We start from the raw sequence: 56,107 nt of genomic DNA, 5'->3' as shown, positions 1-56,107 counted from the left end.
CGACGAGGCGGGTGAGCAGGATCGCCGCGCTGAGGTTCACCTCCAGCGTGGTGTCGATGTCCGCGATCTTCATGTCGGCGAAATTGCCGAGCGGCGGCATGATGCCGGCATTGTTGATCAAGACGTCGATGGTGAGATCCGCCAGCACCGCTTCCAGCGCCTCACGATCGGTGACGTCGACGGCGATGGGGACGATGCCCGGGCGCTCGGCCTGCAGGTCTTTCAGCGCCGCCTGGCTGCGGCCGGCCGCATAGACGTCGTAGCCGGCGTCGCTCAGCGCGATCGCCATCGCCCGTCCTATGCCGCTCGTCGCTCCGGTGATGAAGGCTGTCGTCACTTGGGCTTCCCCATTTGCGGCTTCCCCATTTGCCTGGTTTTCAGTGTGCGGCGCGGGCCAACGCGGCGAAACCAAGAAAACCAGCAAAAAGGAAAGATAAACTTTCGAAAGCCTAGCTGCCGACCCGAATATTCCAACCTCCCGGTGTGGCGGCAAATGCAGACAGCCCAAGGAAAACAACGTCTTCAGCGCGCGGGAGCGGACCGTTGGCCGCAAACCGAGAAAAAACACGGCTTTCGCGAACGACTGGCTTGGCGCGCGGCGACGGGGGCGAACGACATCGAAGCCGGCCAAACTATCCGGCTGTCGGCAAGGGCTTTCTCAGGTCGGTGAAAAGTGAGGCGGCGGCGGCTTTCTGTTCTGCTTCGGTGGCCTCGATGCCCGAAGCTTTCGCCAGCGCGCGCACACGTCCCAGGCTGTTCTGCAGATGCTTGCGCATCGCCTGGCGGGCCTTACTTGCGTCCTGGCTTTCGATGGCATCGACGATCGCTTTGTGCTCGCTGTGGATGCGCGCGTAGTAGCTGTCCTTGAGCGCGGGCTCGACCACGTAGCCGAGCTGGAATCGCGGCACGATCATCGGCCCGAGATAGCTCAAGAAGCCGTGGATGAATTCATTGCGCGCAGACTTGGCGATGGCGAGGTGGAAATCATAGTCGTAGTGGATCTGGACGGCGGCGGGGTCCGCATGCCGGGCGTCGATCTCATCCATCATGGCGCGGATGTCGCTTGCCTCCTTGTCGGTCCGCCGTTCCGCGCAGAGCCCGGCGGATTCCACTTCGACGCTCAATCTGAGCTCAAGCAACGCGATGGTCTCCGGCAATGTCCGCAGCGCCTCCTCCGGAATCGAGAAATTGCGCGGCGCGGGCGTTTCGCTGACGAACATGCCGCGCCCCTGTTGCGGCACAACCATGCCCTCTGAGCGCAGCCGCGCCACCGCCTCGCGCACGACGGTGCGACTGACGTCGTATTCGGCGCAAAGTTCCGCCTCCGTCGGCAGTTGAGCGCCGGGAACCAGCGATCCGGAGCGGATCTTTTCGGACAGGCTCTCCGCCACGACGGTGGACAGCGGCTTGCGCTTCGTCATCGGTCTCCCCTAGAGCAATTCCAGGAAAAGCGTGTAGCGGTTTTCCGTCGGGAATTGCGTAGAAACAAAGAGATAGAGCGGTTCGGCGTTTCCGTGAAACGCTGAAACGCTCGACCCAGATTCGGGGATGATGCCCGAACCGGCAGGACCATTCAAACCGCCGCGGTGACGATCAGTTCGACCAGCATGCCGGGCTTGGCCATCCGGCCTTCGCCGGAGGATCGCGCGGGCGCGTGCTCCTTCGGCATCCAGGCGTCCCAGACCGTGTTGACCTCGTCGAAATCGCGCACGTCGTCCAGCCACATCTGGACGTGGAGGATGCGCGTCTTGTCCGTGCCTGCCTTGGCAAGCAGTGCGTCGATCTTGCCGAGCACCTCGCGCATCTGGTCGGCCGCCGATTGGCCGGGCCGGGCGACCTGGCCGGTGAGGTAGAGCGTCCCGTTGTGGATGACGCCGTGATGGATGCGGGTGTCGAAGTCGAAGCGCTGAATGTCGCTCACTTGTTCTCTCTCAGATTGCCGGTGTCTGCCGGATGGGGTTGCCTTGCAGGTACTGTGCGTATGGCGCCTGCACGAGCCAGCCGGCATCGACCGGAAGCGTGACGCCGGTGATCGACGCGGCGCGGTCGGAGCAGAGGAACAAGGCAGCCTCGGCGACGTCGCGCGGCTCGACGAAGCGGCGCAGCGCAGTCGTAGCCTGGATGGCTTGCGGGTTGCGCTCGCCCTTGGCGATCTTTGCCTTCAGCCCGTCCGACAGCGTGTAGCCGGGCGCCACGGCATTGACGCGAACACCATGCGGGCCGAGCTCGGCGGCCAGCATTTGCGTCAGCGCCAGGACAGCATGCTTGCCCGGCGTGTAGGCCGGCAGCGACAGTGGCGCGAAAGAGGCAAGTGAGCCGACATTGAGGATCGCGCCGCGCCCGGCGGCCGACATCAACCGGCCGAACACCTGGCAGCCGAGCAGCGTGCCGCGATAGTTGATGCGCCACATCCGCTCGTCTTCGTCGAGATCCTGGTCGAGGACGTGCTTGCCGCTCTGCAGGATACCGGCGCAGTTGACCACGACATGCGGCGTGCCGAAGGCGCTTGCGACACCCGCGGCCAGGGCTTCGACCGAGGCCGAGTCGCCGACATCGGTTTGCACGAAAAGAGCGCGCGGCGCGCCGGCACTCTCGCAAGCGTCGGCGGCTTCCTTGCCTCGAACAGCATCGCGGCCGGCGACGATAACCTGATAGCTGTCCCCGGCGAAGCGCTCGGCGATCGCGCGGCCGATGCCGGACGTGCCGCCAATGACGACGGCGGTCGGTGCGTCAGCCATTGCGGCGATCCTTGCGCTCGATGTCGAAGAATTCCGCCATGGCCTCGACCTGGAAATCCATCATCGGGCGTCCCGGCTGGATGCGGCAGCCGATCTCCTTCGCCGCCTTGAGCAGCGCCGTTTCGGCTGGCTCCATGATGATGTCGACGACCGTCATCTGCGGCGTCAGCTTGCTGACGTCCATCGGCAATGGATCGCTGGCCTTCAGCCCGGACGGCGTGGCGTTGATCGCCATATCCATGCCGGACGGATCAGGTTCTCCGACCTCGATGCGGCAGTTAGGGAAAGTCTTGCCGACCAGCGAAGCGAGCTTTTGCGCGCGCTCCTTGTCGATGTCGGCCAGACGGATTTCCGCCGCGCCTTCTTCGGCAAGGCAGTAAGTCAGCGAGGCGCCCGCGCCGCCGGCGCCGACCTGAAGGATGCGCTTGCCGGTGATCCGGTGTCCGCCGGCCTTCAGTCCTTCGATGAAGCCGACGCCGTCGAAATTGTCGGCATACCAGGTGCCGTCCGCCTGCCGGCGCACGGAATTCGCGCTCTGCACGCGCGAAGCGCGATCATGGGCGGCGGCGCATTTGTGGAAGACTGGAACCTTGTACGGCACCGAGATGATCACGCCCCGGATGTTCTCGGCCGCCGTGATGCCGGCCCAGAACGTGTCGAAATCCTCCGGGCGGCAACTCAGCGGCACCATCAGGCTGTCGAGCCCCTTCTGCTCGAAGATATCGTTGAAGATGCCGGGGCTTTTCGCATGGCCTACGGGATGGGCCAGCATGACGAAGACATCGGCCTTGCCGGTTCCGCGCATCATTATTCCTTTCCGTTTGAGAGTTCGTGATGACTGAGGATTTCGAGGGCTCGAACGAGTGAAGAATGGTCGGCCTCCGCGCCTCCCGCCCGGGCTGAGCAGGCATTCATCAGCTGCTGCGCCGCTGCCGTTCCCGGCAAGGCCACGCCGAGCGCGCGGGCGCTTTCCAGCGCAAGATTGAGATCCTTCTGATGCAGCCGGATACGAAAACCCGGCGCGAAGCTGCGGGCGATCATGCGTTCGCCATGTACCTCCAGGATCCGTGACGAGGCGAAGCCACCCATCAGCGCGCCGCGCACCTTGGCCGGATCGCAACCGGCCTTACTGGCGAAGACCAGCGCCTCGGCGACCGCCTCGATGTTGAGCGCGACTATGATCTGGTTGGCGATCTTGCAGGTCTGGCCGGCGCCGTTGTTTTGCCCGATCAAGGTGATGTTCTTGCCGAGCTTCTCGAAGATCGGCAGCGCGCGCTCGAATTCGGAGGCCGGCCCGCCGACCATGATGGTGAGGCTGGCCGACTTGGCGCCGACCTCACCGCCGGAGACCGGCGCATCGAGATAGCCTGCGCCTGCCTGCCTTATCTTCGCGGCGAAGCCGGCCGTGGCGATTGGACTGATCGAGCTCATGTCGATGACCAGCTTGCCGGCCGAAATTCCTTCCAGCACGCCGTTCTGCCCGAACAGGACGCGCTCGACGTCGGGCGTGTCGGGCAACATGGTGATGACGAACTCGGACGCCCGCGCCACCTCGGCGGGAGAGGCAACCACCGATGCGTCGAGGGCCTCCGGCAGGGGAGAGCGGTTGAGGACGGTGACGATCTCATGCCCGGCATCGGCGAGATGCCGAGCCATCGGCGCGCCCATGACGCCAAGTCCGATGAAGCCGATTTTCATAGGCAACTCCCATGCGGCGCCGAAGCGCCTTGCAGCTCAAGCTAGGCATATGATATAGGACATCATACAAATTTCAATGCATCTTCTTCACGAGTGGAGACCGGTCGCATGCAGGAGCGCGTCAATTCGCTGAAGGCGGCCGTACAGGCCGGCCGGGCTCATATCGGCATCTGGTGCTCCCTGGCTTCGGCGCTCACCACCGAAGTCGTCGCGGGCTCCGGGGCGGGCTGGCTGCTGATCGATGGCGAGCACAGCCCGAACGACCTGCGCAGTATCATGGCGCAGCTGCAGGTCGCGGCGGCGTTTCCCTGCGAAGCCGTGGTGCGCTTGCCATCCGACGATCCCAATCTGATGAAACAGGCGCTGGATGTCGGCGCCCGCAGCCTGATGATCCCGAATGTGCGCACGGCCGAACAGGCGCGCGCAATCGTCGCGGCGATGACCTATGCGCCGGGCGGCTTCCGCGGTTTCTCGGTCGGCCACCGCGCCAATGCTTTCGGTCGCATCGCCGGCTACCACGCCAAGGCGCGCGAGCAGCAATTGCTTGCCGTGCAGATCGAGGACGAGGCTGGTGTCGCGAACGCCGCCGAAATCGCGGCGGTGGACGGTGTGGACGTTCTGTTCGTCGGGCCGGGCGACCTCTCCACCAATATGGGCGCGATGGGCAATCCTGGCGCCGGGCCTGTGCAGGAGGCGATATCGTCGGTACGCAAGGCCGCCGCCTCGGCAGGCAAGGCCAGCGGCATCCTGGCTCCCGTGAAGGCCGATGCGGACCGCTACCTCGCCGACGGCTTTACCATGGTGGCGGTCGGTTCCGATCTCGGCTTGCTGGCGCGGGGTTCGGACGCCCTGGTCGCCTCGTTCAATCGGTAGGCATAATCATGGCAATCCCCCCTTACAAAGCACCGTCGCGCAACGCCTATGACATCGTCATCGTCGGCGGCGCGGTCGTCGGCTCGTCGACGGCCTATTGGCTGAGCCAGGCGCTGGGCAGCGGCGCTTCGATCCTCGTGGTCGAGCGCGACTCAAGCTACGAATTCTCCTCGACCGCGCTTTCCACCAGCGCGATCCGCCAGCAATATTCCAATCCGATCAATGTGAAGATCAGCCAGTTCGGCATCGAGATCATCCGTGGTTTCCAGGAGCGGATGGCCCCGTTCTACACGAACGAGCCGGCGCCCGATCTCGGCTTCAAGGAGCACGGGTATCTCTATTGCTGCTCGCCCGAGGGTGTGGAGGCGGCGCGCGAACGAGTCGAGCTGCAGCGCAGCCTCGGCGCCCATACCGTCTTCCTCGAACCGGGCGCCTTGAAGGAACGTTTTCCGTGGCTGAATGTCGACGATCTCGGCGGCGGTTCGTGGGGCGCTCGCGAAGAGGGCTGGTTCGACTCCATGGGCATGTTGAACGGTTTTCGCCGCGCCGCTCGCGGCAGCGGTGTCGAATATATCGACAATGCCGTGACGGCGCTGGACGTCGTTGACGGGCGGGTCGTCTCGGTGCGGCTCCCGACGGGCGAGACGGTCGCTTGCGGCACGCTGGTCAACGCGGCAGGTCCGCGAGCGCAGCAGGTCGCCGCCATGGCCGGGCTGTCCATTCCGGTCGCGCCCTACAAGCGCTACAGCTTCGTTTTCGCCAGCGCCAATGCGATCCCGGGCCGCATGCCCAATGTCATCGACCTTTCAGGCACATTCGTGCGGCCGGAGGGCGAGCTTTTCCTCACCGGCAACACGCCGCAGGGCGATGGGCCGGCCGACTACGACGACTTCGAAATGCATTTCGAGGAGTTCGACGACCATATCTGGCCGGCGCTCTGGCACCGCATCCCGGCCTTCGACGCGCTGAAGGTGCAGACGAGCTGGACCGGACATTACGAATACAACATGCTCGACCACAACGGCATTGTCGGCTTCCACCCGCAAGTGAAGAACTTCATGTTCGCCAACGGCTTTTCGGGGCACGGCCTGCAGCAGTCGCCGGCGGTCGGCCGTGCGGTGTCGGAGCTGATCGTCCACGGCGCGTTCCAGACGCTGGACCTTTCGCCATTCTGCTATGAAAGGATCGCGCGCAACGAACCGTTCCTCGAGGAAGCGGTGATCTAGAACCATCAGATTGCCGGATATCGCAAATCTACGGGCAGACAGACAGGGAACGAATTGCAGCATGCCCGAGCGAGGCGTTCGCTGCCAATGCAAGCGGGACGCCATCAGATAATCCGCGCGGCCAGGCGCCTGGCCCGGTAGTTCAGGATTGCGGCAGTGACCCACGCACCTCAAACACTTTCGAGATAGGTCTCGATCTCGAAGTCGCTGACATTGAGCGCGAAAGTGTTCAGCTCCTGGCGCTTGCAGGCGATGAAGGCGTCGCGCAGCACGTCCGGGAATATCTCCGCAACACGCGGGCCGGTCTCGAAGGCGGCGATCGCCGAGGCCCAGTCGGGCGGCAGCTTGGCGAGCGTCAGCCCCTGGCCCTCGCCGCCGGTCGGCTCGCCGGGCGAGAGCTGGCGCTCGATGCCGATCAACGCCGCGCCGAGGATTGCCGCCAGCACCAGATAGGGATTGGCGTCGGCGCCGGAGACGCGATGCTCGATGCGGCGCGCGGCCGACGGGCCGCCCGGAATGCGGATCGCCACCATGCGGTTTTCATAACCCCAGGCGACGGCGGTCGGCGCATAGGAACGCGGCCGCAGCCGGCGGTAGGAATTGAAATGCGGCGCGAACACCAGCGTGCTTTGAGCCATCGCGGCAAGCAGGCCGCCAACCGCGTGGCGCATGGTGTCGGAGCCTTGGTCCGAGCCGTCGTCGAAGATGTTGCGGCCTTGCCTGTCGAGGACGCTGAAATGGACATGGAAGCCGTTTCCGGCGCGTTCGCCATAGGCTTGGCCATGAAGCAGGCGGCGAAGCCATGTTTGCGGGCAATGCCCTTGACGGTGCGCTTGAAGAGCACGGCGTCGTCCGCGGCGCGCAGGGCGTCGGGCACGTGGTTGAGATTGATCTCGAACTGGCCGACGCCGTTCTCGGCGATCGCGGTGTCGACCGGAATGTCCTGCATGCGGCAGGCTTCGTAGATATCGTGGATGAAGGCTTCGAAATCGTCGACCTCGTCGATCGAAAGCGCCGCGTCGGAATCGAGACGCCGCCCGGTTACCGGCGAAACCGGTCCGACAGGCCGCTGCGAGGTCGGATCGACAAGGTAGAATTCGAGTTCGGTCGCGGTGACGGGCGTCAGGCCGAGCGCGGCGTAGCGGTCGAGGATGCGTGCCAGCGCGCGGCGCGGATCGCCGAGGTAGGGGGCGCCGCTGTCGTCCGCCAGCCAGACCGGCAACAGCGCCGTCGGGTGCGCCGTCCAGTTGACGGGCAGTATGCCGCGTCCCGTCCAATGGCAAAGCCCGTCGGCGTCTCCGGTCGAGAACACCTGGGCGTTGCCTTCGATGTCCTCGCCCCATATGTCGAGCCCGATGGCCGAGTAGGGCATGCGCAGCTTGCCTTCGAGCGCTTTGCGCGCCTGCTCGACCGGAATGCGCTTGCCGCGCATGATGCCGTTCAGGTCGCACACCGCCGCCCGCAGGCTTTGGATGTCCTTCCTGCCGTCCAGCCACCTCAAAACGTCCGCAATCGCATCGCTCAATTTCCAGCCCCTTTTCTAGGTGCTGTAGCCCTGTCGGCTACGATATCCAATTTTCAGCTTGTGGGTTCGTGAAGGCCAACACGGCTGCTGCCGAGTGGTTTCCCTTCATTTTTTCAAGTCACTAGCTGGGATATCGGGCGGCATTTCGGGTCCAAATTGTGCGATCTGCGATCGCAACATAGCGACCCGATTGACGAAAGCCAAGCCGGATTCGAGACCGGCTTGCCCGTCAGTGGCGCAGTTCCGGAAATTTCACCTGGCCGAGGATGTGGGCCGCGCCCTCGGCGATATCGCGCACGATCGCGGCGCGCGCCCTTTCGCCGTCGCCGGCCTCGATCGCCGCCACGACCTCCTCGTGATAGTCGATGCCGAGAATGCCGGCCAGGTCATCCTCGAAGCCGATGTGCAGGTTTCGCAGGAAGGGGCCGACCTGCATCCATACCGTCTCGATCAGGAAGAGCATCTGCTCGTTGCCGCAATGGCGGTAGATCGAGAATTTGAAGTCATAGTTCTTGCGCAGATAGTTATCGATCCCGCCGCCGCGGGCGGCTTCGGTAAGCTCGGCGCAGTGGCGCCGGATCGCGCGCAGGTTGTTGCCGTTGACGAATTTCGTCGCGAGCTCGGTGGCCGTGCCTTCCAGGATCGTGCGCACGGCGGTCAGTTGCTGGAAACGGTCGGCCGAAATCAGCGGCACCTCGACGCTGCCGTTCGGCATCGGGCTCAGGGCTCTCAGCGCCTGCAGCCGCATGAAGGCGCTGCGCACCGGCATGTCGCTGGTGCCGAGCTCCTTGGCGAGCTTGCGCGAGGTCAGCTTCTGGCCAGGCTGGAGCTGCCCCGACATCAAGGCGCGCACGAGCTCCAGATAGACTTTCTCATGCAGGGGAACGGTATCGACGGCGCTCAGTCCGAATTGCGATTTGTCGGCCATTGGCGATACGCTGCTTCATCCGTCCTGAGATCTGTTTCGTCACCTGATCCGCCGCCGGGATAGCTGGCCGGCCGTTTCGGCCGCACGATAGACGCTCAGCACGAACCGCCGCAAGGGCGGCCGGCGTTGCTATCCGATCCGCGCGTCGATGATCTCGACGAAGCGCGCGAAGAGACCCGCCTGCGACTTGATCTTGAGCTTGCGGTAGATGTTGCGACGGTGGACCTTCACCGTCCCCGGCACGATGCGCAGCGTCCTGGCGATCGATTCCGTGGAGTGGCCCTGGAGCACAAGGTCGACGACCTGCTTTTCGCGTGAGGTCAGTGACAGGCTCTTCCAGATATGTGCCCGGTCGAGCTCGTTGGTCATCGCGATCGTATCGCCTGCGGGTTGGGCCGCAGCCTCATCTGCAGGCAGGGACGGCCAGCGCTGTCTGCAGAAGCCGATCACCGCCGGCGCCATGTCACGCAGCAGCCTGGCATCCGCCGTTCCGAACGGCCCGGTGGCGCGCAGCCGCATCAGCGACAGCACCAGCGCGTCCTTGCCGGCCAGCGGCACGAAGAAGCCGACTTCCTCGGCGAGGCGGGTCTGGCTGTAATAGGACCGGTAATATTCGCTGGCATAGAAGCGGTCGGGCGCAAGCTCGCGCATGCGCCAAAAGCCCTCCTTGCGCTCGACGGCGGCGTGATGGAAGGGATCGAGCAGATAGGGTCCTTCCTGATAGAGCGCGACGAAGATGTGGCTTTCGGCCGGCGAGAAGGTCTCGAACAGGAGCGGCGGCCTCGCGGCGCCGCGATAGCCGAAGATCACGCAGTGGTCGAAACGGACGTGCCCGCGCAGCCAGCCGACGATAGCCTTGCCGAAATGGTCGCCGCCGGTCTCGCGCGACGCGGCGATGACGGTGGCCAAGGCGTTGTAGTCGTCACTGCGGGAAGCGGCCAGCTCATACCCCTCCAAACGATAAAATCGGCTAAATATACCACCTGCGAGGTATATACTAGGCGGCATTGCCTCTGCTAGCGTCAAGACATTGCCTCACGCTGTCGCTGGAGCCCGTGGCTTGACTGCAGTGCCCGATATCGAATTTCGCGCGGTCAACAAGCGCTACGGCGCGGTCACGGCGGTCAGCGGCATCGACCTTGCCGTCCCGCCTTCCGCCTTCGTCGCGCTGCTCGGCCCCTCAGGCTGCGGCAAGACGACCTGCCTTCGCATGATCGGCGGCTTCGAGCAGCCGAGCGAAGGCCAGGTGCTGATCCGCGGCCGCGACATGGCCGGCACGCCGCCCTACCGGCGGCCGGTCAACATGGTTTTCCAGCAATATGCGCTGTTCCCGCATCTCGATGTCGAGGAGAACATCTCCTACGGGCTGCGCCAGGCGAGACCCAGGCTGTCGTCGCGCGATATCTCCTCGAGGGCCGGCGAGGCGCTGGCCATGGTGCAGCTCGCCGGCTACGGACGCCGCAAGATCCACGAGCTTTCCGGCGGCCAGCAGCAGCGCGTGGCGCTCGCCCGCGCCCTGGTCAACAAGCCGGCGGTGCTGCTGCTCGACGAGCCGCTGGCGGCGCTCGACAAGAAGCTGCGCACCGACATGCAGATCGAGCTGCAGAACCTGCAGCGCGAGATTGGCATCACTTTCGTGCTGGTCACCCACGACCAGGAGGAAGCGCTGTCGATGAGCGACTTCGTCTGCGTCATGAATGGCGGCCGCGTCGTCCAGATCGGACAGCCAAGCGAAATCTATGACGAGCCGGCCGATCTGTTCGTGGCGGATTTCGTCGGCAAGACCAATCTCTTGAGCGGCAAGGTGGCCGGGCTCTCCGGCGATTTCGTCGATGTCACGCTTGCCGACGGCACTGTGATTTCGGCGCGCAAGCGGGTGCCGCTCAGCCGCGGCGAGGCCGTATCCGTCAGCCTGCGGCCGGAATCGCTCAGCCTCTCAGCGCCCGGAGGCGGCAGCCTGAAAGGCATCGTCCGCAACCGCATCTTCCTGGGTTCGACGGCGGAATACGCGATCGAGGTCCAGGGTATCGGATCGCTGCTCGCCAAGGCCGATCACGTGATCGGCCAGGGCAATCTCTTCAAGCCGGGCGAACCCGTCGCCATCGGCTTTGCCGCCGGAACGCCGCTGGCGTTTCCAGGACCCAAGAACAACGGGACCAACCAGAGGGAAGACCAACATGCCGAAATCCTATCGTGACGGACTGCCGATAAGCCCCGATAAATTCGTCGACCAGTTGATGCGCCTGAAACGCGGCTCGATCAGCCGGCGCGATTTCCTCGGCCTCACCGGCCTCGGCGTCGCGACCGCGGTGATGGCGCGCGGGCTCGGCATCATGCCGACGCCAGCTTTTGCCGCTGAGGACCTCGGCGACCGCATGTCGATCGCCACCTGGCCGAACTATCACGACCCGCAGACCTTCGAGAATTTCAAAGCCGATACGGGCGTCGCCGTCGAGGTCAACGTCTTCGGCTCCAATGAGGAGATGCTGGCCAAGCTGCAGGCCGGCGGCTCGGGCTGGAGTCTGTTCGTGCCGACCAACTACACCATCTCGACCTACAAGAAGCTCGGCATCATCGAAGCCCTCGACATGGCCAAGCTCGGCAATTTCGATGGCAAGTCGGAAGATGCACGCTTCACCGCCGAGGGCACGATCGACGGGACGACCTACGCTGTGCCGAAGAACTGGGGCACGACCGGTTTTGCCGTGAACACCAAGAAGCTCACCAAGCCGATGTCGAGCTGGAAGGAATTCTGGGACACGGCGATGGCCGAAGGCGACGGCCGCACGATGGTGCACGACTATCAGCTGACAACGATCGGCAATGCGCTGAAATATTACGGCTATTCCTTCAATTCGCTGAAGCAGGACGAGCTCGCCAAGGCGGAGGAACTGCTGCTCAAGGTCAAGCCGCATCTGTTCGCGGTGTCGAGCGACTATCAGCCGGGAATGCGCGCCGGCGATGCCTGGATGACGATGTGCTGGACCAATGACGGGGCGCAGCTCCATCGCGACATCCCCGAAATCGCCTATGTGCTCGGCAAGGAAGGCGGCGAGATCTGGACCGATTTCTACGCGATTCCGAAGGATGCGCCGAACAAGCCGGCCGGCTACGCGCTGCTCAACTACCTGATGAACCCGAAGGTCGCGGTGAAGGAGCATCTGGCCAATGGCGCGCCCTCGACCGACGCGCGCGTCAACGCGCTGCTGCCGAAGGAAGTGCTGGACAATCCGATCCTCTATCCGGCCGCCGACCTGTTGAAGCCACTGGAGTTCGGCGCCGCCGCGACGCTCACCGATCCGGGCCGCGCCGAGCTGATGGCGCGCTTCAAGTCGGCTTGAGCGGGAACGGCCACAAACCTGAACCAGACAATGCGACCGGCGGACGAATGTCCGCCGGCTCCCAACCGGCTTTATCGATGCGCGGCAGTCTCTTTCGCAAAAACCTCATGACGGCGCTGCTGCTTGCTCCGGCGGCGCTGTGGCTGGTCGTCTTCCTGGTGCTGCCCTTCGTCGCCATCGCCATCTTCAGCGTCGGCGAGCGAGCGCCCGAAGGCGGCTACCAGGCAGCGCTGACTTTCGCGCAATACGCCAACCTGCCGGCGCGGGCGACCGCGTTCTGGAACACGATGGTGCTGGCCCCCGTCGGAGCGCTCGCCTGCCTGCTCGTCGCCTATCCCGTCGCCTATTATCTGGCGCTGCGGGCACCGGATCGCTGGCGATTGATCCTGCTCGCGCTGATCGTCATCCCGTTCTGGACCAGCCTTCTGATGCGCACCTATGCCTGGATGTACATCCTCGGCGGGCGCGGCATCCCGGCCCTGCTCGCCTATGTCGGCATCGAGGACCTGCGGCTGATCAACACGCCGGGCGCGGTTCTGCTCGGCATCGTCTACGGCTATTTGCCGCTGATGATCCTGCCGATCTATGTCAGCCTGGAGCGGCTCGACCGCCGGCTGCTGGAGGCTTCCGCCGATCTGGGTGCGACGCCGCTGTCGACCTTCCTCGGTGTGACGCTGAGGCTGTCGCTGCCCGGCGTCATGACCGGCTTCTCGCTGGTGATGATCCTGCTGCTCGGTGAGTACCTGATCCCGACACTGCTCGGCGGCGGCAAGGTGTTCTTCATCGGCAACGCGCTGGTCGATCTCTTCCTGCAATCGCGCAACTGGCCGTTCGGATCGGCCATCGCCATCACGCTGGTGCTGGTCTCGGTCGCGGTGCTGATCGTCGCCAATCGCATCTCGACCCGGCTCTCGGGCGCACGCCGGGTGGACCTGATCTGATGCGCGCCTTCGTCTTTGCCGTCTTTGCCTTCCTCTATCTGCCGATCGCGCTGGTCGTGCTGTTCTCCTTCAATGCCGGGCATCATGCCAGCGAGTTCACCGGCTTCTCGGTGCAATGGTACGGCAAGGCGCTGTCCAATCCCTTCCTGGTCGAAGCGCTGAAGAACAGCCTGTTCATCGCCACGACGAGCGCGCTGCTCGCGGCCTTCTGCGGCACGGCCGCGGCGCTCGGGCTGCAGCGCGTCGGCGCGCGGACGCGGGCGCTGTTCGACGCGCTGCTGGGCGCCGCGATCGTCGTTCCGGGCGTCGTCATCGGCATCTCGACGCTGGTGGCGCTGGTGCAGCTCTTCGCCGTCCTCAATCCGTTCCTCGCTTCGCTGTGGCCGACCGACCAGCCGCCGCGGCTCTCGCTCGGCTACGGCTCGATCATCGCCGCGCACGGATTGTTCTCGATGGCGCTGGTGACGATGATCGTCGGCACGCGGCTCGGCAGCCTCGACCGCAATCTGGTCGAGGCCTCGAGCGATCTCTATGCCACGCCGCTGACGACGTTCCGATCGATCGTGCTCCCGCAGATCATGCCGGCGGTGATCGCCGGCTTCCTGCTCGCCTTCACCTTCTCCTTCGACGACTTCATCATCGCCTTCTTCGTCGCCGGCGCGCAGACGACGCTGCCGATCTATGTCTTCGCCTCGATCCGGCGCGGCGTGACGCCGGAGATCAACGCCATCGCGACGATCGTGCTCTGCGCATCCGTCCTGCTCGTGCTGCTTGCGCAATGGCAGCTTGGCCGTCGAAAGCCATCGCCTTGAAAGACCAGTCCATGATCCTGAAAGACCGTATCGCCGTGGTGACGGGCGCGGGGTCGGGCATCGGGCGCGCCGGGGCGATGATCATGGCCAGGGAAGGGGCGCTCGTGGTGATCGCGGACCGCGATCCGGTGGCGGGCGAAGCCACCGCCTCCGGCATCCGCGACGCTGGCGGCCGCGCCGAGGCTGTCGCCACCGATGTCGGCAACGACACGGCCGTCGAAGAGCTCATCCAGGGAACGCTCGGCAAGCATGGCCGGATCGATATCCTGCACAGCCATGCCGGCATCCAGGTCGGCGGCACGCTGACGGAAGTCGGCACCGACGGCATGGACGCCTCATGGCGCATCAATGTGCGGGCGCAATTCCTGGCGGCGAAGACCGTCATGCCGGCGATGATCGCCCAGGGTGGCGGCGTCATCCTCAACACGGCGTCCAATTCCGGTGTCTTCTACGACCGCGAGATGATCGCCTATGCCACCTCAAAGCACGCCGTGGTGGCGATGACCAGGCAGATGTCGCTCGACTACGCTAGGCACAATGTGCGCATCAACGCGCTCTGCCCGGGCTGGGTCGACACGCCGTTCAACGAGCCGTTTATCGCCCAGATGGGCGGCCGCGACGCGATCGAAAACTATGTCCGCACCAAGATCCCGATGGGGCGCTGGGCGAACGCGGAGGAGATCGCCGAAGCGATCCTGTTCCTCGTCTCCGACCGCTCGTCTTTCATGACCGGGCAGGCGCTGGTCGTGGATGGCGGCGAGAGCATCGGCTGATCTGGTCCAGCAAAGCGGGCTTGCGCCGGTGGCGATGATCGGTCAAACCATAATTCCACTTTAGTGAGACCCGTCATGCAAGCTGCAAAACAGCAATACCGCGAAAGGCACCCGATTTTTGCCTGCGGTATTTTGTTTGCGCGCGCGGGGTATCGCTGATCATGCGCTGCTGCCGTCACGAGAACCTGCAGCGCGCGGAGGAGACCAAGGTCGGCTCGCATGTCGTTCGCGACGGCTGGACCGAAGGCGTGCAGGGCGCTCCGCACCCGGCCTTTCGGCCGGTCATCAGGCGGGCGTCCGTTCTCGGATAACGCAGCTTAGATAACGCCCTACCCGGAACGGACATGCCCGCCGAAGCGATCTCTCCTTCGTACGGACATGACCAATGCCTGACAATCTGAACACCTCATTCCCGGGCGCGGACACGCAAGGCTGGCTGAAGACGCACGCGATCAACGAAGTCGAATGCTTCGTGCCCGACGTCAACGGCGTGCTGCGCGGCAAGACCTTGCCGGTCGCGAAATTCCTCAAATCGCTCGAGGACCGCGCGCTCTATCTGCCGAGCAGCGCCTTCCTGGTCGCCATCGACGGCCGCTATTCCGGCTCCATCGACGAGGGCTTTGCCTATTCGGACCCCGACATGCGCATGGTGCCGGACACTTCCACGCTGTGCGTCGCGCCCGGCAGCGCCGGAAAGGCCTATGTCTTTGCCGACACCTTCCATATGGACGACCGGCCGTGGATGGCCTCGCCGCGCCATGTGCTGAGGGCCGTGCTCGACCTTTACCGCCGGCGTGGCTGGCGCGCGGTGATGGCGCCGGAGCTCGAATTCTATCTCACGGCGCCGAACCCCGATCCGGATCGCCCGATCACCGCGCCGACCGGGCGCAACGGTCGGCCGGAAAGTGTGCAGCACCCTTACGACATGCAGGCGATGGAGGAGTTCGAAGCGGTGACGCGACGGATCTACGAACATGCCGCCGTCACAGGTCTGCCGCTCGACACGCTGATCCACGAATCCGGCACCGCGCAGCTCGAGATCAATCTCCTGCATGGCGATCCGCTGGTGCTTGCCGACAAGGTGCTGTTGTTCAAACGCCTGGCGCGCCAGGCGGCGCAGGCGAATGGCATGCACGCCACCTTCATGGCCAAGCCGATCGCCGCGCAGGCCGGCAGCTCGATGCATCTGCACATGTCGATCGTCGACGAAGCGGGCGAGCCCTTGTTCGCCGGCGAAGACGGCGAGGACACCGGGATGTTCGCGCAGTTCATCGGCGGCCTGCAGAAATACATCCCCGAAATCATGCCGCTGTTCGCGCCCAACGTGAACTCCTACCGGCGCATCCGACCGAACCATAGCGCTCCCGCCAACATCGAATGGTCGCACGACAACCGCTCCTGCGGCCTGCGCGTGCCGATGGGCGGGCGCGCCGCGCGGCGGATCGAAAACCGGCTGCCGGGGGCGGACGCCAATCCCTACCTCGCCATGGCCGGCTCGCTGATCGCCGGCTATCTCGGCATCGAGGAGAAGCTTACGCGCTCGGAAGAGGCCTTTGGCAATGCCTATAAAAGCAAGAGCACACTGCCAAAGACGATGGAGGAGGCGCTCGACCGCTTCGCGGCCTGCGAGCCCGTGCGGGCGCTGCTCGGCGAGGATTTCTTCCAGACCTATCTGCGCGTGAAGAGCGTCGAGCTCGACCTGTTCCAGAGCGTCGTGACGTCCTGGGAACGCGACCATCTGCTGCTCAAGGTGTGACCATGGCTTCGCGTTCGACAGGTTTCAATTCCGGTCTCGATATCGGCAAGTCCTATTATGTCGCCACCGCCAATCCGGCGCCGGACCATCCCGCACTTGCCGGCGATGTCGAGGCCGATCTGGTGGTGGTCGGCGGCGGCTGCACCGGCCTTTCGGCGGCGCTGCATGCGGCCGAGCGTGGTCTTAAAGTGGTGCTGCTCGAGGGCGGCAAGATCGGCTGGGGCGCCTCGGGCCGCAATGGCGGCCAGATGATCCCGGGCTTGCGCAAGGGCGCCAGGGGCCTGGTCAAGAGCTTTGGGCCGGAACGGGCAAAGGCGCTGTTCGACCTCGCCTTCGAGGCGCGCGGGCTGGTGCTCGACATCATCGAACGTCACGGCATCGACTGCGATCTGCGCCAGACCGGCCATCTGGTCGGCGCCGTCAGCGCTTCGGATGTGCGCGACTTCGCGCAAGAGGCCGAATGCCTCGCCAAGGTGATGAACTTCACCGATGTCGAGATCCTGTCGGCTTCGCAGGCGCGTCAGATGGTGGATACGCCCTATCAGGGCGCGGTCTACGAAAGGCTCGGCGGCCATATGCATCCGCTGAACTACACGCTGGGGCTTGCCCGCGCCGCTTCAACTGCCGGTGTCGTCATCCACGAGAACTCGGTTGCCGTCCGGCTGGAGCGTGAACCATCCATCCGGGTGTTCACCAACAAGGGTTCGGTTCGCGCCAGGCATGTGGTGCTGGCCGGCGATGCGCTGCTCAAGGGATTGGAGCCGCGCGTCAACGGCCGCATCATGCCGGTCGGCAACTATATCGTCGCCACCGAGCCCTTGGGCGAGCGCAATGTCATCCCGGCGAATGTCGCCGTCTCGGATACGCTGTTCGTCGTCAACTACTACCGCATGTCGGCCGATGGCCGCCTGCTGTTCGGCGGTGGCGAGCGCTACACGCCGTCGCCGCCGGCCGACATCGCCGGCTTCGTGCGGCCGCATATGGAAAAGACCTTTCCGCAGCTCCAGGGCTGCCGCATCGACCATGCCTGGGGTGGGCTGGTGTCGGTGACGACCTCGCGCCTGCCGCATGTCGGGCATTATGGCGAGGTCTATTTCGCGCATGGCTATTCCGGCAAGGGCGTCATCCTGTCGACGCTGTCGGGCAAGCTTCTGGCGGAAGCGATCACGGGCGATGCCTCGCGGCTCGATCTGTTCTCGACGCTGACGCCGCTGCCGTTCCCGGGCGGAACGGCGTTGCGCGGCCCGCTCTACGTGCTCGGCATGCTGTGGTACGCCATGCGCGATCGGCTCAGACACTGACGCTGGTTTTCCTGTCCCCGGCGTGGCTAATGTCTCCGCGCCGGGGGCCTTGAGAGGGAAGGGCGATGAATATCGAGCCGGGCCGGCTGACGAAGAAAGAGCGACATGAGCTGATCCTGTCGGAGGTGCGGCGCTCGGCCTCGATCCGCATCTCGAAGCTTGCGCGCCGGATCGGCGTCGCCGGCGAGACCATCCGCCGCGACCTGATCGAGCTCGGCGAGGCGGGGCTCATCAACCGCACCTATGGCGGCGCCACCATTTCGCTGGTGACGTCGGAACCGGTGATCGCCGAACGCGGCCTTACCATGGTCGAGGAGCGGGCTCGCGTCGGACACGGCGCCGCCGGACTGATCGAGCGAGGCCGCATCGTGATGATCGATGGCGGATCGACCACCTACGAGGTCGCGCGCAGCCTGTCGCAGCTTGGCAGGGACCTGACGATCATCACCAACTCCATCGGCGCCGCCTCGGTGGCCGGCGCCAATCCGACCTTTCGCGTCATCCTTTGCCCAGGCACCTATGACAGCCGCGAGGCCGCCGTGCTCGGCGAGGATACGGTCGAATTCGTGCGGCGCTACAATGCCGACGTCGCCATCATCGGCGCCTCGGCGCTGAATGCCGAAGGCCCGAGCGACATGATTTCAGGCGCCGCGGCGGTGAAGCGCGCGATGATGGGAAGGTCGCTGTCGACGATGCTGGTCGTCACCAACGACAAGTTCGGCCGCAGCGGCCTCGAACGCGTCTGCGCGCTGAGCGAGATTTCCGACGTCGTCACCGACAGCGAGCCGGCGGCGGCACTGCGCGCCGCGATCGACGAGGCAGGCGGCGAGCTGCACGTCTTTGCCGAGAGCTAAAGCGCGTCGCGATCTTTCAGATCCGCTCCGTGCGCTTTAGGGCTTTGATTTTACGCATGTCTTTGTCCCGAAACCGGTTCCCACTTTCGGGAGACATGCTTTAATTTCGTGGCTAAGCGTCTCGATTGGTCAGCGCGATGTGGCAGCAGCCGGGGCCATGGCCCGGTGTCCAGGTGACATTGGCGAAGCGCACGCCGGTCGCCTCGAACAGGCCGCGGTCGAAGGCGCCGGCGATGCGGCAGAGCGTGGCGAGTTTCTCCTCGCCGACGCCGGCCTCGACCCAGGCATCCTTCAGCGGGCAGCGCTTCACCTTGAAGGCGATGTGGTTCTGGCCTCGCTCGACATCGGTGGGATACATGCGGCCGCCATCCGGGCTGACGGCAAGGAAGGCCTCGCCGATCGCCGGCGCGTCATTGGGGCCGAAGCCGGCGAAGGCCGCCGCCGCGACCTCCCGGCCGCGCTTCTCGATGCTGCGGATCATCACCGCCTCGGCCCTCTCGGCGCCGAGCTCGGCGGTCAGTTCGTCGAGGAAGAGGCGGTAGAGGTCGGCGCGGTTGCGGAAGGCGGAGTCGAGCTCGCCCGACAACTTTTCGGCTCTGGCGGATTCGGGATCGGTCATGGTGAGTCCTGATTGGTTCTTACAAGCTTCGGCGTCGCCGCCACCAGCGCCTTGCCGATCGCCGATTGCGGGTTGGCGATGACGGCGCGGGCATCGCCGCTCTCGGCGACCCTGCCGGCATCGAGGATGATGACGCGGTGCGCCACGGCACGGATGACGCCGAGGTCATGGGAAATGAACAGATAGGCGATCCGTTCCTGCCGTTGCAGGTCGAGCAGCAGTTCCAGGATCTGCCCGCGCACCGATACGTCGAGGGCCGACACCGCCTCATCGAGGACGATCAGCGACGGTCGCGTGGCGATGGCGCGGGCGATCGCCACGCGCTGGCGCTGGCCGCCGGAAATCTCGTGGATGGCGCGTTGGGCAAGGCCTGAATCGAGGCCGACGCGCTCGAGCAGCGCCGCGATCCGGTGCGGGCGTTCCGCGCGCGAGGCGATGTTGTGAACGCGCAGGGGATCGTCCAGCACGCGCGCCACCGTGGCGCGCGGATTGAAGGCGGCGAGCGGATCCTGGAACACCATTTGCAGGCGGGCGCGGCGCGCGCGCAGCGCGGCGCCCGACAGCGCGAGGAAATCCGGGCCTTCGAAGTCGATGCGGCCGGCATCGGGCTCGATCAGACGCAGCACCAGCCTGGCGATCGTCGATTTGCCGCTGCCGGAGGGACCTGCCAGCGCCAGGGTTTCCGCCGCCTCGATCTCGAAGGACACGTCGTCGACCGCCGCGAAAGGCCTGCCGCCACGATGGTAGCGCTTGGCGAGACTGGAGACGGCAAGCACGGTCATGCCGAGGCGCCTTGCCGGCCAAGCAAAGGCTTGGCGTCGAGGCCAAGATGGGCATCGAGCAGGGACCGCGTATAGGCATGGCGCGGCGCATTGATGATCTGGTCCGTCTCGCCGAGCTCGATCGGTTCGCCGTGGCGCAGTACCGCGATACGATCGGCAAGCGAGGCGGCGAGCGCGATGTCGTGGCTGATGAAAAGCAGCGTCATGCCGTCCTCGGCGACAAGGCGGCGGATCAGGGTAACGATCTCGGCCTGGACGATGGTGTCGAGCGCGCTGGTCGCTTCGTCGGCGATCAACAGTCTGGGGCCGGCGGCAATTGCCGCGGCGATGGCCACGCGCTGCTTCTGGCCGCCGGAAAGCTGGTGGGGATAGGCGTGGAGGGCCGAGTCCGGATCGGGGAGACGGACGCGTTCGACCAGGGTCTTGGCCTTGGCGAAGGCGTCAGGCCAGGTCAGGTCGAGATGGGTGCGGGCGACCTCGGCGATCTGCCTGCCGACCGGCATCACCGGATCGAGGCTTGAGGAGGGGTCCTGGAAGACGAAGCCGATGTCACGGCCGAGGTGGGGTGCCTGGTTTTCGCCAATCGTGGATAGGTCGCGTTCTGTCGCGCCCCCCTCTGTCCTGCCGGACATCTCCCCCACAAGGGGGGAAATTGAACTGTCGCGTCTGCTTTCGCCAATGGCCGGCGTTGCAAAAGGAGAGCCGGCGACGGAACTGCTGATCTCCCCCCTTGTGGGGGAGATGTCCGGCAGGACAGAGGGGGGCGCAAAGGAACGGGACGATCGAGGTTTCTGCCACTCAATCGAACCTTCGATCTTGGCCGACCTCGGCAGCAATCCCGCAATCGCCAGCGCCAGCGTGCTCTTGCCGGACCCGCTTTCGCCGATGATCGCCAGGCGCTCTCCGGCGGCGATCTCCAGGCTGACGCCTTTCAACGCTGCCACCTCAACACCATCGCGTCGGTAACCAACCACCAGATCGCGTATCGAAAGCAGCGCGGTCACGACAGGCTCCTGCGCACGGCGGTGCTTTCCACCACGCCTTCGCCGGCGAGGTAGACACCGAGCACCGTCAGCACGAGCGCCACGCCGGGAACGATCGACAAAAACGGCGCGGTTCGCAGCACCGTGCGGCCCTCGGCGATCATGCCGCCCCAGGTGACGCGGTTGGGGTCGCCGAGGCCGAGGAAGGAGAGCGCCGCTTCGGTGAGGATCGCCGCCGCGACGATCACCGAGGACAGCGCCAGCACCGGCGGCAGGGCATTGGGCAGCACCTCGCGAAAGGCGATTTCGAGCGGATGCATGCCGATGACGCGGGCGCCGGCGACATAGTCGCGCTCGCGGATCGACAGGACTTCCGCGCGTGCCACCCGCGCCGGTCCGGTCCAGGCGCCGAGCGCGATCGCCGCGACGACGACGCCGAGCGAGGGGCCGACAATGCTGACGAAGGCGAGCGCCAGCAGGAAGCTCGGCACTGTCTGGAAGGCGTCGGTGACGCGCATCAGCATTTCGTCGACGAGCCCTCCGGCAAAGCCGGCCAAAGTGCCGATCACCGCGCCGATCAGGAGCGCCGCGGCGGCCGCCGCCAGGCCGACCGCCAGCGAGGTGCGGGCGCCATGGAACAGCTCGGCCAGCACGTCGCGACCGAGCCGGTCGGTGCCGAGCGGCAGCGACCAGTCCTGGAACGGCGGCAGCAGTGCCGGCCCGGCGATCGCCTGCGGGTCGCCGGGAAACAGCAGCGGCGCCGCCAACGCCATCACGATGAGCAGGGCCAGGATGATTGCGCCGGCGAATGCTTCCGGCGTGCGCAAGAAACGACGCAGGCGGTTCATGCGCTGGCCTCGCCGGCGCCGACGCGCGGATCGAGGAAAGCGTAGGCGAGGTCGACCAGGAGATTGATGACGATGACGAGGACGGCGCTGACCAGGATGATGCCGAGCAGCAGCGGCGTGTCGCGCCCGGCGACGGCTTCCTGCGCCAGGCGGCCGAGGCCCGGCACGGCAAAGACGCTTTCGATGACGACGCTGCCGCCGAGCATCTGTGCCGATTGCAGGCCGAGCATGGTGATGAGCGGCAGCAGCGCGTTGCGGGCGACGTGGGCAAGCACGATGCGGTGGCGCGGCAAGCCTCGCGCACGAGCGGCAAGCACGAAATCCTGCCGCCAGGCCTCGGCCATGCCGGCGCGCATCATGCGCAGATAAAGCGCAAGATAGATGAAACCGAGGGCCGAGACCGGCAGCACGAGATGGGTGGCGATGTCGGCGGCCCGCGCCAACCCGGTCTTGCCGGAGGCGATGGTCTCGATGCCGCCGATCGGCAGCCAGCGCAGGTCGACGGCGAAGACGACGATGAGCACAAGGCCGAGCCAGAAGCCGGGCACGGCATAGAGCGCCAGCGAGCCGATCGACAGGAAGCGGTCGCGAAAGCTGCCGGGCCGGGCGCCGGCATAGATGCCAAGCGCCGAGCCCAGGCCGAAGGAAAGCGCGGTGGCGCTGCCCATCAGGACCAGCGTGGTCGGCAGGCGTTCGAGGATGACATCGCGGATCGGCCGCGAGAAGGTGACGGACTGGCCAAGGTCGAGATGCAGCAGCGCCCAGAGGTAGTTGGCTAGCCGCGTCAGTTCCGACTGGTCCAGGCCCCAGCGGTGGCGCAGCAATTCGATCATACCGGCATCGCCACCGGTCGAGACGATATAGGCGTCGACCGCGTCGCCGGGGGCGGCTTCGAGCAGCAGGAAGCTGCCGATGACGACGATCAGCAGCACGAAGACGCTGCCGACGAGACGGCGGCGGAGAAGCGTGAGGGCGCGGGTCATGCGCGCCTCGAAGGTTTGGAGAAAGGCTCGCTATAAGAAATGCCGAGCCCAGGCACCCCCCTCTGTCCTGCCGGACATCTCCCCCGCAAGCGGGGAGATTGGCTGTCATCGACGGCTTCGCCAATCTCCAACTTTGCAGAACTGGCGGGACGGACAAGCTGCTGATCTCCCCCCTTGCGGGGGAGATGTCCGGCAGGACAGAGGGGGGTTGGCGGGAACTCGGTCTTTGCCCAAGTTCCCATTCTCTCGCGAATTCTCATCCGCGCGAGTGTGTCACGATTCCAAATAAGTGTCCGCCCAGTTCGACACCGCCCAGCGCGGGTTGTTGGCGATGTTGCCGACCGTATCGCGCGCGACGGAGATGAAGCTCCATTCGGCGACGTTGATCAGCGGCAAATCGGCCGCCACCTTCTTCTGGAACTCCTTGTAGAGCTCGGTGCGGGCTGGCGTATCGAGCGTCTCCGAAGCCTTGGCGATCAGCGCGTCGAGGTCGGCATTCTTGTAGCCGCCCTGGTTGGAGAAGGGCACGCCGTCCGGAATGCCGCTCTGCACCAGGATGGTGGTGGAAATCGCCGGGTCGCCGCGGAACACCGGCGGACCAACGGCAAGGTCGAAGGCATGGTCGGTGTAGACCGCCTTGATATGGGCCGCCGAGTCGTTGTTGACGATCTCGGCGTCGATGCCGATTGCCGCGAGCGCCTGGCGCAGATAGTCGCCGAACTGCTTCGTCTCGTTGAAGTAGGGCGCCGGCAGCAGCTTCAGCGCAAAGCGCTTGCCGTCGTCGGCGCGCCTGTAGCCGGCCTCGTCCAGCAGCGCATTGGCCTTGGCGACGTCGAAAGCATAGGTCTGCACGTCGGCGGTGTAGAATTGCGGATCGTTTTTCGGCACCGGGCCGGTGGCGGTCGCGGCGTAGCCGAGGAAGATCGTCTTGACGACGAAATCCTTGTCGATGGCATGCGCGATCGCCTGCCGCACTTTCAGGTCTGCCAGTTCCTTGCGGCGGTGGTTGATCTCGACGACGAGCTGGTAGGTCAGCCCCTCATAGCCCTTGGTGATGACCTTGAGACGCGGCACCTTGGAAATGCGGTCGAGGTCGGCGAGCGGCACGGCGGAGAAGGCGGCAAGCTGGATCTCTTCCGCCTCGAGCGCAGCGGCGGCCGAGGTGCGATCGGGGAGCACCTGGTAGACGATCTCGTCGAGATAGGGTTCGTCCTTGCCCCAATAGGCGTCGTTCCTGGCCAGACGGTAATATTGCCCGGCCTTGTATTCGGCGAACTTGAACGGGCCGGTGCCGACTGGCGCGTTGTTGGCCGGATTGTCCTCGATCTTGCCCACCTCATAAAGGTGCTTCGGCACGACGCTCGACAGCGCCGGCAGCGCGTTGCGGATCAGCTGGAACGGCGTCGGCTTGGCGAATTTGAAGACCGCCGTCAGCGCGTCCGGCGTGTCCACGGCCTCCAGGTCCTTGAACACGGTACGGCCGAGATTTTGCAGCGGCTTCCAGATCTGCAGCGCCGAGAAGGCGACGTCGGCGGAGGTGAACGGCTTGCCGTCATGCCATTTGACGCCATCGCGCAACTTGAAGGTCACCGACAGGCCGTCGGCGGCACCTTCCCAGGAAAGCGCCAGGCGCGGTTCGAGCCCGTCCTTGCCGTCGAAGGAGGCTTCGGCCAGCGTCTCGACGATCTTGCTCGAGATGAAGAAGACACCGTTGGAGGCGACGATCGCGGGATTGAGGTTGCGCGGCTCGGAATCGGCGGCGAGGATCAGCCGGCCGCCCTTCTTTGGCGTCTGCGCGAAGCCGATCGTCGGCAATGCGGTCGAGGCCAGAAGCAGCGCCGAGCCGGCCAGCAGGCCGCGGCGTGAAATCGTCAATTCGGACATCGCTCAAACTCCCCTCTTCGCGCCGTGGCAGGCGCGGCAATCCGGTGATTATGGCCCTTGGCAAAGGTTTCGCCAGAGACGGATTTGGCGCATCATGGCTTGGCTTTGAAATTTCCGTCCGCTGGACCAGCCGGCCGAAAGAGGCTCTCATCCCCTATCTGGTAGGACCACATTATAGAGAAGCAGGATCAAGATTCGGGCAGAAACCGCCTTTAGCGCGAAAGTGATCAATTCTGGCTGGACCAGAGTGGTCAAAATGATGCAGATTTGGCCGACAGCCATAAATCATGACGTTCGGCGCTCCTGCGGCCGATGAAAAACAGGGAGAGGCAGATGAACATCGCTCCGGGCAAAACCGAGGTCAGCAGCGTTCCGTTCGACCAGGCGCGGGTGGACCGGCTGATGGACGAGGCCGGCATCGACGTGCTCTTCGCCACCTCCAAGCACAACACCCAATATCTGCTCGGCGGCTACAAGTTCATCTTCTTCGCGGCGATGGATGCGATCGGCCACAGCCGCTATTTGCCGATCGTCCTTTACGAGAAGGGCGGGCCGGAACATGCCGCCTATATCGGCAACAAGATGGAGGGCGGCGAGCACCAGAACCATCCGTTCTGGACGCCGACCTTGCACGCGGCCTGCTGGGGCACGCTCGATGCCGCCAATCTGGCGGTGGAGCATCTGCGCCAGATCGGCAGGTCGGCGGCCCGCATCGGCATCGAACCGGGTTTCCTGCCCTCCGACGCCTATATGCTGATCCGCAAGGCGTTGCCGGATGCCAAGCTGGTCGATGCGACCGACATGCTGGAACGCATGCGCGCCATCAAGACCGAGGCGGAGCTGGAGCAACTGCGCATCGCCTCCGAGCTGATCACCGATTCCATGCTGGCAACGATTGCCTGGGCGCGGGAAGGCACGAGCAAGACCGACATCATCGAGCAGCTCAGGCGCGAGGAGACCAATCGCGGCGCGCATTTCGAATATTGCCTGCTGACGCTGGGCTCCAGCCACAACCGCGCCGCGTCCAGCCAAGCTTGGAAGAAAGGCGAGGTGATGTCGATCGATTCCGGCGGCAACTATCACGGCTATATCGGCGACCTGTGCCGCATGGGCGTGCTCGGCGAGCCGGATGCCGAGCTGGAGGATCTTCTGGCCGAAGTCGAAGCGGTGCAGCAGGCGGCCTTTTCCAAGGTCAAGGCTGGTATACTGGGCGGCGACATGATCGCGCATGCGGAGAGCGTGCTGAAGGCCTCCAAGGTCGCGGCCTACGCGGATTTCTTCGCCCACGGCATGGGGCTGATCACGCATGAGGCGCCGTTCCTGATGACCAACCATCCGGTCGCTTATGAAGGCACCTATGCGGCGAAGCCGCTGGAAAGGAACATGGTGCTGTCGGTTGAGACCACCATGCTCCATCCGTCGCGCGGCTTCATCAAGTTGGAGGATACGGTCGCCGTCACCGACGCCGGCTATGTGATGTTCGGCGACCGCGGGCGTGGGTGGAATAGGGGCGGGATTTCATAGAACCGAGGTCGACGCTGCCCCTCATCCGTCTGCCGGTTCCTTCTCCCCGGAGAACGGGGAGAAGGAAAGTTCATCACTGCCCCACCGGCAGCAGCTTGAAGTCCGGCAGGTCGCGTAGCGCGAGTTCCGGTCCGGCTGGGGAATAGACGACGAAAAGCTGCATCGGCCGGTCGCCGGTGTTGAGCGTCGAGTGGAAGCGGCTTTCCGGCACGTAGATGGTGCAGCCGGGGCCGACTTTCGCCACCACCGGATTGCCGTTCTCGTCCTCGACCATCTGCTCGCCATTGCCGGAGATGACGAAGATGATCTCTTCGGCGCCCGGATGGTTGTGGCGGGTGTGGCCCTTGCCCGGCGGCAGGTCGACGACGCCGCCGGAAAAGCGTGCGGCGCCGTTCACTTCCGGCGCCACGGTCAGCGACAGCTTGCCCCAGTCGAAGCCGAAGGCGCTGACATCCTTCGGGTAGACGAACACCTTGCTCTTATCGGCCATTGCCTCATCCCTTCCTTTTCGTTTTTGTCGGGGCATCGGATTTCCCCAAAACCGGCTTCCACTTTTGGGTCCGATGCCCCAGCGCGACCGCCTTGAAGTCCGCCGTCTGCCTGGCGATTGCTGCCTCGGCGGGCAGCCGCTCCATCGAGCTTGCGCCATAGAAGCCGTGCAGCCCCCCGCAGCGCTCGAGGATGTAGCGCGCATCGTCGGGCATCGAGATCGGCCCGCCATGGCAAAGCAGGATGACGTCCTTGCGCACCGAGCGCGCGGCGTCGGCGATTGCGTCGATCTCCTTGACGCAGGCGTCGAGCGTTTTCGCCGAGGTGGCGCCGATCGAGCCGCCGGTCGTGACGCCCATATGGGCGACGACGATGTCGGCGCCGGCCCGCGTCATGGCGCGCGCTTCGTCCGGATTGAAAACGTAGGGCGTGGTCAGGAGATCGAGCTTGTGCGCCTCGGCGATCATGTCGACCTCGAGGCCGAAGCCCATGCCGGTCTCCTCGAAGCTTTGGCGCATGGTGCCGTCGAACAGGCCTACGGTCGGAAAATTCTGCGCGCCGGAAAAACCCATCGTCTTCAGTTCGGCCAAAAGCAGCGGCATGATGACGAAGGGGTCGGTGCCGTTGACTCCGGCCAGCACCGGCGTCTTCTTCACCACCGGCAGCACTTCATAGGCCATCTCCTTGACGATCTCGTTGGCGTTGCCATAGGCGAGCAGGCCGGCGGCCGAGCCGCGCCCGGCCATGCGGTAGCGACCGGAATTGTAGATGATGATAAGGTCGATGCCGCCGGCTTCCTCGGCCTTGGCCGACAGGCCGGTGCCGGCGCCGCCTCCGACGATCGGCACGCCATCGGCGATCATGTTGCGGAATTTTTCCAGGATCGTTTTGCGGGGAATGGCGGCCATGCTTGTCGTCTTTCAGTTTTGGGCGATGTTGAGGAACGCCTCGGCGGCGGCCTTGGCGAATGCGGGGTCGTTGATGTGCAGCGGCAGGCGCGTCACGGTGCGGTCCCTGGTCGGCTCGATCGTGCGCTCGATGGCGTCGAACAGTGCCGCGTCGGCGTCCGGATCGAAGAAGGCGCCGCCTTCTATATCCAGCGCCGACACGCCCTTTTCCGGGATCAGGAAACGGACCGGGCCGTCGCACCGCGCGAGGCGGCCGCCGATCCATTCACCGATCCTGCGGCATTCCTCGGCCGTGGTGCGCATCAGGGTGACGTTGGGGTTGTGCTCGTAGAACAAGCGTCCGCGATAACGATCGGGGATCGTGGCCGGCGCCCAGAAATTCACCATGTCGAGGGCGCCGACCGAGCCGACATAGGGCAGCTTCGCGCGGGCAATCGCGCCGAAGCGATCCTCGGTCGCGGGCAGCACGCCGCCGAACAGGAAGTCGCAGACTTCGGTCGTGGTGATGTCGACGACGCCGGCCAGCAGACCGCTGTCGGCGAGCTTCTCCATCGAGCGGCCGCCGGTGCCGGTGGCGTGGAAGACCATGCAGTCATAGTCGGCGCGCAATCGGTCGGCGATCGCGGTCACGCAGGGCGTGGTGACGCCGAACATGGTGAGCCCCAGCGCCGGCTTGCCGGCGGCGGCCGGGGCGGGCTTCGCGGCCATGCCGGCGATAGCCTGGGCGGCATTGTGCAGCACCGTGCGGGAGAGCCTGTTCAGTCCCGCCATGTCGGTCACCGACGGCATCATGATGATGTCGGAGACGTCGACGTAAGGCGCGGTATCGCCGGAGGCCAGCGTCGAAACCATGAGCTTCGGCAGGCCGAGCGGCAGCGCGCGCATGCCGGCGGTGACGATCGACGTGCCGCCGCCGCCGCCGATGCCGATGATGCCGGCGATGTCGTTGCGCGACCGGATGAAATTGACGAAGGCGGCGCCCATGCCGGCGACGGCGCCGCCGCGGTCATCGAGGCCGAGAACCGCGCCGGCTCCCTCGGCATGATGCGTGGCGACCTCGCTTGCGGGGATGTCGACCGGGACAGTTGCGCCGCGCGTGCCGATATCGACACGCATGACCGCGCCGCCGGCCTTGGCGACGGCATCGGCCAGGAAAGCGAGTTCCTCACCCTTGGTGTCGGCGGTGCCGACCACATAGATGCGCCCCATCGGTGATTCCCCGTCATCCGGCATGTCCGGGCATCGCCGTCCGCCTTCTTTTGCCCCACCCTTAAGCTCCTCGGCAAAAGCCTCGTCGCTGGTGGGGACCCCATTATCGCCTGGCGTTGCGCCATTGCAAATTTTTGAGACGCGCGTATCGTATTGATATGGATGTCTCACGTCAACAAGCCGCCGCCAACGATGATGCCGCCCAGGCGCCGGCCGTCGAGAAGGGGCCGCGCGCCCGCACAAGGCGACTGATGCTGGAGACGGCGACGAGGCTGATGCAGTCCGGCATGACCCCGTCGGTCAGCGAGGTCGCGGAGGCGGCGGAGGTGTCGCGCGCGACCGCCTACCGCTATTTCCCGAGCCAGGCGGCGCTGGTGCAGGCCGTGGTCGACGAAGGGCTCGGCCCGATCCTGACCTGGAAGTCGGCGTCCGACGATGCCGAGCGGCGCGTGGCGGATCTCTTCGCCACCGCGATGCCGCGCATCGAAGCCTTCGAGGCGACCTTCAAGGCGGCGCTGAAACTGTCCCTCGATCAATGGGCGCGGCGCGAGGCGGGCACGCTCGGATCGGAACCGGCCTTGAAGCGCGGCCATCGCGTCGACTTGCTGAAGGATGCGATCGCGCCACTCAAGGGGCGCTTGAAGCCGCGCCAGCTCAAGCGCCTTGCCCAGGCGCTGTCGCTGGTGTTCGGCGTCGAGGTGGTCACGGTGTTGAAGGATATATGGGGGCTGGACAGCGCCGAGATGATGTCGGTCGCGCAATGGGCGGCGGGCGCGCTGGTGCGTGCCGCGATGGCGGAATCGGAGGCGAAATCGGCGATGTCCAAGGCAACAACGGCCTAAATCTGGTTCGACCAGATTAAGGGGACAGTTTGGAATGTTAATTGTGATGGGCAGCCTGAGGCAAGGGCTCTGCATATCAAGGAGTAGGAAAAGCAAAGGAAAACAGGCAGATATCGTAATGTTTCGCTTTTTCGGCTACTGCTGGCCGCTCAAGAAAGCGCTTGACGCCAAGCCGGAATTGGTAATACCAGATCAAGACAGATAAAGCGGATCAAAAAGTGAAGGCTGCGATCCATTTCCGGCAGGGCGACGAGGCCTGGAACCGGAGAGGCGCCATCACAGGAGGAACTACCAGGGCCGGCTTTCGCTGCCAGCCCGCATGAGACGGTAGAATGCGCACAAGGGAGGAAAACTATGCGCAAGTTAGTGACCAGCGTGCTTGCTGGTGTCGGCCTGGCGCTTGCCTGCGGGACATCCGTGCACGCGCAGGAAAAGTCGCTCACCATCTTCTGGGCGGAATGGGATCCGGCCAACTACCTGCAGGAACTCGGCAACGAGTATGAGAAGGAAACCGGCGTCAAGATCACGGTTGAAACCACGCCGTGGTCCGACTTCCAGACCAAGGCATTCACCGAGTTCAACGCCCATGGCGACGCCTATGACCTCGTGGTGGGCGACTCGCAGTGGCTCGGCGCGGGCTCGACCGGCGGCCACTATGTCGACCTGACCGACTTCTTCAACAAGTACAACCTCAAAGAAGTCATGGCGCCGGCGACGGTCAAATACTACGCTGAATATCCCGGCAACAGCGGCAAGTACTGGGCAATCCCGCTCGAGGGCGACGCCGTCGGCTGGTCCTACCGCAAGGACTGGTTCGAGGACCCGAAGGAAAAGGAAGCCTTCAAGGCCAAGTATGGCTACGACCTCGACGTGCCGAAGGATTTCAAGGCGCTGCGCGACATCGCTGAATTCTTCTACCGGCCGGACCAGAAGAAATACGGCATCGCCATCTACACCGACAATTCCTATGACGCGATGGCGATGGGCTTCGAGAACGCCCTGTTCTCCTACGGCGGCGAGCTCGGCGACTACTCCACGTACAAGGTCGACGGTATCGTCAACTCCGACAAGGCCGTCGCGGCACTGGATGCCTACAAGGAACTCTACAAGTTCACGCCTCCGGGCTGGGCCAAGTCGTTCTTCGTCGAGGACAACCAGGCGATCACCGAGAACCTCGCGGCGATGAGCATGAACTACTTCGCCTTCTTCCCCTCGCTGATCAACGAGTCGTCAAACCCGAACGCCAAGAACACCGGTTTCTTCGCCAATCCTCCGGGACCGAATGGCGACCAGTTCGCGGCTCTCGGCGGCCAGGGCATCTCCATCGTCTCCTATTCGCAGAAGCAGGACGAGGCGATGAAGTTCCTGGAATGGTTCATCAAGGACGACACCCAGAAGAAATGGGCGGCTCTCGGCGGCTATACCTGCAGCGCCGCGGTGCTGAAATCGCCGGAATTCCAGAGTGCAACGCCGTACAACAAGGCCTTCTACGAGACCATGTTCAAGGTGAAGGACTTCTGGGCCGTGCCGGAATATGCCGAACTGCTGCAGCAACTCAACCAGCGCGTCTATCCCTACATGATCGGCGGCTCGGGCACGGCCAAGGAAACGCTGGACGCGCTTGCCGCCGACTGGAACGCGACCTTCAAGAAATACGGCCGCGTGAAGTAACCGACATGCCTCACGGAGGAGGCTTCTCATGCCTCCTCCGTTTGCTTTTTTGAGAATCCGGAGCAGGGTTTTGGCGAGCACGATGATCACTACGCTGGACAGGTCCTCGCGGGCCGCAGCGCGCGGCCTCAGCGACATTTCGATCCGCAATCTCTTCATTATCCCGACGATCCTGTTCCTGATCGTCTTCAACATCTTTCCGTTGATCTATTCGCTCGGCTATTCCTTCACCGATTTCCGCGCGTCGACCAACGCGCCGGCTAATTTCGTCGGATTGCAGAACTATCGCGATCTGCTCAACGACCCCTATGTCTGGTCGAACTTCGCCATCACCGCGAAATACGTGATTGTCTCGGTCGTCGGACAACTGCTTGTCGGCTTTGGCGTGGCGATGCTGCTCAACCGGGATATTCCGCTCAAGGGCCTTATCACTACGCTGCTGTTACTGCCGATGATGCTGTCGATGGCCGTCGTCGGCCTGTTCTGGAAACTGCTTTATGACCCTTCATGGGGCGTCATCAACTATGCGCTCGGGCTCGGCAATTTCGAGTGGCTGGCAGACCCGAAAATGGCGCTCTATGCAGTCGCCTTGACCGATATCTGGATGTGGTCGCCCTTCGTCATGCTGCTGTCGCTGGCCGGCCTCTCGGCGGTGCCGAAACATCTCTACGAGGCGGCGGCGATCGACCGCGCCGGCCCGTTCTACACCTTCTTCCGCATCACCCTGCCGCTGGTCGCGCCGATCCTGATGATCGCGGTCATTTTCCGCACCATGGAAGCGTTCAAGACCTTCGATCTCGCCTACATCCTGACCAGCCAGCCGACGGCCGAACTTATCTCGATCCGGCTCTACAAGATGGCTTTCCAGGAATGGCAGACGGGGCGCTCCTGCGCCATGGCCTACATCGTGCTGATCATGGTGCTGGCGATCACCAACATCTACGTCAAATACCTCAACAAAGTGAAGGAGCGCTGACAGATGGCCGCCGTCCGCACTTCTTCAGAAATCACCTTCAACCGCATCGCCATCGTCATCGTTCTGCTGGTGACGATCATTTTCCTGGCGCCAATCTACTGGATCGCCTCGACGGCATTCAAGCCGCGCGCCCTCGCCACCACCATCCCGCCGACGGTCATCTTCCAGCCGGAGATATCGCCCTTCGTGAAGCTGTTCACCAAGCGGTCCCAGATGCGCAATCCGCCGACGCCGGAAGAATATGCGGCCGCCCCATGGTGGGAGCGCGTCGTCTTCGACGGCGGCGAAAAGATCGTGCGTGACGGCAAGGGTGAGGTGCAGTGGTCGGGCTATCCGAGCCGCTTCCTGAACTCGCTGATCGTGGCGATCACCTCGACCGTGCTCGCAGTCGGCATGGGCACGTTCACCGCCTACGGCTTCTCGCGCTTCAAGGTGAAGGGAGAGGCGGACCTGCTCTTCTTCATCTTGTCGACGCGCATGCTGCCGCCGGTGGTGGTCGCGATCCCGATGTTCCTGATGTACCGGGCCGTGGGGCTGAACGATTCCCATCTCGGGCTGATCATCCTCTACACCGCCTTCAACCTGTCCTTCTCGGTCTGGCTGATGAAAGGCTTCATCGACGAGATCCCGAAGGAATATGAGGAGGCGGCACTCGTCGACGGCTACACGCGCATGGAAGCCTTCTTCAAGATCGTGCTGCCGGAGGCCGCCACCGGCATCGCTGCCACCGCCGTGTTCTGCTTCATCACGGCGTGGAACGAATATGCCTTCGCGCTGATCATGACCAACCGCCGCGCCCAGACCGCGCCGCCCTTCATCCCGAGCCAGGTCGGCTCCGGCCTGCCCGACTGGACGGTGATCGCCGCCGGCACGTTCCTGTTCCTGCTGCCGGTCGCGATCTTCACCTTCCTGCTCCGCAACCATCTGTTGCGAGGCATGTCCTTCGGAGCGATCCGCAAATGAGCTTTCGCGCGATCAACGAGAAATATCTGGAGCCTGGATCGCAGATCCTGATGGTGCTTGGCATCGTCGCGCTCTGCCAACCCTGGAACATGCCGCTCCACACTTACGGCGTGACGATCATCCTGATCGGCCTTATCGGCTTCAACGTCACCTCCAAGATCCCACGCGAGGAGCAGGCCGGCACCGGGCACGGAGCCGACCAGCAGGCGCGCAACGCGGGGGCACAGCATTGACCCAGATCGAGCTTCGCGGCGTCCAGAAATTCTTCGGCGCCGTCCAGGTCATCAAGGACCTGAACCTCAAGATCGACGACAACGAGTTCATCGTGCTGCTCGGACAGTCGGGCTGCGGCAAGACGACGACGCTGCGCGCCATCGCCGGGCTGGAGACAATCGACCAGGGCGACATATTGATCGACGGCAAGCCGGTGCAGCACCTCAAGGCTGCCGACCGCGACATCGCCATGGTGTTCCAGTCGTTCTCGCTCTATCCGCATATGAACGTCTACGAGAACATCGCCTTTCCGCTGCGCGCGACGCGCAAGAGCAGGAGCGAGATCGACACCGAGGTGCGCTCGGTAGCCAAGACGCTGCAGATCAGCGATCTTCTCAACAAGAAGCCCTCGGCGCTGTCGGGCGGCGACATGCAGCGCGTCGCCATCGGCCGGGCGCTGGTGCGGCGCCCGAAGGCGATGCTGATGGACGAGCCGATCGGCGCGCTCGATGCCAAGCTGCGCGAGGAAATGCGCGCCGAGATCAAGCGGCTGCATATCAAGCAAGGCTCGACCAGCATCTATGTCACGCACGACCAGATCGAGGCGATGAGCCTCGCCGACCGCATCGTCATCATGCATGAGGGTGTGCTGCAGCAGGTCGGCACGCCGGACGAGGTCTATTCGCATCCGGCCAATCTATTCGTCGCGCAGTTCGTCGGCAGCCCGGTGATGAACGTGGCTGAGGCGACGGTCGCCGAGAATGCGTCGGCAGCTTCCGTCTCCGTCGGCGGCGCGGCCACCGGCTTCGAGTTTCCGCGCGCGCTGCTTTCCAAGCTCAACGGCCATGCCGGCGGCCAGCTGACGCTCGGCATCCGGCCGGAAGGCGTGCTGGTGCGCCGCGAGGCGACGGACGGCTTCCTGCCAGTCGAAACGCAGATCGTCGAGCCGCTGGGATCCTTCGATATCGTCGATCTCAAGGTCGGCTCCAAGATGCTGCGCGCCCGCACCAAGAGCGGCTTCATCGGCGGAGCGGGCGAAAAGGTCTATGCGCGGATCGATCCTTCGCAGGCGCATTTCTTCGACGCCGCGAGCGGCAAGTCGCTCGGAGTGAGATTGTAATGGCCCATATCCAGCTGAAGAACATCTCCAAGACGTTCGGCACCCACACGGCTCTGTCCAATCTCGATCTCGACATCGCCGACGGCGAATTCTTCGTGCTGCTCGGCGAGACGGGCGCCGGCAAGACGACGACGCTGAGGATGGTCGCGGGCCTTGAGAAGCCGACCGAGGGCCAGGTCTTCATCGACGGCGTCGACGTCGCCGACTGGGGCGCTGCCGAACGCGACGTGGCGCTGGTGTTGCAGCAATATTCGCTCTATCCGCGCTACACGGTGCGGCAGAATCTCGAATTTCCGCTAAAGCCGAAGATCCGCCGGCTGCCGGATGCCGAGATCAAGGACCGCGTGGCGCGCGCGGCCCGCACGCTCAGGATCGAGCACCTTCTCGACCGCAAGACGGACCGGCTTTCCGGCGGCGAGATGCAGCGCGTGTCGATCGGCCGGGCGATCGTGCGCAAGCCGCGCGTGTTCCTGATGGACGAGCCGCTGTCGGCGCTCGACGCCAAGCTGCGCGAGGCGCTGCGCACGGAATTGAAGAACCTGCAGATGCAGCTCGGCGCCACATTCCTGTTCGTCACGCATGACCAGATCGAAGCCATGTCGATGGGCGACAAGGTCGGCGTGCTCAACCATGGCCGCATCGTCCAGACAGGCACGCCGCATGAGATCTACAACAATCCTCGCGACACCTATGTCGCGAGCTTCGTCGGTTCGCCGCCGATGAACCTCATCGACGGCAGACTGGTCAACGACCGCGCCGTGATGGCGCCGATGAATTTCGAGCTGCCGCTGACGGTTGGGGCCAAGACTTTTGGCGGGGGCAGGACGAGTGGCGCGACCGACGGTCGGCCACTCGTCTTCGGCATCCGTCCGGAGGACGTCTACCTGGAGAGCGGCGCGCCGGTCGAGGCGCACGTCCACGACGTTGAGAACCACGGTGTGGAGAAGATCCTGACGCTCAGGGTCGGCGAAACGATGCTGCGGGCAACCGTGCCGGCCAGGACCGATGTCGCGATCGAACAGCCGGTGCGCTTTGCCTGGAACCCGGACAAGGTGGTGCTGTTCGACAAAGGCAGCGGCGTCAGCCTGCGGCACGCCGGATAGCGGTCAGCAGGATCACGCGTTCGGTGTCCGACAGGCAGGCATCGTCATGCATTTCGTCGGCCTTCTGGGTCCAGTAGGAGCCGGCGGCAACTCGACCCTGTTGGCTTCGCCGCCCTGCATCTGCCAATGCGCCCAGAGGCCCTTGATGACCACGGCGCGGTAATCGGCGGTGTGGGCATGGACGGGCGCGCCAGTTGCCGGGAACCTTCAGCAGCGCGCCGGCCGGGCCTTTCGTTCGTTCGCCCCATAGCGGGCCAAGGCGCTGTGGCTGGCCCGGCGCTTCGACGGCGTAAGGGATCTTGTCGGCGGGCAGGTAGCTGTCCTCGAGCGCGAAAACCGGGCTTGGCAGGATGGCGAGCGCGGCAAGCGCAAGCGATGCAAGATGATTGGGCATGCTGTTTCCTCCGCCAGCGAGCTTATGCCGCCTCGGCCGGCGGGGAATGACGCGGTGTCCACAAGACTTGGCAATTCCTCCAGCCTGGCAACCGGCTGCTTGCGATCAGGATTGTTCGTCGGCGCCGGTGTGACGGAAATGACTTGGCGCCACGCCCATCACCCGCTTGAAGGCGCGGCTGAAGGAGGCTTCTGAATCGTAGCCCAGCCTCGACGCCGCCACCGAAACCCGCATGCCGTCGCGGGTGAGCCATTGCCGCGCCTGGTGCATGCGCACACGCAGCACATATTTGGCCGGCGTCTCGCCGACCACGATGGCGAAGCGCTGCGCAAAGGCGGAGCGTGAGGCGCCCATCATCCTGGCCAGCGCCTCGACCGTCCAGTCGCGCTCCGGCTGCAGGTGGATAGCGGCAAGCACCTTGCCGACATCCGGGTTGCGCACGGCGGCGATCCATCCGGTGGCGTCGCCGCAGCCATTCTCCACCCAGGAGCGGATGATGGTGGCCGCGAGCACGTCGGCCAGGCGGGCGAGGATGCCGCCGGAGCCGACGCGGTCCATCGTCACCTCGCCCGCCATCGCGTCGAGCAGATGCTGGATGCCGGGCGCGTTGGCCATCAGCTTATGCGCCTGCATCAGGTCGGGCATCATCTCCAGCAGCGGATGCGAGCCGTCGAGGTTGAAATGCATGCTGCCGCAAAACAGCAAGGTCTTGCAGCCGTCGCAGCCGTTCGAGACGTCGTAGATGTTCTCGCACACCGGCTCGATCGTGTAGCGGCCGATCGGCACCGGCGGCACGCCGGGCGCGCTCGCCAGCACATGCTCGTCGCCGCGCGGAATCAGCAGCGCGTCGCCCACCGAGAGCTTTATCCATTCCTTGGCCGGCGAGAACAGCCAGCAGCCTCGCTGTCCGATGAAATGGAAGCGCGCCGCCTTCTGCGCGGGGAAGGAAACGGCCCACGGCTCGCCAAGCACGCAGCGGCCGTAATCGACGCCGTCAAGGCGCAGGCCGCGCAACATGTCGGTCAGCGGGTCGCCGGAAGCCTGCAGAATGGTTTTGGACGAATTGTAATTCATTTCGGCGTTTCTAGCATGGAAACTCCAGCCGGTCACTCCCTATGTTGCGCTGCAGCCAAATGTTGCGCCGCAACCAAATCGAACTGACAGAGCCGCCCGCCGGCATGTAACGGGCGAAGTCCGATCTGGTCATCTCTTGCGTAGCGCCGCAAACAGATCGGAGATTTTGCCATGACCGAACCCGCAACGGGCGCCGTCGACGCCACTATTCTCGACGCGAGCGAGCAGGACGAACGAACCGAACCGGCCTGGGCGGCGGTGGTCTCGCTGGCGCTCGGCGTTTTCGGCCTGGTGACCGCCGAATTCCTGCCCGCCAGCCTGTTGACGCGGCTGGCGCAGGACCTCGGCGTCAGCGAAGGCGCCGCCGGCCAGGCGGTGACGGCGACGGCCGTCGTCGGCGCGATCGCGGCGCCGACCATGGCGATCGTCACCAAGCGGCTCGACCGCCGGCTGGTCATGTGGATCCTCTCCGCCCTTTTGATCGTCTCCAACCTCGTCGCCGCCTTCACGTCCTCGCTCGCCATGCTGCTTCTTGCCCGCGTGGTGCTCGGCGTTGCGCTTGGCGGTTTCTGGTCGATGTCGGCGGCCATGGCGCTTCGGCTTGTGCCGATGCGGCTGATGCCGCGCGCCATGTCGATCATCCTGACCGGCGTCTCGGTCGCCACGGTCACGGCGGCTCCGGTCGGCGCCTATGTCGGCGACATCTGGGGCTGGCGCACCGCCTTCATGATCGCGGCGGTCGTCGGCGGGCTGGCGCTGCTGGTGCAACTCGCCACCCTGCCAAGCCTGCCGCCGACCGCGGTCGCGAGCTTCCGCACGCTGGCCGAGGTGCTGAAGCGGCCAATGATCCGCATCGCGCTGCTGGTCGTTCTCCTGGTCGCATCCGGACAGTTTGCCGGCTTCACCTATGTGCGGCCGTTCCTGGAGACGGTGCCGGCGATGCCGATCGAAACCATCTCGCTGGTGCTGCTCGCCTATGGCATCGGCGGCTTCTTCGGCAATTTCGCCGGCGCCTTCCTGGCCGAGCGCAATCTGAAGATGGCGGTCGGCCTGGCGCCGCTGCTGATCGCCTTGTCGGCGGCGGCGCTGCTCGTGCTCGGCGCCTCGCCGATAACGGCGGCGGTCGCGGTCACCGCCTGGGGCTTTGCCTTCGGCGCCGTTCCGGTCGGCCTGCAGACCTGGCTGGTGCGCGCCGCGCCTGACCAGGCCGAGAGCGCCGGCGGCCTGATGGTCGCGACCTTCCAGGTGGCGATCGCGCTTGGCGCCGTCGTCGGCGGCCTTCTGGTCGATCATGCCGGTGTCGCCACCGCCTTCGCCTATAGCGGCGTGGCGACCTTGCTCGCGGCGCTGGTAGCCTTCCTGATGGGACCGAAGCAGGCTGCCGAGTAGCTAAGACTGCTTGCCTCCCAGGCATCGGCCCGGCGGCTCTCACGAGCGCCGGGCCGATAATTTTCAGCTTCAGGCCGCGCCGCCGTCGAACTCGAACACTTCGACGGTCTTGAGGTCGACGCCGTCGAGGCAGTTGATGTTGACATAGGCGGATCGTTCGTTGCCCTCGCTGACATCCTCGGCGAAAGGGTGCATGCCGCAGGTGCGGCAGAAGCGATGCGCGATCGCGCCTTTGCCGAATGTGTAGCGGCCGAGGTCGTCGCCCCAGGCGACCAGATTGAGCTTCTCATGCGGCACGGCCCACAACAGCGCGCCCTTGCGCCGGCAGATCGAGCAATTGCAGCGCACGGCCATGCCAAGCTCGCCCTCGACCTCGAACGCCACCTAGCCGCAGTGGCAGCTGCCTTTGTACAGCATCAGCATCTTCCCATCGCTGGCAGGGTGCAAAGGCACGCTTGCCGGGTTATCGCTTGGCTGGCCCAACATCAGGCCGTGCCTAAAAGACGTTGCAACTTTGCAGGGCCCGACATCGAAAATGCAATCCATCCGCGACCGTCTTGAAATCATCCTGTCACGTCTTGCCAATCGCGCGGCCGACGAGAAGGTCTATACGAAGCTCTACGCCGAGGCGGCGCGTGCAGCCGCCGATGCGGCCCATGCCCGCCGCAAGGCCGGTGTGAGCCTCGGACCGCTCGACGGGCGCATCGTCTCGATCAAGGACCTGTTCGATGTCGCAGGGGAGCCGACGACGGCCGGGTCGCTGATCCATGCCGAGGCCTCAGCCGCTGCGCGAGATGCGGCGATCGTGCGGAGGCTGCGCCAGGCGGGAGCCGTCATCCTCGGCAAGACCAACATGACCGAGTTCGCCTTCACCGCGATCGGCGACAATCCGCATTACGGCACGCCGGGCAATGCCGCCGATGCAAGCCTGATCCCGGGCGGGTCGTCATCGGGGGCGGGCGTTGCGGTAGGCGAGGGCACGAGCGACATCTCGATCGGTTCGGACACCGGCGGCTCGGTGCGCATCCCGGCCTCGCTCAATGGCGTTGTCGGCTTCAAACCGACGGCGGGGCGCGTGCCATTGACCGGCGCCTTTCCGCTGTCGATGACGCTCGATTCGATCGGCCCGCTTGCCGGCAACGTCGCCGATTGCGCGATCACCGATGCGATCATGGCGGGACAAGAGCCAACGGCGCTTCGGCCGGTCCCACACGCCGGCCTGCGCATCGGCATCCCGCGCGGCGTCTTGTTCGGCGAGACGCAAGCGGAGGTCGCCGCGGCCTTCGAGGGCTGCATCGACCGGATCGGGCTAGCCGGCGCCCGCGTTGCCGATTTGTCCATCGACGATCTCATCGCCGAGATGCGCGCCGCCACCAAACGCGGCACGATCGCCTCCATAGAAGGTGCGGAAGTGCATGCCGATTGGCTTGCGAGCGGCGCCTCGGTACCGGCCGATCCGCATGTCACCGGGCCGTTGTCCCGCGCGCTGGCCGTTCCCGCTTCCGCCTATATCCGCACGATCCGCCGTCGCGGCGAGCTTGTGGCAGCCATGGCGGAACGGCTGGAGACAGTCGATGTGCTGGCATTGCCGACCGTGCCGATGGTCGCGCCCTCCATTGCCGCAATGGCTGGCGACGAAGCGCTGCGCGACAAGATGGAAGGGCTGCTCTTGCGCAACACGCAGGTCGCCAACCAGTTCGCCCTGTGCGCGATCTCGCTGCCGATGCCCGGCATGAAGCTGCCGGCTGGTTTGATGCTGGTGGGCAAGCACGGACACGACAGTCATCTGCTGCGCATTGCTGCCGCGGTCGAGACTTTGCTTGGCCGTTGATAGGGCGCGGCGAACCGACGCAAATTCGGCGCTCGGGAATTCGCTGTCCCGCTGTCATCTCTGGCTGCATCGTCGCGATGGTAGCCGGGAACTAACCGTCGGCCGGAAAGCGCCGCCGGTAGTGTTCGACGACTTCCGGATTGCGCAGATTGACCGGCAATTTGCCGGCGAGCACCAGCAACGCCTCGCCGGCGGCGCCGACCCCCATGCGCATCATCGATTCCTCGGTGATGCCGGCCATATGCGGGGTGACAATGACATTGTCGAAGCCGAAATAAGGATGGTTGGGCGGCAGCGGCTGCGTGGAAAAAACGTCCAGCGCGGCGCCGCCGATGCGGCCCGCTCGCAACGCTTCGATCAGCGCCTCGTCGTCGACCACCGGGCCGCGCGAGACATTGATCAGCAGCGCGTTGGGCTTCATGCGGGCGATACGCTCGCGGCCGATCAGGCCGTGGGTCTCCTCCGTCAGCGGGCAGCAGAGCACAATGATATCGCTCTGCTCGACCAGCGCGTCGATCGACAGGAAGCCGACACGTTCGGGCGCCGGGCGCAGGCTTCGCGTGGTCGCCACGACATTGAGATCGAAGCCGTGCGCGGCGATATGGCCGACGGCCTGGCCGACCGCGCCGAGGCCGACGATGCCGATCGTCTTGCCGGCAAGCTCGCTGGTCGAATTGGCATGCTCGCGCCCCGCAAGCCAGCCCTTGGCGCGCAGGTCGCGGTCCATCGTTCGGAAGCGCCGCAGCAGCGCAAGGGCCACGAACATCACATGCTCGGCGACCGAGCGGGCATTGACGGCGGGCACATTCGCCACCAGCACGCCGGCGGCGGTCGCGGTCTCGACCGGGATCATGTCCAGCCCGGCGCCGTGGCGGATCGCGGCGCGCAGGCTCGAAGCACCCGCAAACAGCTCCGGCGGCAGCGGCGCGCGCACGATGACGATGTCGGCGTCGCTCGCTTCGGCGGTCAGAGTTTTGGGATCAAGCGCGGAAGCGACGGCCAGCCACCCGGCGCCCGCCAGCATGGCCGTGGCGCGAGGATGCAGCGGATGCGTTGAGAGTATCTTGCGCATGAGGTTTTGTTTTGCTCCGCATTTCCGCGATGCCAAGCGATAACGCTCGGCTGCAAAATGCTCTAGGCCTTTTCGAGCGCCGCGCTTTTCGGCTCCATTCCGCGGCCTTCGATGATCCCCTTCCAGTAGCTCTCGGCGCCCTGCAAATGGGCATTCATCAGGGCCTGGGCGAGGTTGCCGTCGCGGCGCAACAGCGCCTCGTAGATCTGGATGTGCTCGGCATGTGAGCGCACGCTGCGTTCGGGATCGTTGAAATAGATCGGCAGGCGCTGCTCGCCCATCAGGTAATAGACGCTGCAGATGTTGTGGAAGACGCTGTTCTTGGTCGCGCGCACGATCTCGAGGTGGAACTCGCGGTCCTCCTTGGCGAGGCCCTCGCCGGCGGCGATGCGCTCTTCCGAGGCCTTCAGGATCTCGCGCAGGCGTTCGAAGTTTTCTTCCGTTGCGCGCGAGCAGGCAAGCTCGGCCGCCTTGATCTCGTGGATCTTGCGCAACTCGACGGTCTCGTAGATCTGCACCGGATCGAGCGGCAGGCCGGCGCGGGCGAAAAGCGCCAGCGCTTCCACGCTCGCCTGCTTGGTGTCGATATAGATGCCGGACTTGGCGCGTCGCTCGACGATGCGCATGGCTTCCAGGATGGCCAGCGCTTCGCGGATCTGGCCGCGGCTGACGCCGAAATGCTCCGCCAGCTCGCGCTCCGAGGGCGTGCGGCCGGACTCCTTGTCCGAGTTGGCGAAGAGGTAGGCGGCAAGTTCCGCGAGAAGGTTCTTTTCTTTCATCGTCAAATACGTTGCGCGTGCGCCTCCAGGAATCGCTCGGAGATGGTGAAACCCAATCCAGGCTTTTCAGGGATCGCTATCATACCGTCCTTCGCTTCGACAGTCTCCTCGACAAGGTCGTGGATCATCGGGTTGGCGCCGAGCGAATATTCGATGATGAAGCTGGCGGGCGAGGCGGCACAGACATGCAGCCCGGCAAAGAAGCAGGGCGCGCCGGCCCACAGGTGCGGCGCGAAACGCAGGTTGAAGGCGCTGGCTATGGTGCCGATCTTCATTGCCTCGCTGATGCCGCCGCAAAACGCCGGATCCGGCTGGAAGATGTCGGCCGATTTCAGCACCGCCAGATCGCGGAACGCGTAGCGCGTCGCCTCGCTTTCGCCTGTCGCGATCGGCGTCGCGCCCGAGGCGCGCACTTCGGCCATGCCCGGCTTGTCGTCGGCGATCACCGGTTCCTCGAACCAGGCAAGGTCGAGATCGGCGGTGAGCTTGATGAAGCGCTTGGCCTCGGCGACGGTGTAGGTGCCATGCGCGTCGACCATCAGATCGACATCGGGCCCGATCGCCTGCCTTGCGGCGCGCACGCGCGAGGCCGAGACATGCGGGGCGCCGTCCATGGCGCCGACACGCATCTTCAGCGCCTTGAAGCCGCCCTTGGCGATATAGGATTTCAACTGCTCGCCGATGGCGTCGGCGGAGGCCCAGCCGCCCGAGGCATAGGCCTGCATCCGCTCGACCTTGCGGCCGCCGAGCAGCCGCCATACCGGCTGCCCCAGCGATTTGCCGAGAATGTCCCAGAGCGCGATGTCGACGGCGCTGATTGCTGCGACGCTCATGCCGCGCCGCGCCAGCTGCGGCATGGCATGGCCGGCATGCGCCGCTGTCTCGTACCGCACACCGTTGTAGAACATTTCCCAGATGATGCCGATGTCGGCCGGATCGCGGCCGATGAGCTGCGGGCCGATCTCGTGGTTGAGCATATGGACGAGCGCGCCATAGCTGCCGGCGCTGCCGGCGGCGTTCTTGCCCTCGCCCCAGCCGACCAGGCCGTCATCGGTCTCGATGCGCAAAATGGCGGCGTCGAACGTCGTCACCTGACCGAAGTCGCTGCGATGCTGCTTCGCGACTTCGATCGGGATACGAACCCACCAGGCCTGGACGCGTTTGATGCGCATGTTTTCCCTTCGGCCCCTCCGCCCGCCGGGTGGAAGGGATAGGTTTCAATCGGAGGCCTACTTGATCAGCGGCAGCAGCGTTTCGGCGGTGATGCGCATCTGGTCGGTGTAGAATTTTTCCGTGAGCACGCTGGAGCCGTGGTCCTGGATGAACTTGAGCTGCTCGGGCGAGATGTCGACCGGATTGCGCTCGACCATCTCCGGATAGGGCGCCGCCGGCGTGCGGTCGACGGGCGCGACGAACTCGTTGGTCAGCGCGCCGTCATAGCCGACTTCCTTCAGCGTGCGCACGATCTTCGGCCAGTCGATCTGGCCAAGGCCGGCGGCGAAGCGGTTGTTGTCGGCGACATGGAAATCGAACAGGCGCTTGCCGACCTGGCGTATCGCATCATAGACGTTAAATTCCTCCATGTGGATATGGTAGGCGTCGAGGCAGACGCCGCATTCGGGGCTCACCGCATCGGCGAGCGCCAGCGCCTGGGCGCCGCGGTTGAAGAGATAGGTCTCGAAGCGGTTGAGCGGCTCGACGGCGATCCTGACGCCGACCTTCCTGGCATGGGTGAAACACTCGCGCGTGGCGTCGACCACCCAGCCCCATTCCTCCGCCTCGGTGCCGTCCGGCACGACCTTGCCGACAGTCGCGGGCACCAGCGTGATGATCTCGCCCTCGAGCTCGCTCACCATGGTGAGCACGTCCTTGACATATTGGACCGAGCGCTCGCGCTGGCCCTGGTCCTTGGCGGCGAGGTTGCGCTCGCCCAGCATCAGCGTCACCGAACCCCAGCAGCGTATGCCGTGCTCCTTGAGCAGCGCACGCGTCTCCTTGGTCTTGTACTGTTCGGGCTCGCCGGAAATCTCGATCGATTCGTAGCCGAATTTCTTGATGCGCTTGAGCGTCACCTCCAGCGGCTCCGCCCGCATCCAATTGTGCGTCGAAAGATGCATGGTCTATCCTTCCCAGAATTCGCCTGTCACGTTTTACCCCGCGACGGCTCCGATAGAAGCGGTCGCACGTCTCCTCCCCAAGGCGTTGCCAGCATTTTTTCTTGAAACTGGTTCGACCAATTGGGCCTTCCATGACCTCTACAGCAAATTTTCATGCACGGCAAGAAGTGGGTGGATGACACCAAATCAATCAGTCAATAGTCTGATTTTATAAGGTAATTTCGCTCATTTGTTCGAAATCCCGTGCCGTCCTCGTCGATTTGGACCGCTTGACCGAATTTCGGGATTTGGTAATACCAGAATGGCGCAACGCATAGACGCCGACAGTATTGACCAAACAGGCTGGCCCTCACTTCAATCGGCGCTATGCTTGGTCGCGAAAACAATGAGGGAGGATGCCGATGCCGACGACGATGAAGGGCCCCGGCCTGTTTCTGGCGCAGTTCGCGGGCGATGCCGCGCCGTTCAATTCGCTGGCTTCGATCACCAAATGGGCGGCCGGGCTCGGCTACAGGGGCGTGCAGATCCCGACCTGGGACGGGCGCCTGTTCGACCTCAAGAAGGCGGCGTCGTCGAAGGCCTATTGTGACGAGGTGAAAGGCATCTGCGCCGATGCCGGCGTCGAGATCACGGAATTGTCGACGCATCTGCAGGGCCAACTGGTCGCCGTTCATCCAGCCTATGACGCGCAGTTCGACGGCTTCGCGCCGGCCGAGGTGCACAACAACCCCAAGGCGCGCCAAAAATGGGCGGTCGAGCAGATGAAGTTCGGCGCCAAGGCATCGAGGAATCTCGGCCTGAATGCTTCGGTGTCGTTCACCGGCTCGCTGGCTTTCCCCTACCTTTATCCGTTCCCGCAGCGGCCGGCCGGGCTGATCGAGGAGGCCTTCTCCGAACTCGGCAAGCGCTGGAAGCCGATCCTCGACGTCTACGAGGACAATGGCGTCGATGTCGGTTATGAGATCCACCCTTCCGAGGACGTGTTCGACGGCGCCACCTTCGAGATGTTCCTCGACGCGGTCGGCGGCCACAAGCGCTGCAACATCAACTACGACCCGTCGCATTTCCTGCTGCAGCAGCTCGATTATCTCGAGTTCATCGACATCTACCACGAGCGGATCAAGGCGTTCCACGTCAAGGACGCCGAGTTCAATCCGACCGGGCGGCAAGGCGTCTATTCCGGCTACCAGGGCTGGGTGAACCGGGCGGGCCGCTTCCGTTCGCTGGGAGACGGGCAGGTGGATTTCGGCGGCATCTTCTCCAAGCTTACCCAGTACAACTACGATTCCTGGGCGGTGCTGGAGTGGGAATGCTGCCTGAAGCATCCCGAGGACGGGGCGGCCGAAGGCGCGCCCTTCATCCAGCATCACATCATCCGGGTCACGGAGAAAGCCTTCGACGATTTCGCCGGCGGCACCAGCGACAAGAAGCTGTTGCGGGCGATGATGGGGATTTGACCTACGAACTCTGCTTGAGGAGGTTCGGCCACAGGTCCGGGTGGGTTGAATCCCAAGTCGCAGCGGACTCTATACCCCAACCCCGACGCTGCGCGTCGACCCTTCCCGCAAGGGGGAGGGTGAGGAGCTAAAGAGAGGACAAGAAATGGTCGGCGCATCGAAGTCGGAAGCGGGAGGCGGCCCGATCCGCTATGGCATGGTTGGCGGCGGGCAGGGTGCCTTCATCGGCGCGGTGCATCGCATCGCGGCGCGCTTGGACAACGACTTCGTACTGGTGGCCGGCGCGCTGTCGTCGGATCCGGCGCGGGCGAAGGCATCGGCCGAAGAACTCGGACTCGATCCCGCGCGCAGCTACAGCTCCTATGCCGAGATGGCGAAGGCCGAGGCCAAGCGCCCCGACGGCATCGAGGCGGTGGCGATCGTGACGCCCAACAATGTCCATGTGCCGGCGGCCAAGGCCTTCCTCGAGGCCGGCATCCATGTCATCTGTGACAAGCCGCTGGCGACCTCTCTGGCCGAGGCGAAGAAGCTTGCCGCCCTGGTCGAGAAGACCGGCAAGGTGTTCGTGCTGACGCACAACTACACCGCCTACCCGATGATCCGGCAGGCGCGCGAGATGGTGGCCAAGGGCCAACTCGGCGACATCCGCATCGTGCAGTCCGAATATCCGCAGGACTGGCTGACCGAGGACCTCGCCGCCACCGGCCAGAAGCAGGCCTCGTGGCGCTCCGACCCCAAGCAGGCAGGCGCCGGCGGCGCGCTGGGCGACATCGGCACGCATGCCTACAATCTCGCCCGCTTCGTGTCCGGGCTGGAGCTAGATTCACTTTCGGCCGATCTCGATGCGTTCGTGCCAGGGCGCCAGCTCGACGACAACGTCAACGTCATGCTGCGCTTCAAGCCGGTCGGCAACAAGCATCCGGCCAAGGGCATGATCTGGGCAAGCCAGGTGGCGCCCGGCCACGAGAATGGGCTGAAGCTGCGCATCTATGGCTCCAAGGGTGGGCTGGAATGGGTGCAGGCCGACCCGAACTATCTCTGGTACACGCCGTTCGGCCAGCCGAAGCAGTTGCTCACCCGGGCCGGCGCCGGCGCGATGCCGGTCGCGGCCCGCGTCAGCCGTGTGCCGTCTGGCCATCCGGAGGGCTATCTCGAAGGTTTTGCCAATATCTACCAGGAGGCCGCAAGGGCCATCCGCGCGGCGCGCCGGAAGGGCGGCAAGCCAGGCAAGGACGTCGTCTTCCCGACGATCGCGGACGGCGTCGAAGGCATGGCCTTCATCGAGGCCTGCGTGAAGTCGTCGAAGAAGAATGGGGCGTGGACGAAGCTCTAGGGACGGCCGCGTCGTCCAAGGGAGTCCCCCTCACCCGGATTGCCAGCCGAATTGCGAAGAGCAATTCGGGGCAATCCGACCTCTCCCCGAGGGGAGAGGAGACAAGCGACGCCGGCGCCGACCTCTTCTCTACTCGGGGAGAAGGTGGCCGCGAAGCGGCTGGATGAGGGGAAGTGTGGCCGGCCAACGCAAAGGGTTGGCCGCAAGCGGGGAGGGGATGTCGATGAAGATCGGCATGTGCATGTTCTTGTGGACGACCAGCGTCTCGAAGAAGCACGAGGCGCTGCTCAAGGACATCAAGGCGACCGGCTTCGACGGCGTCGAGATACCGGTCTTCGTCGGGGCGCCCGACGACTACAAAAAGCTCGGCGAAATGCTCGACCGCATCGGCCTTGAGCGCACCGCGGTCTCGGCGATGGGCGATCCGGCGATGAACTTGATCTCGCCGGATGCCGCCACCCGCAAGGCCGGCATCGACTACATGAAATGGGCGGTCGACTGCAGCGCCGCGCTCGGCGCGGACACCCTCAGCGGGCCGCTGCATTCGACGCTGGGCGCCTTTTCCGGCAGCGGGCCGACGGCGGCCGAGAAGAAGCGCTCGGTCGCCTCGCAACGCGCCATCGGCGACCATGCCGGCAAGAAGGGCGTGACCATCGGGCTCGAAGCGCTCAATCGCTTCGAATGCTACCTCGTCAACACCATGGCCGACCTGTCGGAGCATATCGACGCGATCGACCGGCCGCACATCAAGGCGATGTACGACACCTTCCACGCCAATATCGAGGAGGCCGATCCGATCGGCGCCTATACGAAGCATCGCCGAAACGTCGTCCATATCCACATTTCGGAGAATGACCGCGGCGTGCCTGGGCGCGGCAACATCCCCTGGAAGGAGACTTTCGCGGCGATCCGCCGGACCGGTTACGACGATTGGCTGACGATCGAGGCGTTCGGACGCTCGCTGAAGGACCTGGCTGCGGCGACGAAGGTGTGGCGCGATTTCGCCGAGAGCCCGGAGGCGGTTTATCGCGAAGGGTATCGGCATATCAGGGATGGGTGGAAGAACGCGGCTTAGGGGCCCTGCGCCTGATCCATTTTCTATTTGCGTTGGCAACGGTTGCCAAGTGGTTCCCCCACTCCGTCTCGGCTTCGCCGAGCCACCTCTCCCCCCTCCGGAGGGAGAGGAAAGGGCGCTTGGTGGCGCCGGGAGAGGAAGAAGGCCTCTGCCTCGAGGACAGGCGCGGCTCGTCTGGCGCCTTTCCTCTCCCCCGTCGATCGGGGGAGAGGTGTCGAGCGAAGCTCGACGGAGTGGGGGTCGACCCTTTGCGCGGCACTATACGATGCCCGCGCTTCCGCGCCACAAGGCTACCCCCGCTCGGCCTGCAGCCTGTTGTAATCGTGCAGCGTGCGGCTCAGCCTTCGGCGCAGGAAGTTCGAGATGTTGTCGAAGATGAAGACGACGAGCAGCGTCAGCAGCACCATGTAGAAGACGTTGGCCCAGTTCGAGTTGGTGCGCATAGCTTCCCATAGTTTCAGGCCGATGCCGCCGGCGCCGACGGCGCCGATGATGGTGGCGCCGCGGGTGTTGGATTCCCACTGGTAGAGCGTCTGGCTGATGAAGACCGGCACCACTTCCGGCATCACGCCGTAGCGCTGCACGAGCAGGCCGTTGGCGCCGGTCGAGAGCACGCCTTCGCGCGGCTTGTCGTCGATGTTCTCAAGCGCTTCGGAATAGGTTTTGCCCAATGTGCCGATCTCGGTGAAGAAGATCGCCGCACTTCCGGCCAGCGGTCCGGGGCCGAAGGCGCGGGTGAAGAACAGTGCCCAGATCAGCATGTCGACCGAGCGCATGAAGTCGAAGAAGCGTTTCAGCACCTGGCTGAGCAGGCCGCTCGGCGTGATGTTGCGGGCGGCGAAGAAGGCGAGCGGGAAGGCGACGATACCGCCGAGCAGGGTGCCGAGGAACGCCATGACGATGGTCTGCAGGAGTTTCGTCCAGACATCGCCGTGCTGCCACTGCGCGTTGTTCCAGATGTTGTCGGCGGCCAAAGCGAGGTTCGACGTGCCGGGCTGAAGCTCAGGCCCGGAGACGATCAGCGAGATGACCTCGCCGGCCGACTTGCCGAAGAAGAGCGAGCGCGTGTCGAAGACGAAATTGGCCCAGCCGAGGAAGCGCTTGCGAACCTTGACGCGGTCGACGGTGACGCGCACCTCGCCGGCGAAGCCCATCTTGGCGACGATCTCGTCGTCATGGACGGTCACCCAGTCGGGCACCGCGCCTGTGACCACCGGCTTGCCGCCGGTCAGCGCTATCGGCACGGTCACGCCATTGGCCGTGATCGTCGCCCTGGTCTTGTCGAAGGTGACGGATTTCGCATCGCCGTCGATCCGGACCGTGAAGGTGCCGTCGGGGTTCCTGACCACCCAATCGGGATTGGGGTTCTCGCCGAGCGCCGAAAAGCGCGGATATTTCGGCGTGATCTCAGGCTGGTCGAGGCGGAACTCCGGCTGCAGGTCGTAGCTGATCCATTGCGACAGAAAGAGGGGCAGGCGCTCCCAGTGCGACTCGCGCAGTACCTGCGGCAAGCTGAAGAACCACAAGGCATAGCCGAGATAGAGCACCGTGCCCGCGATCAGCAGCAACGGCCAGAAACGCTTGTAGGCCGGACGATGGAACACCTGCGGGTAGCGGCTTTCGATGGCGCTTAGTTCGTCGGCGGTCATAGCCATATCAAGCGCTCATCAGGAAAGCCTGCTCGCCGACAAGCTTGCGGCGCAGCCAGGCGGAGAACTGGTCGACGAGGAAGATGGTGATGAAGAGCAGGAGCACCAGCGCCAGCGTCTTGGCGCCGAAGCCGCGCGAGATGGAAAGCTTCAGCTCTTCGCCGATACCGCCGCCGCCGACCGCGCCCATGATGGTCGAGATGCGCACGTTGATCTCGATCCGGAGCAGCGTGTACGACATGAAATTGGGCAGCACCTGCGGCAGGTCGGCGAAGCGCACGCGCTCGAACCAGTTGGCGCCGACGGCGCGCAAGCCCTCCTCCGGGCGCATGTCGATGTTCTCGTTGATCTCGTAGAACAGCTTGCCGAGCGCGCCGATCGAATGCAGGCCGATGGCGATGATGGCGGCGACCGGGCCGATCGAGACGATGGCCGCGAACAGGCCAGCAATGACGATCTCGGGGAAGGCACGCAGCAGTTCCATGAAGCGCTTGACGACGAGCCGCAGGATCGGGTTCGGCGTCAGGTTGCGCGCGGCGATGAAGGAGAAGGGAACGGCGAAGACGAAGCCGATGAAGGTCGAGACCAGCGCCACGTTCACCGTGGTCAGCATCAGCTCGAAATATTCGGGGATGTAGAAACCGCCCCAGACATAGACGCGGCCGAGCGGGAAGTTGAATTCCTGCGTGCCCTTGTCGTTGGGCGAGGCGATGTCGAACAACGCCCGCCAGACGTCGTTCCAGTCCTTCGGGACCAGCCAGCTCAGGAAATCGAGGATATGCGGTAGCCGGTCGAAGAAGTGGCCGGCATTGGCCTCGTCGGCGAACCACATGGTGGCGAACATGGCGACAAGCAGCAGGCCGACTCCCAGCGCGGTGTAGAAGCGGCGCAGCGAGGTCTGGCGCCGCCAGGCGTCGGCCTGCTGGCGGGTGGCGTCGGAATGGAGTGTCGCTGATGTCATGATCGGGACATGCAAAAAGGGCGGTGCTGGAGGCACACCGCCCTTTCTGATCTTGCCTTTAGCCGCCGATGGCGGCTTTGCGGGCTTCGACGATGACGTTGTAGAATTCCGGCTTTACAGGCACGTAGCCGGTGAAGTCGCCACCCTCGACGCCTTCGAAGCAGGCCTTGTCCTTGGCCGGCAGGGCGGTGAAGAAGGCGGTGAGCTTGGCGGTCATGTCGTCGCCCAGCGCGGTGCGCACGACCAGCGGACCGTTCGGGATCAAGCCCGAGCGCCACACTTCGACGAAGTCGTTCGGGTCGACGGCGCCCTTGGAGACTTCCTTGTGGAAGGTGCCGGAGGTGTAGCCGTTCTTGAAGTCGCCGATACCCGAGGAATCGTCCACCGCCACGTCAACCTTGCCATCGCGCACGGCCAGCACGTTGTTCTCGTGGCCGCCGTTGAACTGGGTCGAGGCGAAGTAGGTCTCGTTGGAGGCACCGGTGTCCTTCGGAATCTGGGTCAACGGGATCAGGTAGCCCGAGGTCGAATCCGGATCGGCGTAGCCGAGCTTCTTGCCCTTTGCCGACTTGATGTCGGTGATGCCGGAAGTCTTGAGCGCCAGGCCGATCGAATAATAACCGGTGGACCCGTCGGTCTGCTTGGTGGTGAGGATCGGGGTGACAGCCTTCGGATCCTTGAGATAGACGCTGGCATAACCGGACGCGCCGAGCTCGGCGAAGTCGAGCGTGCCGCCGAGCAGGCCCTGGATGACGCCGTCATAGTCGGCGGCGGGGAACAGCGAGACCTTCTCGAAGCCGAATTCCGACTTCAGGTGGTCGGCGAGGCATTGGTAATTGCGCAGGCGGTCGGTCTCGTTCTCGCCGCCGAGGATGCCGACGCGGAATTCCTTGATATCAGCGGCATGCGCGGCGCTTGCCGCCATGGCGAGCAGCGAAACCGCCCCAAAAACCATCTTCCTGAACATTTCGATCTCTCTCCTGTTGTTCCGGCTGCGCCGGCTGCGTTCTGATTTTTCAAGTCTTGCCTTTGACGCTGGCGGGCGATCCGGGTTGCTCTGCTGAAATCCACGATTTGCCCGCACCGGCTGGGCCCGGGACGGTGGACTCAGTAGCCAGGGAAGGCTGGTTCGAGCGGTCCGGCGGATGCGGTCATCTTCGGCTTGATGGTCACGCTGGTCGACGTGATGGCTTCGGAGATCTCGGCGCCGCTGGCGTCGGCGCCATAGACCGTGCGCACGGCGTCGCGGTCCAGGTCTTCCGGGGCGCCGTCGAAGACGACCTTGCCGGCGGCCATGCCGATAATGCGGGTGCAATAGGCGCGCGCGGTGTCCAGCGTGTGCAGGTTGGTGACGACGGTGATGCCTTCGCGCAGATTGATGTCGCGTAGCGAGTCCATCACCACCTTGGCGTTGAGCGGATCGAGCGAGGCGATCGGCTCGTCGGCCAGCAGCACTTTCGGCTGCTGCATCATGGCGCGGGCGATCGCGACACGCTGCTGCTGGCCGCCGGACAGCGTGCCGGCCGGCTGCAGCGCGGTGCGGGCGATGTCGAGGCGCTCGAGCGCGGCGACCGCCTCGGCGCATTCGGTGCGCGTGAACATGCCCAGCAGATTGGAAACCGTCGAGCGATGGTTGAGGCGGCCGAGCAGCACATTGGTCAAGACGTCGAGGCGCGGCACGAGGTTGAACTGCTGGAAGATCATGGCGCAGTCGCGCTGCCAGCGGCGCAACGGCGGACCCTGCAGGCTGGAGACCTCGGCGCCGTCAAAAAAAATCGACCCCCGGCTGGGATCGATGAGACGGTTGATCATGCGCAAAAGCGTCGACTTGCCGGCGCCCGAACGGCCGATAATGCCAACCATCTGGCCGCGCGGGATCGAGATGTTGATGTCGCTGACAGCGGTGTTCTTGCCAAATCGACGGGTTACGCCGCGGATTTCAAGCGTGGCCGATGATGCTGACATACCAAAACTCCAGTCCGTCGCGCTTTTGCAGGTCTGTTAACCTTCGCTAGCGCAGGCCGATGAAGCTGGGGTGTCGGATTGATGTCAGTTTTGTTACGTCCCACCAGGCTTGGAGATTCAACCAAGCACCAGCAATTCCTCGAAATGCTTCATGTCCTTGAAGCTGCAGAAGGCCGGGGGCCTGAGCTCGATCACCGGAGCCTCGCGCTCGAGGAATGACAGGCAGTCATAGAGCAATTCCTGCCAGGCAGCGGCCCGCTCATCGGCGAGGCGGCGGATCTGGTAGGCGAAGGTGATGTGGAAGGCATAAGTCTCGTGGTCCGGATGGCGGTAGCCGAACGGCACTGAAAGGGCATCGCGCCACGCTTTCAGGACGCGGCGGTCTTCGTCGGTGGCGCCGGCGACGGTGAGGCCGGTCGGCACGACTTCGACAATCTTGACCTTGAAGGGGCCGTGGCCCTCGAAGCCTTGCAGGCGACCGAGATAGAGCCGGGTCATGTCGTCGATGCCGGTGTCGAGCGGCACGTCCGATGGCCAGTAGGGAAGGCGGCGCCGGTATTCGATGATGCCCTGAAAGAGCGTCATGTGAAGGCTGGAGATCGGCGTGAAGGCGAGCCGATCGGCGTCGGGCATGGCCAGCATGCGCTTGCGCACCTCGATGATTGCAGCTTCGGAAGTAGAGCCGCCGACGAGGTGACTGACGACCGTGTTGCCGGGTTCGGGGAGGAAGTTGCCCGATGTGTCATAACGGGTGCCGAGATGCACCGGCGCTGTCGGGTTGGTGCCTTCGAAAAATAGGGCGAGCGAGGGTTTGACTGTGGCGAGCATCGCGATCTCCTTGGGAGATGGCGTCCTGTCCGAGTCATGTGTCAACGGTGTGAATGGTGAATGGTGAATGGTGAATGGTGAATGGTGAATGGTGAATGGTGAATGGTGAATGGTGAATGGTGAGAAAGGAGGGCTTCGTTGCATTCACTATTGACCATTCGCCATTCACCGCACCTAGCCGCCATATTTCTCCAGGAACGCCTCGGCCTCCAGGTCGCGAAAATCGTCGAGGGCGGCGCGCAGCTTCGCGTGGTCCCAATCCCACCAGGCTAAAGCCTGGTAGCGCTCCGCGGTGCGGCGGTCGAAGCGTTCGCGGATCGGCTTTGCCGGCACGCCGCCGACGATGGTGTAGGGCGCGACGTCCTTCGACACCACCGCGCCCGCGCCGACCGCCGCGCCGTCGCCGACGGTCACGCCCGGCAGGACGGTCGAGCCATGGCCGAGCCAGGTATCGTGGCCGATGGTGACGCGCCTGGCGCGACGCTCGGCGAAGAACGCGCTTTCATGTTCGGCGTCGTCCCAATAGTCGGACGCCCGATAGGTGAAGTGATGCAGCGTCGGCCGCCATGTCGGGTGGTTGGTGGCATTGAGGCGCACGCTCGCCGCGATGTTGGAGAACTTGCCGATGGTCGCGCACCACACGGCGCAGTCCTGCATCATGTAGGAATAGTCGCCGAGCTCGCATTCGGCGACGCGGCTGCGCTCGGCGATCTCGGTCCAGCGCCCGAGCGTCGAGTTTTCGACCTGCGCTGTCGGATGGATCAGCGGCGTCTCCGAAAGCTTCATGCGGCGATCTTTCCGGCGGCGAAAGCGGTGACGTCGATGACGCGATCGGCCACCGCGTCGCGCACGTCGAGGTCGTGGAAGATGCCGAGCAGGGCGACGCCCGCCGCCTTCTTGGCGGCGATGAGCTCGACCACGACATCGCGGTTCTTCGCGTCGAGCGAGGCGGTGGGCTCGTCGAGCAGCAGGATCGGATGCTCGGTGATGAAGCCGCGCGCGATGTTGACGCGCTGCTGCTCGCCGCCGGAGAAGGTCGCCGGCGGCAGTGCCCAGAGCTTTTCCGGCAGGTTGAGCTGCGCCAACAGGGCGCGCGCTCTCGTCCGCGCGCTTTCCCTATCCTCGCCGCGCTCGACCAGCGGTTCGGCGACGACATCGAGCGCGGAGACGCGCGGCACGGTGCGCAGGAACTGGCTGACATAACCTATGGTGTGGCGGCGCACGGAAAGCACGGTGCGCGGGCTGGCGGAGGCGAGGTCGATCAAGCCGCCGCCATGCTGGACGATGATCTGGCCTTCATCCACGGCGTAGTTGCCATAGAGCATCTTCAGGATCGAGCTTTTTCCGGCGCCGGAAGGGCCGCCGAGCACGGCGCATTCGCCGGCGCGGATCGAGAAGGAGACGCCTGCCACCACCGGCAGCGTGACGCCGTCGCGCAGATGCATGGTGAAGCTTTTGGCGACATCGGAAACGACGAGAGGAGTGGGCATATCAGAGTCCTTCGTTTTTCCGCATGATCTGACCCGAAAACCGGCTTCCACTTTTCGGGATCACGCGGTCACACCTGCAGGATGGAAGAAACGAGAAGCTGGGTATACGGCGCGCGCGGGTCGTCGAGCACGCGGTCGGTGAGGCCGCTTTCGACCACGCGGCCGTCCTTCATCACCATCATGCGCTGCGACAGAAGCCGCGCCACGGCAAGGTCATGGGTGACGACGATGGCCGCCAGGCCGAGGTCGGTGACCAGTCCGCGCAACAGGTCGAGCAGGCGCGCCTGCACCGAGACGTCGAGGCCGCCGGTCGGCTCGTCCATGAAGACGAGCCGCGGCCCGGTGACCAGATTGCGGGCAATCTGCAGGCGCTGGCGCATGCCGCCGGAAAAGGCGCGCGGCTCATCGTCGATGCGGTCCTCGTCGATCTCGACGCGCGACAGCCAGTCGACGGCGGTGGCGCGGATCTTGCCGTAGTGGCGGTCGCCGACCGCCATCAGCCGCTCGCCGACATTGGCGCCGGCCGACACGGTCATGCGCAACCCATCGGCCGGGTTCTGGTGGACAAAGCCCCAATCGGTGCGCATCAGGAAGCGGCGCTCGGCCTCGCTCATGCGGTAGAGCTCGCGCCACTGGCCGTCGCGCATGCGGTAGCTTGCGGTGCCGGAGGAGGGCAGCAGCCTGGTCGACAGGCAATTGAGCAGGGTCGTCTTGCCGGAGCCGGACTCGCCGACCACCGCCAGAACCTCGCCCGGCCAAAGGTCGAAGGTGACGTTCTCGCAGCCGACGCGCGAGCCGTAGAATTTGGAT

General features: G+C 64.7%; 54 protein-coding genes and 2 pseudogenes (2 of these 56 running past the window's edge). 23 read left to right on the top strand and 33 right to left on the bottom strand.

What is annotated here, in order from left to right; translation table 11 throughout:
- The 6 genes from FJW07_RS19540 to FJW07_RS19515 all read right to left on the bottom strand — a co-directional run.
- Window positions 1–337, bottom strand: partial view of an SDR family oxidoreductase gene (locus FJW07_RS19540; protein ID WP_140858306.1) — the beginning only. The gene continues 374 nt to the left of window position 1, outside the view; the window shows 337 of its 711 coding nt (coding positions 1–337); its start codon is at window positions 335–337; its stop codon lies beyond the left edge, outside the window.
- 295 nt (window positions 338–632) lie between these two features.
- A complete protein-coding gene (locus FJW07_RS19535) occupies window positions 633–1,421 on the bottom strand; it encodes a FadR/GntR family transcriptional regulator (RefSeq protein WP_140858304.1) in 789 nt (262 codons plus the stop codon).
- 152 nt (window positions 1,422–1,573) lie between these two features.
- Window positions 1,574–1,921 carry a RidA family protein gene (locus FJW07_RS19530; RefSeq protein ID WP_140696701.1) on the bottom strand — a complete coding sequence of 116 codons (348 nt, stop codon included), beginning with the start codon at window positions 1,919–1,921 and terminating at the stop codon, window positions 1,574–1,576.
- A gap of 10 nt (window positions 1,922–1,931) precedes the next feature.
- Window positions 1,932–2,738, bottom strand: a complete 807-nt coding sequence (locus FJW07_RS19525) for an SDR family oxidoreductase (RefSeq protein WP_140858303.1) — start codon at window positions 2,736–2,738, stop codon at window positions 1,932–1,934.
- Window positions 2,731–3,546 (bottom strand): shikimate dehydrogenase, encoded by an 816-nt coding sequence (locus FJW07_RS19520; RefSeq protein WP_246680806.1) that lies wholly within the window; start codon window positions 3,544–3,546, stop codon window positions 2,731–2,733. Before FJW07_RS19520 ends, FJW07_RS19525 begins: the two co-directional genes overlap by 8 nt.
- Entirely contained in the window at window positions 3,546–4,436 is an 891-nt protein-coding gene (locus tag FJW07_RS19515) for a 2-hydroxy-3-oxopropionate reductase (RefSeq protein WP_140858301.1), read from the bottom strand. The genes FJW07_RS19520 and FJW07_RS19515 overlap by 1 nt, the downstream gene beginning before the upstream one ends.
- 108 nt (window positions 4,437–4,544) lie before the next feature.
- Here FJW07_RS19515 and FJW07_RS19510 point away from each other — a divergent pair, with 108 nt between their 5' ends.
- Complete coding sequence (locus FJW07_RS19510; RefSeq protein ID WP_140858299.1) at window positions 4,545–5,309, top strand: aldolase/citrate lyase family protein; 765 nt, start codon at window positions 4,545–4,547, stop codon at window positions 5,307–5,309.
- A gap of 8 nt (window positions 5,310–5,317) precedes the next feature.
- Complete coding sequence (locus FJW07_RS19505; protein ID WP_140858297.1) at window positions 5,318–6,535, top strand: FAD-dependent oxidoreductase; 1,218 nt, start codon at window positions 5,318–5,320, stop codon at window positions 6,533–6,535.
- 170 nt (window positions 6,536–6,705) lie between these two features.
- On the opposite strand, the pseudogene FJW07_RS32375 reads toward FJW07_RS19505, so the two are convergent.
- The 3 genes and pseudogenes from FJW07_RS32375 to FJW07_RS19490 all read right to left on the bottom strand — a co-directional run bounded on the left by FJW07_RS32375 (window position 6,706) and on the right by FJW07_RS19490 (window position 9,897).
- Window positions 6,706–8,060 (bottom strand): annotated as a pseudogene (locus FJW07_RS32375) (glutamine synthetase family protein).
- 229 nt (window positions 8,061–8,289) lie between these two features.
- Window positions 8,290–8,988, bottom strand: a complete 699-nt coding sequence (locus FJW07_RS19495) for a GntR family transcriptional regulator (RefSeq protein WP_140858295.1) — start codon at window positions 8,986–8,988, stop codon at window positions 8,290–8,292.
- Between the two features lie 129 nt (window positions 8,989–9,117).
- Window positions 9,118–9,897: a LuxR C-terminal-related transcriptional regulator gene (locus FJW07_RS19490; protein WP_246680805.1), complete on the bottom strand. Its 780-nt coding sequence runs from the start codon at window positions 9,895–9,897 to the stop codon at window positions 9,118–9,120.
- A gap of 151 nt (window positions 9,898–10,048) precedes the next feature.
- Here FJW07_RS19490 and FJW07_RS19485 point away from each other — a divergent pair, with 151 nt between their 5' ends.
- The 8 genes from FJW07_RS19485 (at window position 10,049) to FJW07_RS19450 (ending at window position 18,766) form a co-directional block, all read left to right on the top strand.
- Complete coding sequence (locus FJW07_RS19485; protein WP_140858291.1) at window positions 10,049–11,185, top strand: ABC transporter ATP-binding protein; 1,137 nt, start codon at window positions 10,049–10,051, stop codon at window positions 11,183–11,185.
- Window positions 11,166–12,329: a spermidine/putrescine ABC transporter substrate-binding protein gene (locus FJW07_RS19480; RefSeq protein WP_140858289.1), complete on the top strand. Its 1,164-nt coding sequence runs from the start codon at window positions 11,166–11,168 to the stop codon at window positions 12,327–12,329. Before FJW07_RS19485 ends, FJW07_RS19480 begins: the two co-directional genes overlap by 20 nt.
- A 47-nt stretch (window positions 12,330–12,376) precedes the next feature.
- Window positions 12,377–13,270 (top strand): ABC transporter permease, encoded by an 894-nt coding sequence (locus FJW07_RS19475; RefSeq protein WP_181182681.1) that lies wholly within the window; start codon window positions 12,377–12,379, stop codon window positions 13,268–13,270.
- Window positions 13,270–14,082, top strand: coding sequence for an ABC transporter permease (locus tag FJW07_RS19470; protein ID WP_140858285.1), 813 nt, complete (start codon window positions 13,270–13,272; stop codon window positions 14,080–14,082). Before FJW07_RS19475 ends, FJW07_RS19470 begins: the two co-directional genes overlap by 1 nt.
- Window positions 14,083–14,093: 11 nt before the next feature.
- Window positions 14,094–14,855: a glucose 1-dehydrogenase gene (locus FJW07_RS19465; protein ID WP_140858284.1), complete on the top strand. Its 762-nt coding sequence runs from the start codon at window positions 14,094–14,096 to the stop codon at window positions 14,853–14,855.
- Between the two features lie 385 nt (window positions 14,856–15,240).
- Entirely contained in the window at window positions 15,241–16,611 is a 1,371-nt protein-coding gene (locus FJW07_RS19460) for a glutamine synthetase family protein (RefSeq protein WP_140858282.1), read from the top strand.
- A gap of 2 nt (window positions 16,612–16,613) precedes the next feature.
- A complete protein-coding gene (locus FJW07_RS19455; protein ID WP_140709511.1) occupies window positions 16,614–17,912 on the top strand; it encodes an FAD-binding oxidoreductase in 1,299 nt (432 codons plus the stop codon).
- 65 nt (window positions 17,913–17,977) lie between these two features.
- Window positions 17,978–18,766 (top strand): DeoR/GlpR family DNA-binding transcription regulator, encoded by a 789-nt coding sequence (locus FJW07_RS19450; RefSeq protein ID WP_246680804.1) that lies wholly within the window; start codon window positions 17,978–17,980, stop codon window positions 18,764–18,766.
- A 112-nt stretch (window positions 18,767–18,878) separates the two neighbouring features.
- On the opposite strand, the gene FJW07_RS19445 is transcribed toward FJW07_RS19450, so the two are convergent.
- The 6 genes from FJW07_RS19445 to FJW07_RS19420 form a co-directional block, all read right to left on the bottom strand.
- Complete coding sequence (locus FJW07_RS19445; RefSeq protein WP_140858280.1) at window positions 18,879–19,385, bottom strand: L-2-amino-thiazoline-4-carboxylic acid hydrolase; 507 nt, start codon at window positions 19,383–19,385, stop codon at window positions 18,879–18,881.
- Entirely contained in the window at window positions 19,382–20,167 is a 786-nt protein-coding gene (locus FJW07_RS19440) for an ATP-binding cassette domain-containing protein (RefSeq protein WP_140709515.1), read from the bottom strand. Before FJW07_RS19440 ends, FJW07_RS19445 begins: the two co-directional genes overlap by 4 nt.
- A complete protein-coding gene (locus FJW07_RS19435; RefSeq protein ID WP_181175546.1) occupies window positions 20,164–21,171 on the bottom strand; it encodes an ABC transporter ATP-binding protein in 1,008 nt (335 codons plus the stop codon). The genes FJW07_RS19440 and FJW07_RS19435 overlap by 4 nt, the downstream gene beginning before the upstream one ends.
- A complete protein-coding gene (locus FJW07_RS19430) occupies window positions 21,168–21,998 on the bottom strand; it encodes an ABC transporter permease (protein WP_140709517.1) in 831 nt (276 codons plus the stop codon). The genes FJW07_RS19435 and FJW07_RS19430 overlap by 4 nt, the downstream gene beginning before the upstream one ends.
- On the bottom strand, window positions 21,995–22,981 hold the full coding sequence (locus FJW07_RS19425; protein WP_140709519.1) for an ABC transporter permease: 987 nt from the start codon (window positions 22,979–22,981) through the stop codon (window positions 21,995–21,997). Before FJW07_RS19425 ends, FJW07_RS19430 begins: the two co-directional genes overlap by 4 nt.
- A 273-nt stretch (window positions 22,982–23,254) precedes the next feature.
- Window positions 23,255–24,865 carry an ABC transporter substrate-binding protein gene (locus FJW07_RS19420; RefSeq protein ID WP_140858278.1) on the bottom strand — a complete coding sequence of 537 codons (1,611 nt, stop codon included), beginning with the start codon at window positions 24,863–24,865 and terminating at the stop codon, window positions 23,255–23,257.
- A gap of 333 nt (window positions 24,866–25,198) precedes the next feature.
- On the opposite strand from FJW07_RS19420, the gene FJW07_RS19415 reads away from it, so the two are divergent.
- A complete protein-coding gene (locus tag FJW07_RS19415; RefSeq protein ID WP_140858276.1) occupies window positions 25,199–26,389 on the top strand; it encodes a Xaa-Pro peptidase family protein in 1,191 nt (396 codons plus the stop codon).
- 73 nt (window positions 26,390–26,462) lie between these two features.
- On the opposite strand, the gene FJW07_RS19410 is transcribed toward FJW07_RS19415, so the two are convergent.
- From FJW07_RS19410 to FJW07_RS19400, 3 genes are read right to left on the bottom strand one after another with little or no spacing between them, the layout of a single operon-like run.
- Window positions 26,463–26,879 (bottom strand): cupin domain-containing protein, encoded by a 417-nt coding sequence (locus FJW07_RS19410; RefSeq protein WP_140858274.1) that lies wholly within the window; start codon window positions 26,877–26,879, stop codon window positions 26,463–26,465.
- Window positions 26,880–26,883: 4 nt separating this feature from the next.
- The gene (locus FJW07_RS19405; protein WP_246680803.1) at window positions 26,884–27,786 is read right to left on the bottom strand and encodes a phosphoenolpyruvate hydrolase family protein; all 903 of its coding nucleotides are present in this window, start codon (window positions 27,784–27,786) and stop codon (window positions 26,884–26,886) included.
- Between the two features lie 12 nt (window positions 27,787–27,798).
- Complete coding sequence (locus FJW07_RS19400; RefSeq protein ID WP_140858273.1) at window positions 27,799–28,995, bottom strand: Tm-1-like ATP-binding domain-containing protein; 1,197 nt, start codon at window positions 28,993–28,995, stop codon at window positions 27,799–27,801.
- A gap of 158 nt (window positions 28,996–29,153) precedes the next feature.
- On the opposite strand from FJW07_RS19400, the gene FJW07_RS19395 reads away from it, so the two are divergent.
- From FJW07_RS19395 to FJW07_RS19365, 7 genes are all read left to right on the top strand, one after another.
- A complete protein-coding gene (locus tag FJW07_RS19395; protein WP_140858271.1) occupies window positions 29,154–29,837 on the top strand; it encodes a TetR/AcrR family transcriptional regulator in 684 nt (227 codons plus the stop codon).
- A 354-nt stretch (window positions 29,838–30,191) separates the two neighbouring features.
- On the top strand, window positions 30,192–31,508 hold the full coding sequence (locus FJW07_RS19390) for an ABC transporter substrate-binding protein (RefSeq protein WP_140644645.1): 1,317 nt from the start codon (window positions 30,192–30,194) through the stop codon (window positions 31,506–31,508).
- A gap of 70 nt (window positions 31,509–31,578) precedes the next feature.
- Window positions 31,579–32,484 (top strand): sugar ABC transporter permease, encoded by a 906-nt coding sequence (locus FJW07_RS19385; protein WP_140644644.1) that lies wholly within the window; start codon window positions 31,579–31,581, stop codon window positions 32,482–32,484.
- 3 nt (window positions 32,485–32,487) lie between these two features.
- Window positions 32,488–33,447, top strand: coding sequence for a carbohydrate ABC transporter permease (locus FJW07_RS19380; RefSeq protein ID WP_140644643.1), 960 nt, complete (start codon window positions 32,488–32,490; stop codon window positions 33,445–33,447).
- Entirely contained in the window at window positions 33,444–33,680 is a 237-nt protein-coding gene (locus tag FJW07_RS19375; protein WP_140644642.1) for a hypothetical protein, read from the top strand. The genes FJW07_RS19380 and FJW07_RS19375 overlap by 4 nt, the downstream gene beginning before the upstream one ends.
- A complete protein-coding gene (locus tag FJW07_RS19370) occupies window positions 33,677–34,780 on the top strand; it encodes an ABC transporter ATP-binding protein (protein WP_140644641.1) in 1,104 nt (367 codons plus the stop codon). The genes FJW07_RS19375 and FJW07_RS19370 overlap by 4 nt, the downstream gene beginning before the upstream one ends.
- Window positions 34,780–35,883: an ABC transporter ATP-binding protein gene (locus tag FJW07_RS19365; RefSeq protein WP_140644640.1), complete on the top strand. Its 1,104-nt coding sequence runs from the start codon at window positions 34,780–34,782 to the stop codon at window positions 35,881–35,883. The genes FJW07_RS19370 and FJW07_RS19365 overlap by 1 nt, the downstream gene beginning before the upstream one ends.
- Here FJW07_RS19365 and FJW07_RS19360 read toward each other — a convergent pair.
- Both FJW07_RS19360 and FJW07_RS19355 read right to left on the bottom strand, forming a co-directional pair.
- Window positions 35,861–36,277: pseudogene (locus FJW07_RS19360) on the bottom strand (DUF4437 domain-containing protein). The gene FJW07_RS19365 and the pseudogene FJW07_RS19360 sit on opposite strands and share 23 nt — an antisense overlap.
- A gap of 105 nt (window positions 36,278–36,382) precedes the next feature.
- Window positions 36,383–37,351 carry an AraC family transcriptional regulator gene (locus FJW07_RS19355; protein WP_140858269.1) on the bottom strand — a complete coding sequence of 323 codons (969 nt, stop codon included), beginning with the start codon at window positions 37,349–37,351 and terminating at the stop codon, window positions 36,383–36,385.
- Between the two features lie 171 nt (window positions 37,352–37,522).
- On the opposite strand from FJW07_RS19355, the gene FJW07_RS19350 reads away from it, so the two are divergent.
- A complete protein-coding gene (locus tag FJW07_RS19350; RefSeq protein WP_140858267.1) occupies window positions 37,523–38,740 on the top strand; it encodes an MFS transporter in 1,218 nt (405 codons plus the stop codon).
- A 69-nt stretch (window positions 38,741–38,809) separates the two neighbouring features.
- Here FJW07_RS19350 and FJW07_RS19345 read toward each other — a convergent pair whose 3' ends face one another.
- Window positions 38,810–39,124 (bottom strand): GFA family protein, encoded by a 315-nt coding sequence (locus tag FJW07_RS19345; protein ID WP_246680801.1) that lies wholly within the window; start codon window positions 39,122–39,124, stop codon window positions 38,810–38,812.
- 151 nt (window positions 39,125–39,275) lie between these two features.
- On the opposite strand from FJW07_RS19345, the gene FJW07_RS19340 reads away from it, so the two are divergent.
- The gene (locus tag FJW07_RS19340) at window positions 39,276–40,571 is read left to right on the top strand and encodes an amidase (protein WP_140858265.1); all 1,296 of its coding nucleotides are present in this window, start codon (window positions 39,276–39,278) and stop codon (window positions 40,569–40,571) included.
- 91 nt (window positions 40,572–40,662) lie between these two features.
- Here the strand turns inward: FJW07_RS19340 and FJW07_RS19335 are convergent, their stop codons facing one another.
- The 4 genes from FJW07_RS19335 to FJW07_RS19320 all read right to left on the bottom strand — a co-directional run bounded on the left by FJW07_RS19335 (window position 40,663) and on the right by FJW07_RS19320 (window position 44,539).
- Complete coding sequence (locus FJW07_RS19335) at window positions 40,663–41,643, bottom strand: hydroxyacid dehydrogenase (protein ID WP_140858263.1); 981 nt, start codon at window positions 41,641–41,643, stop codon at window positions 40,663–40,665.
- 62 nt (window positions 41,644–41,705) lie between these two features.
- Entirely contained in the window at window positions 41,706–42,422 is a 717-nt protein-coding gene (locus FJW07_RS19330) for a FadR/GntR family transcriptional regulator (RefSeq protein WP_140709542.1), read from the bottom strand.
- 2 nt (window positions 42,423–42,424) lie between these two features.
- Window positions 42,425–43,594 (bottom strand): mandelate racemase/muconate lactonizing enzyme family protein, encoded by a 1,170-nt coding sequence (locus tag FJW07_RS19325; RefSeq protein WP_140858261.1) that lies wholly within the window; start codon window positions 43,592–43,594, stop codon window positions 42,425–42,427.
- A 57-nt stretch (window positions 43,595–43,651) separates the two neighbouring features.
- Window positions 43,652–44,539 (bottom strand): sugar phosphate isomerase/epimerase, encoded by an 888-nt coding sequence (locus FJW07_RS19320; protein ID WP_140858259.1) that lies wholly within the window; start codon window positions 44,537–44,539, stop codon window positions 43,652–43,654.
- Between the two features lie 401 nt (window positions 44,540–44,940).
- Between FJW07_RS19320 and FJW07_RS19315 the strand changes: the two genes are divergently transcribed.
- The 3 genes from FJW07_RS19315 (at window position 44,941) to FJW07_RS19305 (ending at window position 48,404) form a co-directional block, all read left to right on the top strand.
- Complete coding sequence (locus FJW07_RS19315; protein WP_140858257.1) at window positions 44,941–45,996, top strand: sugar phosphate isomerase/epimerase; 1,056 nt, start codon at window positions 44,941–44,943, stop codon at window positions 45,994–45,996.
- A gap of 145 nt (window positions 45,997–46,141) precedes the next feature.
- The gene (locus tag FJW07_RS19310; protein WP_140858255.1) at window positions 46,142–47,329 is read left to right on the top strand and encodes a Gfo/Idh/MocA family oxidoreductase; all 1,188 of its coding nucleotides are present in this window, start codon (window positions 46,142–46,144) and stop codon (window positions 47,327–47,329) included.
- Window positions 47,330–47,552: 223 nt separating this feature from the next.
- Entirely contained in the window at window positions 47,553–48,404 is an 852-nt protein-coding gene (locus tag FJW07_RS19305) for a sugar phosphate isomerase/epimerase (RefSeq protein ID WP_140858253.1), read from the top strand.
- Between the two features lie 290 nt (window positions 48,405–48,694).
- Here the strand turns inward: FJW07_RS19305 and phnE (FJW07_RS19300) are convergent, their stop codons facing one another.
- The 8 genes from phnE (FJW07_RS19300) to phnK all read right to left on the bottom strand — a co-directional run.
- Entirely contained in the window at window positions 48,695–50,059 is a 1,365-nt protein-coding gene (gene phnE, locus FJW07_RS19300; protein ID WP_140858251.1) for a phosphonate ABC transporter, permease protein PhnE, read from the bottom strand.
- 1 nt (window position 50,060) lies between these two features.
- Entirely contained in the window at window positions 50,061–51,014 is a 954-nt protein-coding gene (gene phnE, locus FJW07_RS19295; RefSeq protein WP_140803369.1) for a phosphonate ABC transporter, permease protein PhnE, read from the bottom strand.
- Window positions 51,015–51,072: 58 nt separating this feature from the next.
- Complete coding sequence (phnD, locus tag FJW07_RS19290; RefSeq protein ID WP_140644626.1) at window positions 51,073–51,981, bottom strand: phosphonate ABC transporter substrate-binding protein; 909 nt, start codon at window positions 51,979–51,981, stop codon at window positions 51,073–51,075.
- A 140-nt stretch (window positions 51,982–52,121) separates the two neighbouring features.
- On the bottom strand, window positions 52,122–52,979 hold the full coding sequence (gene phnC / locus FJW07_RS19285) for a phosphonate ABC transporter ATP-binding protein (RefSeq protein ID WP_140654418.1): 858 nt from the start codon (window positions 52,977–52,979) through the stop codon (window positions 52,122–52,124).
- Between the two features lie 117 nt (window positions 52,980–53,096).
- Window positions 53,097–53,807 (bottom strand): DUF1868 domain-containing protein, encoded by a 711-nt coding sequence (locus FJW07_RS19280; protein WP_140858249.1) that lies wholly within the window; start codon window positions 53,805–53,807, stop codon window positions 53,097–53,099.
- A gap of 174 nt (window positions 53,808–53,981) precedes the next feature.
- A complete protein-coding gene (locus FJW07_RS19275; RefSeq protein WP_140858247.1) occupies window positions 53,982–54,593 on the bottom strand; it encodes a DapH/DapD/GlmU-related protein in 612 nt (203 codons plus the stop codon).
- Window positions 54,590–55,297, bottom strand: coding sequence for a phosphonate C-P lyase system protein PhnL (gene phnL / locus FJW07_RS19270; RefSeq protein WP_140654423.1), 708 nt, complete (start codon window positions 55,295–55,297; stop codon window positions 54,590–54,592). Before phnL ends, FJW07_RS19275 begins: the two co-directional genes overlap by 4 nt.
- Window positions 55,298–55,365: 68 nt before the next feature.
- Window positions 55,366–56,107 carry the 3' portion of a phosphonate C-P lyase system protein PhnK gene (gene phnK, locus FJW07_RS19265; protein WP_140544515.1) on the bottom strand. Its footprint extends 35 nt past the window's final position, so the window shows 742 of its 777 coding nt (coding positions 36–777); its start codon lies off the right edge, out of view; it ends in the stop codon at window positions 55,366–55,368.

The organism is Mesorhizobium sp. B3-1-9 (assembly GCF_006439595.1).
GTDB lineage: Bacteria > Pseudomonadota > Alphaproteobacteria > Rhizobiales > Rhizobiaceae > Mesorhizobium.
The sequence above is the reverse complement of the archived record's forward strand: the minus strand, read 5'-3'. Positions and strand labels throughout refer to the sequence as shown.

Bases quoted from the DNA above. Each gene is read 5' to 3' on its own strand.
- FJW07_RS19535 (WP_140858304.1), bottom strand. From the start codon at position 1,421: ATGACGAAGCGCAAGCCGCTGTCCACCGTCGTGGCGGAGAGCCTGTCC.
- FJW07_RS19525 (WP_140858303.1), bottom strand. From the start codon at position 2,738: ATGGCTGACGCACCGACCGCCGTCGTCATTGGCGGCACGTCCGGCATC.
- FJW07_RS19520 (WP_246680806.1), bottom strand. From the start codon at position 3,546: ATGATGCGCGGAACCGGCAAGGCCGATGTCTTCGTCATGCTGGCCCAT.
- FJW07_RS19515 (WP_140858301.1), bottom strand. From the start codon at position 4,436: ATGAAAATCGGCTTCATCGGACTTGGCGTCATGGGCGCGCCGATGGCT.
- FJW07_RS19510 (WP_140858299.1), top strand. From the start codon at position 4,545: ATGCAGGAGCGCGTCAATTCGCTGAAGGCGGCCGTACAGGCCGGCCGG.
- FJW07_RS19505 (WP_140858297.1), top strand. From the start codon at position 5,318: ATGGCAATCCCCCCTTACAAAGCACCGTCGCGCAACGCCTATGACATC.
- FJW07_RS19495 (WP_140858295.1), bottom strand. From the start codon at position 8,988: ATGGCCGACAAATCGCAATTCGGACTGAGCGCCGTCGATACCGTTCCC.
- FJW07_RS19480 (WP_140858289.1), top strand. From the start codon at position 11,166: ATGCCGAAATCCTATCGTGACGGACTGCCGATAAGCCCCGATAAATTC.
- FJW07_RS19475 (WP_181182681.1), top strand. From the start codon at position 12,377: ATGTCCGCCGGCTCCCAACCGGCTTTATCGATGCGCGGCAGTCTCTTT.
- FJW07_RS19470 (WP_140858285.1), top strand. From the start codon at position 13,270: ATGCGCGCCTTCGTCTTTGCCGTCTTTGCCTTCCTCTATCTGCCGATC.
- FJW07_RS19465 (WP_140858284.1), top strand. From the start codon at position 14,094: ATGATCCTGAAAGACCGTATCGCCGTGGTGACGGGCGCGGGGTCGGGC.
- FJW07_RS19460 (WP_140858282.1), top strand. From the start codon at position 15,241: ATGCCTGACAATCTGAACACCTCATTCCCGGGCGCGGACACGCAAGGC.
- FJW07_RS19455 (WP_140709511.1), top strand. From the start codon at position 16,614: ATGGCTTCGCGTTCGACAGGTTTCAATTCCGGTCTCGATATCGGCAAG.
- FJW07_RS19450 (WP_246680804.1), top strand. From the start codon at position 17,978: ATGAATATCGAGCCGGGCCGGCTGACGAAGAAAGAGCGACATGAGCTG.
- FJW07_RS19445 (WP_140858280.1), bottom strand. From the start codon at position 19,385: ATGACCGATCCCGAATCCGCCAGAGCCGAAAAGTTGTCGGGCGAGCTC.
- FJW07_RS19440 (WP_140709515.1), bottom strand. From the start codon at position 20,167: ATGACCGTGCTTGCCGTCTCCAGTCTCGCCAAGCGCTACCATCGTGGC.
- FJW07_RS19430 (WP_140709517.1), bottom strand. From the start codon at position 21,998: ATGAACCGCCTGCGTCGTTTCTTGCGCACGCCGGAAGCATTCGCCGGC.
- FJW07_RS19425 (WP_140709519.1), bottom strand. From the start codon at position 22,981: ATGACCCGCGCCCTCACGCTTCTCCGCCGCCGTCTCGTCGGCAGCGTC.
- FJW07_RS19420 (WP_140858278.1), bottom strand. From the start codon at position 24,865: ATGTCCGAATTGACGATTTCACGCCGCGGCCTGCTGGCCGGCTCGGCG.
- FJW07_RS19415 (WP_140858276.1), top strand. From the start codon at position 25,199: ATGAACATCGCTCCGGGCAAAACCGAGGTCAGCAGCGTTCCGTTCGAC.
- FJW07_RS19410 (WP_140858274.1), bottom strand. From the start codon at position 26,879: ATGGCCGATAAGAGCAAGGTGTTCGTCTACCCGAAGGATGTCAGCGCC.
- FJW07_RS19405 (WP_246680803.1), bottom strand. From the start codon at position 27,786: ATGGCCGCCATTCCCCGCAAAACGATCCTGGAAAAATTCCGCAACATG.
- FJW07_RS19400 (WP_140858273.1), bottom strand. From the start codon at position 28,995: ATGGGGCGCATCTATGTGGTCGGCACCGCCGACACCAAGGGTGAGGAA.
- FJW07_RS19395 (WP_140858271.1), top strand. From the start codon at position 29,154: ATGGATGTCTCACGTCAACAAGCCGCCGCCAACGATGATGCCGCCCAG.
- FJW07_RS19390 (WP_140644645.1), top strand. From the start codon at position 30,192: ATGCGCAAGTTAGTGACCAGCGTGCTTGCTGGTGTCGGCCTGGCGCTT.
- FJW07_RS19380 (WP_140644643.1), top strand. From the start codon at position 32,488: ATGGCCGCCGTCCGCACTTCTTCAGAAATCACCTTCAACCGCATCGCC.
- FJW07_RS19375 (WP_140644642.1), top strand. From the start codon at position 33,444: ATGAGCTTTCGCGCGATCAACGAGAAATATCTGGAGCCTGGATCGCAG.
- FJW07_RS19365 (WP_140644640.1), top strand. From the start codon at position 34,780: ATGGCCCATATCCAGCTGAAGAACATCTCCAAGACGTTCGGCACCCAC.
- FJW07_RS19355 (WP_140858269.1), bottom strand. From the start codon at position 37,351: ATGAATTACAATTCGTCCAAAACCATTCTGCAGGCTTCCGGCGACCCG.
- FJW07_RS19350 (WP_140858267.1), top strand. From the start codon at position 37,523: ATGACCGAACCCGCAACGGGCGCCGTCGACGCCACTATTCTCGACGCG.
- FJW07_RS19340 (WP_140858265.1), top strand. From the start codon at position 39,276: ATGCAATCCATCCGCGACCGTCTTGAAATCATCCTGTCACGTCTTGCC.
- FJW07_RS19335 (WP_140858263.1), bottom strand. From the start codon at position 41,643: ATGCGCAAGATACTCTCAACGCATCCGCTGCATCCTCGCGCCACGGCC.
- FJW07_RS19330 (WP_140709542.1), bottom strand. From the start codon at position 42,422: ATGAAAGAAAAGAACCTTCTCGCGGAACTTGCCGCCTACCTCTTCGCC.
- FJW07_RS19325 (WP_140858261.1), bottom strand. From the start codon at position 43,594: ATGCGCATCAAACGCGTCCAGGCCTGGTGGGTTCGTATCCCGATCGAA.
- FJW07_RS19320 (WP_140858259.1), bottom strand. From the start codon at position 44,539: ATGCATCTTTCGACGCACAATTGGATGCGGGCGGAGCCGCTGGAGGTG.
- FJW07_RS19315 (WP_140858257.1), top strand. From the start codon at position 44,941: ATGCCGACGACGATGAAGGGCCCCGGCCTGTTTCTGGCGCAGTTCGCG.
- FJW07_RS19310 (WP_140858255.1), top strand. From the start codon at position 46,142: ATGGTCGGCGCATCGAAGTCGGAAGCGGGAGGCGGCCCGATCCGCTAT.
- FJW07_RS19305 (WP_140858253.1), top strand. From the start codon at position 47,553: ATGAAGATCGGCATGTGCATGTTCTTGTGGACGACCAGCGTCTCGAAG.
- phnE (WP_140858251.1), bottom strand. From the start codon at position 50,059: ATGGCTATGACCGCCGACGAACTAAGCGCCATCGAAAGCCGCTACCCG.
- phnE (WP_140803369.1), bottom strand. From the start codon at position 51,014: ATGACATCAGCGACACTCCATTCCGACGCCACCCGCCAGCAGGCCGAC.
- phnD (WP_140644626.1), bottom strand. From the start codon at position 51,981: ATGTTCAGGAAGATGGTTTTTGGGGCGGTTTCGCTGCTCGCCATGGCG.
- phnC (WP_140654418.1), bottom strand. From the start codon at position 52,979: ATGTCAGCATCATCGGCCACGCTTGAAATCCGCGGCGTAACCCGTCGA.
- FJW07_RS19280 (WP_140858249.1), bottom strand. From the start codon at position 53,807: ATGCTCGCCACAGTCAAACCCTCGCTCGCCCTATTTTTCGAAGGCACC.
- FJW07_RS19275 (WP_140858247.1), bottom strand. From the start codon at position 54,593: ATGAAGCTTTCGGAGACGCCGCTGATCCATCCGACAGCGCAGGTCGAA.
- phnL (WP_140654423.1), bottom strand. From the start codon at position 55,297: ATGCCCACTCCTCTCGTCGTTTCCGATGTCGCCAAAAGCTTCACCATG.